This is a genomic window from Kitasatospora phosalacinea (assembly GCF_000717185.1).
GTDB lineage: Bacteria > Actinomycetota > Actinomycetes > Streptomycetales > Streptomycetaceae > Kitasatospora > Kitasatospora phosalacinea_A.
On record NZ_JNYE01000057.1, the window covers coordinates 1 to 53,270 of the forward strand.

At 72.1% G+C, this 53,270-nt stretch carries 45 protein-coding genes, 1 tRNA gene and 1 pseudogene; 15 read left to right on the plus strand and 32 right to left on the minus strand.

Annotation, left to right across the window (positions count from 1 at the left end):
- Positions 1-164: 164 nt before the first annotated feature.
- From OO57_RS23215 to OO57_RS23275, 13 genes are all read right to left on the minus strand, one after another.
- Positions 165-932 (minus strand): IS5/IS1182 family transposase, encoded by a 768-nt coding sequence (locus OO57_RS23215; protein ID WP_033254550.1) that lies wholly within the window; start codon positions 930-932, stop codon positions 165-167.
- Positions 933-1,029: 97 nt separating this feature from the next.
- Positions 1,030-1,515 (minus strand): SMI1/KNR4 family protein, encoded by a 486-nt coding sequence (locus tag OO57_RS23220; RefSeq protein WP_158715196.1) that lies wholly within the window; start codon positions 1,513-1,515, stop codon positions 1,030-1,032.
- A 254-nt stretch (positions 1,516-1,769) separates the two neighbouring features.
- Positions 1,770-6,221 (minus strand): WD40 repeat domain-containing protein, encoded by a 4,452-nt coding sequence (locus OO57_RS39715; RefSeq protein ID WP_051778126.1) that lies wholly within the window; start codon positions 6,219-6,221, stop codon positions 1,770-1,772.
- A gap of 16 nt (positions 6,222-6,237) precedes the next feature.
- Complete coding sequence (locus tag OO57_RS23230) at positions 6,238-7,758, minus strand: esterase/lipase family protein (protein WP_106974083.1); 1,521 nt, start codon at positions 7,756-7,758, stop codon at positions 6,238-6,240.
- Positions 7,759-8,087: 329 nt separating this feature from the next.
- Positions 8,088-10,028, minus strand: coding sequence for a glycoside hydrolase family 15 protein (locus OO57_RS23235; RefSeq protein WP_063737624.1), 1,941 nt, complete (start codon positions 10,026-10,028; stop codon positions 8,088-8,090).
- 35 nt (positions 10,029-10,063) lie between these two features.
- Positions 10,064-10,630, minus strand: a complete 567-nt coding sequence (locus OO57_RS23240) for a hypothetical protein (RefSeq protein WP_033254551.1) — start codon at positions 10,628-10,630, stop codon at positions 10,064-10,066.
- Positions 10,631-10,662: 32 nt separating this feature from the next.
- On the minus strand, positions 10,663-11,595 hold the full coding sequence (locus OO57_RS23245; RefSeq protein ID WP_033254552.1) for a hypothetical protein: 933 nt from the start codon (positions 11,593-11,595) through the stop codon (positions 10,663-10,665).
- Positions 11,592-11,882: a hypothetical protein gene (locus OO57_RS23250; RefSeq protein WP_033254553.1), complete on the minus strand. Its 291-nt coding sequence runs from the start codon at positions 11,880-11,882 to the stop codon at positions 11,592-11,594. Before OO57_RS23250 ends, OO57_RS23245 begins: the two co-directional genes overlap by 4 nt.
- Positions 11,879-12,376: a helix-turn-helix transcriptional regulator gene (locus OO57_RS39720; protein ID WP_051778128.1), complete on the minus strand. Its 498-nt coding sequence runs from the start codon at positions 12,374-12,376 to the stop codon at positions 11,879-11,881. Before OO57_RS39720 ends, OO57_RS23250 begins: the two co-directional genes overlap by 4 nt.
- A gap of 26 nt (positions 12,377-12,402) precedes the next feature.
- On the minus strand, positions 12,403-13,917 hold the full coding sequence (locus OO57_RS23260) for a Mur ligase domain-containing protein (protein ID WP_033254554.1): 1,515 nt from the start codon (positions 13,915-13,917) through the stop codon (positions 12,403-12,405).
- 85 nt (positions 13,918-14,002) lie between these two features.
- A complete protein-coding gene (locus OO57_RS23265; protein WP_158715197.1) occupies positions 14,003-15,412 on the minus strand; it encodes a glutamine synthetase family protein in 1,410 nt (469 codons plus the stop codon).
- 8 nt (positions 15,413-15,420) lie between these two features.
- A complete protein-coding gene (locus tag OO57_RS23270) occupies positions 15,421-16,911 on the minus strand; it encodes an amino acid permease (RefSeq protein ID WP_033254555.1) in 1,491 nt (496 codons plus the stop codon).
- A 78-nt stretch (positions 16,912-16,989) separates the two neighbouring features.
- Positions 16,990-17,973 (minus strand): hypothetical protein, encoded by a 984-nt coding sequence (locus tag OO57_RS23275; RefSeq protein WP_033254582.1) that lies wholly within the window; start codon positions 17,971-17,973, stop codon positions 16,990-16,992.
- Between the two features lie 668 nt (positions 17,974-18,641).
- Here OO57_RS23275 and OO57_RS23280 point away from each other — a divergent pair.
- On the plus strand, positions 18,642-19,658 hold the full coding sequence (locus OO57_RS23280; RefSeq protein ID WP_051778131.1) for a hypothetical protein: 1,017 nt from the start codon (positions 18,642-18,644) through the stop codon (positions 19,656-19,658).
- 61 nt (positions 19,659-19,719) lie between these two features.
- On the opposite strand, the gene OO57_RS23285 is transcribed toward OO57_RS23280, so the two are convergent.
- Positions 19,720-20,757 (minus strand): NAD-dependent epimerase/dehydratase family protein, encoded by a 1,038-nt coding sequence (locus OO57_RS23285; protein ID WP_081973897.1) that lies wholly within the window; start codon positions 20,755-20,757, stop codon positions 19,720-19,722.
- A 119-nt stretch (positions 20,758-20,876) separates the two neighbouring features.
- Positions 20,877-22,202: a helix-turn-helix domain-containing protein gene (locus OO57_RS23290; RefSeq protein WP_081973898.1), complete on the minus strand. Its 1,326-nt coding sequence runs from the start codon at positions 22,200-22,202 to the stop codon at positions 20,877-20,879.
- Positions 22,203-22,368: 166 nt separating this feature from the next.
- On the opposite strand from OO57_RS23290, the gene OO57_RS23295 reads away from it, so the two are divergent.
- From OO57_RS23295 to OO57_RS23320, 5 genes are all read left to right on the plus strand, one after another.
- Complete coding sequence (locus OO57_RS23295; RefSeq protein WP_234337467.1) at positions 22,369-24,267, plus strand: nucleotidyltransferase domain-containing protein; 1,899 nt, start codon at positions 22,369-22,371, stop codon at positions 24,265-24,267.
- Complete coding sequence (locus OO57_RS23300; RefSeq protein ID WP_033254587.1) at positions 24,264-25,370, plus strand: hypothetical protein; 1,107 nt, start codon at positions 24,264-24,266, stop codon at positions 25,368-25,370. The genes OO57_RS23295 and OO57_RS23300 overlap by 4 nt, the downstream gene beginning before the upstream one ends.
- Complete coding sequence (locus tag OO57_RS23305; protein ID WP_051778132.1) at positions 25,367-26,158, plus strand: SDR family NAD(P)-dependent oxidoreductase; 792 nt, start codon at positions 25,367-25,369, stop codon at positions 26,156-26,158. The genes OO57_RS23300 and OO57_RS23305 overlap by 4 nt, the downstream gene beginning before the upstream one ends.
- A 32-nt stretch (positions 26,159-26,190) precedes the next feature.
- Positions 26,191-26,628, plus strand: a complete 438-nt coding sequence (locus tag OO57_RS23310) for an NUDIX domain-containing protein (RefSeq protein WP_033254556.1) — start codon at positions 26,191-26,193, stop codon at positions 26,626-26,628.
- 479 nt (positions 26,629-27,107) lie between these two features.
- On the plus strand, positions 27,108-27,476 hold the full coding sequence (locus OO57_RS23320) for an HIT domain-containing protein (protein ID WP_051778133.1): 369 nt from the start codon (positions 27,108-27,110) through the stop codon (positions 27,474-27,476).
- A gap of 12 nt (positions 27,477-27,488) precedes the next feature.
- Here OO57_RS23320 and OO57_RS23325 read toward each other — a convergent pair whose 3' ends face one another.
- The 11 genes from OO57_RS23325 to OO57_RS23375 all read right to left on the minus strand — a co-directional run bounded on the left by OO57_RS23325 (position 27,489) and on the right by OO57_RS23375 (position 36,959).
- The gene (locus OO57_RS23325) at positions 27,489-28,583 is read right to left on the minus strand and encodes a UDP-N-acetylglucosamine--N-acetylmuramyl-(pentapeptide) pyrophosphoryl-undecaprenol N-acetylglucosamine transferase (protein WP_033254558.1); all 1,095 of its coding nucleotides are present in this window, start codon (positions 28,581-28,583) and stop codon (positions 27,489-27,491) included.
- Positions 28,584-28,767: 184 nt separating this feature from the next.
- Positions 28,768-28,842, minus strand: a tRNA-Thr gene (locus OO57_RS23330).
- A 140-nt stretch (positions 28,843-28,982) separates the two neighbouring features.
- Positions 28,983-30,653, minus strand: coding sequence for a proline--tRNA ligase (locus OO57_RS23335; protein ID WP_033254559.1), 1,671 nt, complete (start codon positions 30,651-30,653; stop codon positions 28,983-28,985).
- Positions 30,650-31,777 (minus strand): glycosyltransferase family 4 protein, encoded by a 1,128-nt coding sequence (locus tag OO57_RS23340; protein WP_033254560.1) that lies wholly within the window; start codon positions 31,775-31,777, stop codon positions 30,650-30,652. The genes OO57_RS23335 and OO57_RS23340 overlap by 4 nt, the downstream gene beginning before the upstream one ends.
- Positions 31,774-32,520, minus strand: coding sequence for a WbqC family protein (locus tag OO57_RS23345; RefSeq protein WP_033254561.1), 747 nt, complete (start codon positions 32,518-32,520; stop codon positions 31,774-31,776). Before OO57_RS23345 ends, OO57_RS23340 begins: the two co-directional genes overlap by 4 nt.
- Complete coding sequence (locus tag OO57_RS23350) at positions 32,517-33,215, minus strand: PIG-L deacetylase family protein (RefSeq protein ID WP_033254562.1); 699 nt, start codon at positions 33,213-33,215, stop codon at positions 32,517-32,519. The genes OO57_RS23345 and OO57_RS23350 overlap by 4 nt, the downstream gene beginning before the upstream one ends.
- Positions 33,199-33,759: a dCTP deaminase gene (locus tag OO57_RS23355; protein WP_033254563.1), complete on the minus strand. Its 561-nt coding sequence runs from the start codon at positions 33,757-33,759 to the stop codon at positions 33,199-33,201. The genes OO57_RS23350 and OO57_RS23355 overlap by 17 nt, the downstream gene beginning before the upstream one ends.
- Positions 33,756-34,310, minus strand: coding sequence for a dCTP deaminase (locus OO57_RS23360; RefSeq protein ID WP_033254564.1), 555 nt, complete (start codon positions 34,308-34,310; stop codon positions 33,756-33,758). Before OO57_RS23360 ends, OO57_RS23355 begins: the two co-directional genes overlap by 4 nt.
- Entirely contained in the window at positions 34,307-35,113 is an 807-nt protein-coding gene (locus OO57_RS23365) for a TauD/TfdA family dioxygenase (RefSeq protein ID WP_033254565.1), read from the minus strand. The genes OO57_RS23360 and OO57_RS23365 overlap by 4 nt, the downstream gene beginning before the upstream one ends.
- Positions 35,110-36,312, minus strand: coding sequence for a metallophosphoesterase (locus OO57_RS23370; RefSeq protein ID WP_234337468.1), 1,203 nt, complete (start codon positions 36,310-36,312; stop codon positions 35,110-35,112). Before OO57_RS23370 ends, OO57_RS23365 begins: the two co-directional genes overlap by 4 nt.
- A gap of 2 nt (positions 36,313-36,314) precedes the next feature.
- Complete coding sequence (locus tag OO57_RS23375; RefSeq protein WP_081973899.1) at positions 36,315-36,959, minus strand: rRNA adenine N-6-methyltransferase family protein; 645 nt, start codon at positions 36,957-36,959, stop codon at positions 36,315-36,317.
- A gap of 353 nt (positions 36,960-37,312) precedes the next feature.
- On the opposite strand from OO57_RS23375, the gene OO57_RS23380 reads away from it, so the two are divergent.
- On the plus strand, positions 37,313-38,746 hold the full coding sequence (locus OO57_RS23380; RefSeq protein WP_033254568.1) for a hypothetical protein: 1,434 nt from the start codon (positions 37,313-37,315) through the stop codon (positions 38,744-38,746).
- A complete protein-coding gene (locus OO57_RS23385; protein WP_033254569.1) occupies positions 38,743-39,246 on the plus strand; it encodes a GNAT family N-acetyltransferase in 504 nt (167 codons plus the stop codon). The genes OO57_RS23380 and OO57_RS23385 overlap by 4 nt, the downstream gene beginning before the upstream one ends.
- A 12-nt stretch (positions 39,247-39,258) precedes the next feature.
- Here OO57_RS23385 and OO57_RS23390 read toward each other — a convergent pair whose 3' ends face one another.
- The 3 genes and pseudogenes from OO57_RS23390 to OO57_RS38575 all read right to left on the minus strand — a co-directional run bounded on the left by OO57_RS23390 (position 39,259) and on the right by OO57_RS38575 (position 42,306).
- The gene (locus OO57_RS23390; protein WP_033254570.1) at positions 39,259-39,846 is read right to left on the minus strand and encodes an HD domain-containing protein; all 588 of its coding nucleotides are present in this window, start codon (positions 39,844-39,846) and stop codon (positions 39,259-39,261) included.
- Positions 39,847-39,866: 20 nt separating this feature from the next.
- Positions 39,867-40,949 carry a helix-turn-helix domain-containing protein gene (locus OO57_RS23395; RefSeq protein WP_063737625.1) on the minus strand — a complete coding sequence of 361 codons (1,083 nt, stop codon included), beginning with the start codon at positions 40,947-40,949 and terminating at the stop codon, positions 39,867-39,869.
- A 198-nt stretch (positions 40,950-41,147) separates the two neighbouring features.
- Positions 41,148-42,306: pseudogene (locus OO57_RS38575) on the minus strand (UDP-N-acetylglucosamine--N-acetylmuramyl-(pentapeptide) pyrophosphoryl-undecaprenol N-acetylglucosamine transferase).
- Between the two features lie 422 nt (positions 42,307-42,728).
- Between OO57_RS38575 and OO57_RS23405 the strand changes: the two are divergent.
- Entirely contained in the window at positions 42,729-43,682 is a 954-nt protein-coding gene (locus OO57_RS23405; protein ID WP_106974085.1) for a hypothetical protein, read from the plus strand.
- A 249-nt stretch (positions 43,683-43,931) separates the two neighbouring features.
- Here the strand turns inward: OO57_RS23405 and OO57_RS23410 are convergent, their stop codons facing one another.
- Together OO57_RS23410 and OO57_RS23415 are read right to left on the minus strand one after the other, a co-directional pair.
- Positions 43,932-44,774 carry an IclR family transcriptional regulator gene (locus OO57_RS23410; RefSeq protein ID WP_051778134.1) on the minus strand — a complete coding sequence of 281 codons (843 nt, stop codon included), beginning with the start codon at positions 44,772-44,774 and terminating at the stop codon, positions 43,932-43,934.
- 107 nt (positions 44,775-44,881) lie between these two features.
- Positions 44,882-45,829, minus strand: coding sequence for a quinone oxidoreductase family protein (locus tag OO57_RS23415; RefSeq protein ID WP_033254573.1), 948 nt, complete (start codon positions 45,827-45,829; stop codon positions 44,882-44,884).
- 1,127 nt (positions 45,830-46,956) lie between these two features.
- On the opposite strand from OO57_RS23415, the gene OO57_RS23420 reads away from it, so the two are divergent.
- From OO57_RS23420 to OO57_RS23440, 6 genes are all read left to right on the plus strand, one after another.
- Positions 46,957-47,601, plus strand: coding sequence for a WhiB family transcriptional regulator (locus tag OO57_RS23420; RefSeq protein WP_033254574.1), 645 nt, complete (start codon positions 46,957-46,959; stop codon positions 47,599-47,601).
- Entirely contained in the window at positions 47,598-48,815 is a 1,218-nt protein-coding gene (locus tag OO57_RS45885; RefSeq protein ID WP_051778135.1) for a DUF2637 domain-containing protein, read from the plus strand. The genes OO57_RS23420 and OO57_RS45885 overlap by 4 nt, the downstream gene beginning before the upstream one ends.
- Positions 48,812-49,048: a hypothetical protein gene (locus OO57_RS39730; protein ID WP_051778136.1), complete on the plus strand. Its 237-nt coding sequence runs from the start codon at positions 48,812-48,814 to the stop codon at positions 49,046-49,048. Before OO57_RS45885 ends, OO57_RS39730 begins: the two co-directional genes overlap by 4 nt.
- Positions 49,049-49,279: 231 nt before the next feature.
- Positions 49,280-49,708, plus strand: a complete 429-nt coding sequence (locus OO57_RS38580) for a plasmid mobilization protein (RefSeq protein WP_051778137.1) — start codon at positions 49,280-49,282, stop codon at positions 49,706-49,708.
- Positions 49,709-49,713: 5 nt separating this feature from the next.
- On the plus strand, positions 49,714-51,429 hold the full coding sequence (locus OO57_RS23435; protein ID WP_051778138.1) for a relaxase/mobilization nuclease domain-containing protein: 1,716 nt from the start codon (positions 49,714-49,716) through the stop codon (positions 51,427-51,429).
- 114 nt (positions 51,430-51,543) lie between these two features.
- Positions 51,544-52,812 (plus strand): ATP-grasp domain-containing protein, encoded by a 1,269-nt coding sequence (locus OO57_RS23440; protein ID WP_033254575.1) that lies wholly within the window; start codon positions 51,544-51,546, stop codon positions 52,810-52,812.
- A 273-nt stretch (positions 52,813-53,085) separates the two neighbouring features.
- On the opposite strand, the gene OO57_RS23445 is transcribed toward OO57_RS23440, so the two are convergent.
- Positions 53,086-53,270: transposase (locus OO57_RS23445; protein WP_033254593.1), on the minus strand; the 185-nt coding region annotated here is incomplete at its 5' end.

Here is a 53,270-nt window from a genome sequence, read left to right on the forward strand (position 1 = left end):
GCCGCTACGAACGCAAGGGCACCCACTTCGCGGCCTTCGCCACCATCGCCGCCACCCTCATCTGCAATCGCAGAATCACCAAATGAGATGACTTCTAAGAGCTGTCCCGTAATCGATCTTTGAGGGTCGCGGGCGAGACCGGGTCGATCGTCGATTGCGCTGGGCTACGCGGCCTGGATGAGGTTGTGCAGGCGGGCGATGCCGAGCATGGCGTGGTGGACGCCGTCGCCCTTGAGGCGGCAGTCGCGGAGGATCTTCCAGGTCTTCATCCGGGCGAAGACATGCTCGACGCGGGCGCGGACCTGCTTGTGCTCACGGTTGTGCTCGACCTGCCACTCGACCAGCTCGCCGCCGCGTGGCCTCCGGTGCGGAATGACCAGGCCGGTGCCTGGATAGCCGCCGTCGGCGATGGTCGTCGTCCGGCCGACGGCAGCCTTCGCGCCGGACTCCTCCCATGCCTTGCAGTCGTTCCGGTTGCCCGGCAGGGGCTTGCCGACCGCGACGACCAGCCGGGTGTGGGCATCGATGACGACCTGGTGGTTGGTGGAGTACCGGTAGTTCTTGGACTGCTCGGCGATCGTGTGGTCCCGGGTGGGGACCAGGGTGCCGTCCACGATCAGCACGGTGCCTCTGCGAAACCGGCTCCGTGGCTTGAGCGCGAGCATGGGCCCGACGTGGTCGATGATCCGGCCGGCCGCAGACTTGGATACCCCAAACAGCGGGGCGATCTGCCGCAGTGTCAGGTTGGTACGCCAGTATGCGGCGACCAGCAGGACCCGGTCCTCCAACGGCAGGCCCCACGGACGGCCGCGGCGCACGATGTCGGCGCCCTCGCGGCGGAGCATCGTGATCAGCTTCCGGAAGTCGCGCGGGCCCAGCCCGGTGAACGGACCTATCCATGACGGCTCCGAAGCCGTGATCGCACCAGCCACATCAAGATCATGGCACCCGGGACACGAGCGGTTCAGCTGACCGGTCGAGCAGCAGATGCCGCCGTAGCTCGGATCGCCCGGTCGGGCGGACCGGCAGTCACTTTCGGCCGCTCCAGTCGGCCGCGGACTCCCACAGGGGGTAGTCCTCGCTGCCCAGCAGTTCTTGGCCCAGGTGGTACTCGCCGATGAGTACCGCGGTGAGGAATGCTGTCGTGCCACCGGGGAAGAGGTCCCACTGCTCCAGGTCCTGGATCCAGACAACGACGGGCCACCGGTCGGGGTTGGGGTCGGCGGTGAGCCAGAAGACGTAGTTGCCCCGGTTGTCCCCGCCCCAGGGCAACAGGCCCCCCGGAGCCGGGAACATCTCGTAGGGCGGCCGATCAGAGGTCTCCGGGAACCTCGGCTCCTCATGGACCAGCTCAACCTGCTCATAGGCATCCGCCGCGTAGTCGCTGAACGCCTCGAAACCGCCCCTGTCCAGCCGCGGGATGCAGATCCCGAAGTCGAACCTGATCCTGATCTCCCCGTAGGTGTCCACCAGCCACCGGTAGTCGGCCGGGAAGAGCAGACCGTTCAGAGCCACCGCGCTCCCCTCCCACGGAACAGGGACGGGGATCGTAGACGGCGCCCCCAGAATCTCACCGAGCCGCTCCACCGCCATGCCTGCCAGCCTCTTCCTTCGTCAAGCTGCCGCGACCCGCCAGCTTCCTCAAGTGTGTCAGCAGGTCAGCCCGAACCGAACAGCAACCCGGACAGGCTGGAACGGACCACGCCGGATCCCCCTTCGCTGCCCTGCAACCAGCACGATGGAGGCGTTACGGGACAGCCCTTAGACGATCAAGCCGTGTCGGTGGGTACGGACGAGATGTCGATGACGAGGAATCCCGAGCCGGTTCCTGCAATGAGCAACCCGCCGTGCTCCGCCAGCCCATATACCTGGTCTGCCACAGGAAGCGTGTGGGCAGTTCCGGTGGCGGGGTTCCAGACCCGCACCACCCCGTCGCTGCCGCCGGTGGCCAGGCGGGGGGTGCCGTCCGGCGCGGCGAACCCTGCCATCGCGTTCAACCCGCCATCGTGGCCAGTGAGGAGCTGGCCCTCCTGCCTGCCGGTGGTGGGGTTCCAGATCCGCACCACCGTATCCCTGCCGCCGGTGACCAGGCGGGGGGTGCCGTCCGGCGCGGCGAACCCCGCCACCAACCCCACCCCGCCATCGTGGTCGGCGAGGAGCTGGCCCTCCTGCCTGCCGGTGGTGGGGTTCCAGATCCGCACCGTCTTGTCGTCGCTGCCGGTGGCCAGGCGGGGGGTGCCGTCCGGCGCGGCGAACCCCGCCGCCACGTTCACCCAGCCATCGTGGCCGATGAGAGGCTGGCCCTCCTGCCTGCCGGTGGTGGGGTTCCAGATCCGCACCGTCTTGTCCCTGCCGCTAGCGGCCAGGCGGGGGGTGCCGTCTAGCGCGGCGAACACAGCCACCGACCTCACCCAGCCATCCTCGCCGATGAGAGGCTGGTCCTCCTGGGTGGCGGTGGCGATGGCGGGATTCCAGACCCGCACCACCGTATCCCTGCCGCTGGTGACCAGGCGGGGGGTGCCGTCCGGCGCGACGAATCCCGCCACTGAGCCCACCCCGTTGATGTGGCGGGTGAGGAACTCGCCCTCCTGGGCGCCGGTGGCGAGGTTCCAAACCCCCACCGTCTTGTCGCTGCCGCCGGTGACCAGGCGGGCAGTGCCATCCGGCGCCGCGAACACCGCCAACGCCCACACCCCGGCATCGTGGCCGGCGAGGGCCTGCCCCTCCTGGGTGGCAGTGGCGGGGTTCCAGACCCGCACCACCCCGTCGCTGCCGCTGGTGACCAGGCGGGGGGTGCCGTCCGGCGCGGCGAACCCCGCCACCGACCCCACCCCGCCATCGTGGCCGGTGAGGGACATAGCTTCCTGGGCGCCGGTGGCGAGGTTCCAGACCCGCACTACCCCGTCGCTGCCGCTGGTGACCAGGCGGGCAGCGTCGTCCGACGCGACGAACACCGCCAACGCCCACACCCCGCCATCGTGGCCGGTGAGAAACCGCCCCTCCTGGGCGCCAGTGGCGGGGTTCCAGATCCGCACCATCCCGTCGCTGCCGCCGGTGACCAGGCGGGGAGTGCTATCCGGCGCGGCGAACCCCGCCACCAACCCCACCCCGCCATCGTGGCCAGTGAGGGACATACCCGAATGAGCGCCGGTGGCGGGATTCCAGACCCGCACCGTTTTGCCGCTACTGCTGGTGCCCAGGAGGGGAGTGCCGTCCGACGCGGCGAACACCGCCACCGACCCCACCCCGCTGGCGTAGCTGATGGAGTCGAGACCTTCCTGGGTGCCGGTGGCGGGGTTCCAGACCCGCACCGTCTTGTCCCTGCCGCCGGTGACCAGGCGGGGGGTGCCGTCCGGCGCGGCGAACCCCGCCACCGACCCCACCCCGCCATCGTGGCCGGTGAGGGGCATACCCTCTTGGGCACCGGTGGCGGGGTTCCAGATCCGCACCGTCTTGTCGCTGCCGCTGGTAACCAGGCGGGGGGTGCCGTCCGACGCGGCGAACACCGCCATCGACCAGACCTGTCCGGTATGGCCGGTGAGGGGCTGCCCCTCCTGGGTGCCGGTGGCAGGGTTCCAGATCCGCACCGTCTTGTCGCTGCCACCGGTGGCCAGGCGGGGGGTGCCGTCCGGCGCGGCGAACACCGCCACCGACCACACCCGCCCGGTATGGCCGGTGAGTTGAAGGTGGAGCTGCCGTTGGCGAACGGTGCCGACGGTCAGGGCGTGTGGCCATCCCCGGGAATTCTGGGTTCGGGTTTCGGAAGGTGGCGGGGTGCCTTGGATGTACGTGGTTCCGAGGCGTCGCCACCACCGGCGCCAGCCGAGGGTGTCGTCGGAGTCGCTCTCGTCGACGGTCTGGTTCCGGAAGAGAACGGTTCCGGCGATGGACGGTGGAAGAGCATTGGGGGGTAGGCCGTGGTGAAGTGCGTGGGTGGTGATGCTGGTGAGGTCGAGGGTGTCGAGTACATCGGGGTGGTCGGCGAGCATCTTTAGGGCACCTGCGGTGTGGCCGAGACGTGCGTGGGCCGCGAGGTGGTGGCGGATGTAGGAGTTGACGTGCTCAAGCCGTGGAGGGCTGTCGCTGTTCGCACTCCAGATTGCGAGAGTGTGGTGGGCGTGCCGGGTAAGGGCGGCGGTGATAGCGGCGTGTGCGGTAGAGCTTCCGCGGACGGTGAAGCTCTCAGTGAAGGTACGGTGAGCCAGGCGGTAGACGCTCTGGCCGTGCTCTTGGTCGAGGACGAGGTAGGGGGCGGCGTCACGGATCAGGCCGGGGATGCTGCCACCAGTGCTGCGCTCACCGCTGGGGGCAAGGGCATCGGCTGTGCAGGTCCAGATTCCGTCCTGGTCGGGCAGACCTCGGCCCTGGGCAAGGCCGAGGGCCCACAGGAGGGGGGTGTAGTGGGGGTTGGTGCGGTGGAGGCGTTCCAGGGCGTGGGTGAAGAGTTGGCGGTGGGTACGGCCGATGAGGGGTGCGGGGTCGGCCAGGAGTGCGGGGTCGTTGAGGAGTTCGTGGGCGGCGAGGCGGGCGTAGAGGAACTGCTGGGGTTCGGCGCCGGCATGCTGGTGGTCGGTGACGAGGCGGTGCACGGCGGTGGCGATGAGGGCGTCGTCCGCGGCGAGGGCGCCGTTTCGTTTGGCGGCATGGAGTTTGGCACGCAGGTATCCGGCAAGGGCCTCCGGGTCCTGTGTCACCTGGACGATTTGCAGGTCGGGCGGTTGGTGTCCGTCGGCGCCTGTGGGCCGGGGCCGGAGGGCGTCGAGGATGTCGGTGTCGTCGGGGGCGGGTTGGTCGGGGCCCTCATGGGTGGAGCGTCGGGTGCCGATGATCAGGCGGACAGTGGGCAGGGCCGCGAGGCGGCGCAGGATCTGGTCGGCGATGACGAGGGGCTGTTCGGCTTCGTCGAGGGCGTCAAACAGCAGGGTCAGCGGTTCCTGACGGCCGTGGAGTTCGACAAGGAGGCGGCTGGTGAGATTGGCGGGGAGCTGTCCGGCGGCTGCCTGTTGAGCGAGGTCGGGGAGGCCAGCAGCTTCGGCGATGAGTTGGAGGGTGCGGGCGGGGGTAAGGCCGGCGAGGTGGGCGGTGAGGTGGAAGGGGCCGTCGGGGCATGGAATTCCGGCGGGCAGGGGCTGCAGGTGGCCGTGGCGGATCAGGATGTCGCGCAGGCGGGTGTTCGTGTGGAGCAGGATGTGGCCGAGGAGGGCCGATTTGCCCGCGCCGGCGGGGCCGGTGACGACCAGGGCGCCGCTGGTGACGGTGGTGAGCCAGTGCAGGATCTGGTCGCGTTGGAGTGTGCGGCCGCGGAAGTACCAGGCGAGTTCGCCGAGTTCGGCGCCGGATGCCTTGGGGAGGAAGTGGCGCTGCTCGTCGGTGGGGAGCTGGTCGATGACGGCCTGGAGTTCGGCGAGCTGGTCCAGGGGCGCGGTCACGGAGGCGGCGACGTCAGGGGTGAGGCGGACGAGTCGGTCGCGGCGGTCGTCGGTGGTGTCGGCTCGGTGGCCGGCGAGTTCTTGGTGAAGCTGGTTGCCGAGTTCGGCGAGGCTGATGGCGGGCCGTCCGCGGTAGGTGACGGTCAGGGCCCGTTCCAGGGCGTGGGTGAAGGTCCCGAGGTCCGCATGCCCCTTGGCAGCCGTGGACAGCAGCAGGTAGCGCTCGGCATCGCCGTACTTGTTGATGAGTTCGCTGTGAACGATCTGGGCGAAGCGGCGGGAGAAGCAGGCGTCGAGGACGACGATTGCCCAGCTGTCCTCGGCGTCGGGGTGGAGTTGGCGGCTGCCGATCGCGCGGGCGATCTCGTGCGGGGTGATGCCGTCGTCGATGGGTGCGGGGGTGCGGTGGTGGGCGAGGTTCTCGGCACTCCCGTGGCCGACCCAGTAGAGGACCGTGTTGCCGTATCCGCCATCGGGCCGCTTCCAGGTGCCGAGGCGGTCCTCTACTGCCTGCCGGTCGCGTCGATGCCCGGGGACGGTCCACCGGTTGACGTGGAGGCCGTAGGGGGCGAGCAGGTGCGCAATCTTCCGGACGTGCTCGTCGGTCTCCAGGTCGGGCAGGAGATCGTGCTGGTAGGCGGTGAAGTTCACCGGGAACAGCTCGACCGTGCCCCCCGTGGTCGAGAACCCTTCGAGCAGGTCGCCGCCCGAGGGCGGCCCGGCCGCCCCCGGGCCGGTACCGGCGGGTTCCGGCTGCTGGGCAGGGATGTGCGGTGTTCCGGGTGTGGTCATCGAAGGGCTGCCGGGTTCAGGCGTCGGGCGGGATGACGAGGACGAGTTGGGAGATCGGCACGTGGCTGCCGGTGTCCAGGACCACCCGGTACAGGTCGGGTGCTTCGGCGGTGAACTGGGCGGTGAGGGCTCCGTCCGTGCGGTCGGGGTCGCGGCGCAGGGTGAGGGGGTGTCCTGGGCGGCCGGTGGTGGCGCTGGTGACGCTCAGCGTCACGCCCGCCGGGCTGTCGAGGCCGGTGGCGTGGAGGGTGAGCGATTCGCCGAACGTCCCGCCGAGTCGGGGGACTTCGAGGCCCGGGCCCTTGCTGTCGCCGGCCAGACGGGGACCGGGGCGGCGTTCCAGGGCGATGTTGACCACCTGCCGCAGGACATCGTTGTGGCACGTCAGCGTCCCGTGCTGACCGAAGACGTAGGTGATCGCCCCGGTGCCCACCTGGGCGGAGGGCAGGTGGACGGTGCCGTCGCCCCACGTGTCACGGCGGAGGGGGATGCCGGTGGCCGGGTCGCGGGCGACTTCGCCATCATCGTCGACGTCGAAGGCGTAGTAGCGGCCCGCGACGAGCGAGAAGTCGGCGCGCTGCTCCTGCAGGGTCTGCACGGTCGCCTGTGCCTCGCCGACGATCGCCCGGTGCCCCGGCATCACGAACTGGCGCTCCCAGCGGCGGGTGTGCGCGTCGAGGGAGCGCGCGGCCAGGTAGGTATCGCCGCCGAACCGGGCGACGTCGGCGGGGGTGAGGCGGTCGGCTTCCAGGCCGCGGTCCAGGCACCGGTAGCCGGGCAGCAGGTCGTGGACGCCCGGCAGCGTCGCCGCCATCGCCTGCACCCGCTCCTGGAGCCACTTCGGCCTGGCCTCGGCGTGCAGGAGGTTGAGCGTGAGGACGGCACTGGCCGAGCCGAGGAACGGCGTCCCGACCGTGACCACCGTCCGGGTGTCGGCGGCGAGTTCGGGGTCCTGCTCCAGCGCGGCCTGCACGACCAGCCCGCCCATCGAGTGGGCGACGAACAGCAGCCTCGGCCGCCGGCCGCCCGGCCCGGACAGCGCTACTGCCCGCTCGCGCCACTTGGACAGGTGCGCGCGGGCGTAGGAGGCCAGCGACGCCCCGTTGTAGTCGACCGACAGCCGCCAGTCGTACGGGAACGTCTCCACCGCGTCCTTCGCCGGGGTGACCCTCCGCAGGGCTTTGACGAGGTCGGTGTAGGGCTCGAGACCTTCGAGGACGGGCAGCCACCACGGCTTGGACACCAGCGCGGTTGCCCGGATCCGGGTCAGCGGCGTCCGCCGGAAGGTCTCGGCGCCGGCGGCCTGCTCCGACTCGTCCGCGTGCAGGCTGCGCAGGAGCCCGTACCCGGCTCTCGGGTTGGTGAGCATCGCCCGGTCGACCCCCCACAGCGGGCGGCCCGTCTCGGCGTCGTTCAGAACGCTGCCCATGATGCCGGGCACCACGATGCAGGCGTCCCACGTCCGGTCGTCCAGCACCGGCGGCACCCCCGTGAACGGCGCCGCGTGCCCGAACCCGTCCTCCCCTACAGTCCTCATGCCACCCGACGATAGGGGAACGTACCTTCCGCTCACGCGGACTTCACCGAGAAAACCGCGGCCTGCGGGCCGACTACGCGCCCGGTGGCGGCGTCCTCCCCGGCCTGCGGACCGGACCACGGGGCGGCCCTGGTCGAAGTGCAGCAGCGCGGCACGGCGGTGGACCTCGGCGGCCAAGCCCGCGTCCGCGCGGTCGGCGGCGCGGCGGGCGAGGACCGCGATCTCCTCCACCCGCTCCTCCAGCGGCGGCGCCACCCTCGGAACAGCTTCAGGGGTCAGGGGGAAACGGGCGAGCGCGGCACCGAGGGCGCCGACGGGCAGGGGCGCGGTCACCGGCTCACCTGCCCAGCCAGCTCCACCGTCCGGGCCGGGACGCCTGCCCCAGCCACCGCGGAGGCGACGTCGGCCGCCTGCTCGGGGACGAACGCCCAGAGGGTGGGGCTGTGGCCGAAACGGACGGCAGCGTCAGCCAGCGCCCACATGCTGAACGCCTGCGGGTAGTTGCCCAGATGGCGGCGGGCGCGGGGGTCGTACTCCTCGGCGAGCAGCCCCAAGTCGCTGCGCAGCGCCAGGAGGCGTTCGAACAGGGCGAGGGCCTCGTCCTCTCGGCCGACGCTCTCCAGTGCCTCGGCGAGCCAGAACGAGCAGGCGAGGAACGCCCCTTCGTGCCCGGAGAGTCCGTCGACGTTCGCGTCGGCGTGCTGCTCGGTGGCGTAGCGCAGCACCAGGCCGTCCTCGGTAAGGTCGCGCTGGACGGCCTCGACGGTGGCGATGACGCGCTTGTCGTCCGGCGGGAGGAAGCCGACCAGCGGGATCAGCAGCAGGGAGGCGTCCAGGGTCCGGCCGCCGTAGTACTGGGTGAACACCCCCCGTTCGGTGTCGAGGCCGCGCTCGCACACGTCCGCGTGGATCTGCTCGCGCAGCTCGGCGAGGCGGAGCAGGAGGGCGGGGTCGGCATCGGGGCGGCGCTCCAGCAGGCACACGGTGCGGTCGACAGCCACCCAGCACATGACCTTGGAGTGGGTGAAGTGCCGGGCGGGGCCGCGGATCTCCCAGATCCCCTCGTCCTCCTGACGCCAGCGATCCTCCACCTGCCGCACCAGCGCCAGCAGCAGTTCGTCGACCCGGGGGTCGGCCGGCAGCCCGGCCTCCTCGGCCAGCAGCAGGGTGTCGACGAGCTCGCCGTACACGTCGAGCTGGAGCTGCCGGGCGGCGCCGTTGCCCAGGCGCACCGGCCGGGATTCCTCGTAGCCGGGCAGGTGGTCCAGCACCCGCTCGGTGAGGTCGGTGCCACCGTTGAGGCGGTAGATCGGCCGCAGGTGCTCGGGGTCGAGGTGCTTCAGGAGCCAGTCGCGCCAGCGCCCGGCTTCCTCGGCCTTGCCCACGCGCAGCAGGGAGGCGACGGTCAGCGCGCTGTCGCGCACCCAGACGTACAGGTAGCACCAGTTGCGTTCGCCGCCGAGCCACTCGGGCAGGGAGGTCGTCGGCGCGGCGACGATCCCGCCGTCGGGGTGGCACATCGCCGCCAGGGTGAGGGCGGAGCGCACCACCGCCTCCCGGTAAGGGCCGCGGTAGGTGCACCCATGCGCCCACGCCTCCCAGTGCTGCACGGTCGCGGCCAGCTCGGCGTAGGCGTCCGGCCGCTCGGGGGCAGCGGCGAGGGCGCCGCGCAGGGTGGGGCCCCAGGTGAGGGTGAACGTGGCGCTCTCACCGGCGGTGAGGGTGATGGTGGCGCGGCACACCCGGTCGCGGTTGACCGTGTGGTCGCGGTCGCTGTGCAGCCAGTAGGTGTCGGCCCCGGCGACCGCCTCCAGCCACGGGGCGCCGGAGCTGGCCCGCTGGATGACCGGCGCGGTGGCCCCGTAGTCGGCTCTGGGCCGGTAGACGGAGGCGGCGTGCACCACGCCGCTCACGCACTCCACGATCCGCACGATGCGCCGCGCGACCATGCCAAGCCGGTCGGGGGCGGGCATGAAGTCGGTGACGGCGAGGGTGCCGGTGCCGGTGTCGTACTCGCTGCGCAGGACCAGGGTGTCGCCCACGTACTGGCGGCGGTCGGCGACCGGCGGCGGCCCGTCCGGGACGGCCGGCCCGACGCGCCAGTAGCCATGTTCGGGCGTCCCGAGCAGGGAGGTGAAGACCGACGGGGAGTCGAAGTCCGGCAGGCACGCCCAGGTGATGGTCCCGTCGGGGAGGACCAGGGCGGCCGAGCCGGTGTTGCTGAGGAGCGCGTGGTCCTCGATCCGGTACCGAGGCTGGGTGCGGAGCATGGAAGTCCTTGCATGGGCGGGTGGGTGATGGATGGTCAGTGCCTGGCTGCGGCGGCGGTTTCGAGTTCGGCGAGGGCAGCGGAGACGGTGTCCGCGAGGGTGTCGGCGACGGGCAGCCACGGCACGGCGTGGAGCAGCAGCGCCCGGTGGGCCCGCTGGACCGGGTCGGCGGGGTCGCAGCCGACGACCACCGCCCCGCCCCGCCCGGTGAACAGGCGGGCCTCGTAGCAGTTCCGTACGTGGTGGTGGCCGATCGGGTTCCAGAACAGGACGACGCTGGTGCGGTGGATGTTGCGGTCCTGCCAGCCGAGCGGGGTCCACGCCGCGTAGGGGTCGGCGGCGGGGTTACGGGACGGGCGGGGGCTGAGGACGGTGCCCTCGAAGCCGGCGTCGGCCAAGAGGCGGACAGCCTGCGACTGCCAGTCGGGGCAGTCGACGGTCCCAGCCAGGTACACCGAGGGCAGGCCGTCCGGTTCGAACTGCTCCGGCGCCTCGATGTAGCGCAGGCCGCGCCGGGCCGTGGCGGGCCCGGCCGACAGCCCGGGCGCGGCCGACGCGAGGCCAGCTCCGGCGAGCGGCGGGTTCAGGTGATGGGGTGTCATCTCTTCTTCGCGGGCGAGAGGTATGCGGAGGGTCAGTGCAGCGCGTCGACGAGGCCCGTCAGCCGACGGGTGGTCCGATTCGGCTTGAGGTAGGCGTCGCGGAGCGGGACGGCGTCCTCGGGGATGGCGCGGATCGCCAGCCCGATCGCGACCGCCTGCACAGGGGTGCGGGCGCCCAGGGCCTTGAGCGCCGCGTCCCGCCGGTCGTTCGCCACGTTGCGGGTGAGACTGAGGCGACGCGCTGCCTCGGCCTGCGGACGGTCGATGCCCGCAATCAGGACATCGAGATCGTCGGGTCGGGGATCCCTGGGGAGTGCCACGGCCGCTCGCACGGCGATGGCCGGGTCCAGGTAGCCGTCCAGTACGTCGTGGCACACCAGGTGCGCCGGCCTGCGGCAGCCGCGGCTAGCCGCAACGGAGTAGAGGGCTGCAGAGACGGCGCCCGGGGCGTAGAAGGACCGTTGCGCGATCTCCTCCATCGTCCGGCCCGCCACGGCCAGGACGAGCATCGCCTGCGTGAGCGGCGATGTCGGCACGGGGTGCTGGGGCGCACCGATCACCCGGCCGCAGACACTGGTCAGCAGCCCCGGCACGGGGACGACGACCTCGGCCGCCTCCTCGGGTAGGACCACCGTCACTGCACCCCACCCCCGCGAAGCCTGCTCCGGCCGCTCGTCCTCCTCCAGCTCCTCGGTCCACAACTGCTGCAGTCCGCGCCGCTTGTACTCCGCCCGCACCGCCCGGGACTGCTCCGCCCCGTGCAGCAGCACGGGAAGGCCGGCCTTGCGGGCGTGCGTCAGGAGCCGGACCAGCGGCGGCAGCCAGACGCGCGAGGCGTGCGGGGCAGCGCTGAGCAGCGCACCGGCGCTGACGACCACGCCCGGGTGCGAGCGCAGCAGGTGCCGGAACAGCTCGTCGGACTCGTAGGGTGCGACTTGGACCTTTTCGGCGAAGACCTCTCTCATCGGTGCCACCAGCTGGTGGTGGTGCGGGTGCGGCCCTGACCCGGACGGCCGCCATGGGTTTCGTGCTGGTGGTGCGGGGTGGTGAGGGCTTGCGACGTGGCACGGCGGGAGAGCCCGTCGGCGGTCGCCGCCGCGGTCAGGGCACCGGCCGCGAACAGGCCCAGCCAGGTCGGCTGCGCCCGGTCGCGGTGCTCGACGAGGAACATCCCGGCGCTGCCGGTGCCCGTGCCGAGGAGGAAGCAGACGATCGCCGTCACGGCACGGCTGGTGAAGCGGGGCGCTTTCACGCGGCACGCGCCCTGTCGGCGGCGGGCAGCGGCTCGTCGGGCCAGCCCGGGATGACCGCGGACAGTCGCACCACGCCGTTCAGCACGGCCGCGGCGGCGAGCTGGGTGCGGCCGGCGGCACCGAGCTGCTGGGCGATCGTCTTGACGTAGGTGCGCAGGGTGGCCGGGGCGACGCCCAGCTCCTGGCTGATCTCCAGGTCGTCCGCCCCGGCGACGAGCGCGTCGAGGACCTGCCGGTACCGAGGGGTCAGGTGCGGGCGTCCGGCGGGCGCGGTGTACGACTGGCCGGCGGCGATCCCGCAGGCCGCCGCCCAGGCCGCCAGGTGGACGGTGTTCCTCGTGCCGGTGGCAGCGTGCAGGCCGGCGATGGCGGCGTCGACGTTGTCGATGCCGAGCTGGGAGCGAAGAGTGCTGCGGGTGGTGCCGACGACGACGTGCCTCACCAGGGCGGCCTGGTCGGCGTCGAGGTCGTGGGCGGGCTGTTTGATGGACACGAGAGGCTCCTTGCCGAGTGGGGGTGTCAGGCGGTGGTGTCGAGGCGGGTGAGCAGGCGCTCGGCCAGGGCGGGTGCCTGGTGGGTGCCGACGACCAGGACCACGTCGCCGTCCTTCGCGTGGCCGGTGACGATCTCCTCGGCGCTCTGCTCGCACGGACCGGTGCGGACGGTGTGCACCCGCTCGGCGGGCAGGCCCTTGCGGGCCGCCGCCGCCACCGCCTCCAGCGGGTCCTCGACGTCGAGCACCGGCATCCCCGCGGCCACCGGCAGCAGCACGGCGCGGTGGCCGCGGTCCAGCGCCGCGCCGAGGGAGTCCGCCTGGGCGCGGGTGCGGACGTAGCCGTCCGGCTCCAGCACCGTGATCACGCTGCCTTGGCCAGCGAGTTCGCCTGCGGCCTGCAGGTCGCGGGCGACCTCGGTGACGTGGCGGGCCCGGGAGCGCACGACGCTGACGCCGCCCCGGGTGCCGAGGTGCTGCATCGACCCCTCGACGCCACCGAAGCGGGCCAGGCGCTGGGCGAGGGCGTCGGGGTCCTCGCCCAGGACGAGGGCGGTGGCCGCTGCGCAGACGACCGTCACCGCGTGGTGCAGCCCGGTCGCGGGCACCACCGACCGGAACCTGCTGTTCCCGTGGCGCAGTTCGGCCCAGTAGGTGCCGCTGGTGGTCTTCTCCAGGTCGCTGATCCGCACGCCGCAGCGGGAGGACGGGCCGACGGTGACCACCTGCGGGCCCGGCCGGTCGGCCAGCCGCTCGCGCAGGAACACCAGCGGCTTGTTCCACCACGACAGGTCCGGGACGAGGAGGGTGCGCGCGGTGCGGGCCTGGTGCTCGGCCATGGCCAGCGCCGCGGGCAAGTCCTCGTGGTGCGGGGAGTTCGGGTCGACGGCGGTGATCAGCATCGCGGCGGGCGCCAGGGTAGGGCGGGAGACGGCCCCGGGGGACAGCCGCACCGGGGCGGTGGGGGACGTCTCGTGGGTGCCGGTGTCGGGCGAGAGGTCGGTGACCAGGCGCGCGGCGCCGTGGTGCCCGGCCGGTGTGCCGAGGGCGGGGGTGTTGAGGATCCAGCCGGTGCGGCCGTCGTCGAGGAGGTGGGCGAGGGCGGCAGCGGCCGTCGCGGTGCTGTGGCTGCCCCACACCGCCGCCAGCGTGCCGCCGCCGAACCCGGCACCGGCCAGCGCGAGAGCGTGGGTGCGGGCGAGCACCGGAACCCGCCGCGAGACGGCCGCGTCCAGCTCGGGGTGCGGGCCGACAACGGCTCGCGACCACACCACCGACCCCAACCCCCCGACCTGCTCCGGCACCAGACGCTCCACCACGCTCACCCCGGCCTTCCGGAGCCGGTCGGCGACATGCCCGCACACCTGGTCAGGGCGGGCGCTGCCGCTGACCCGGGCGCCGCGCGCGGCTAGGTGCATGGCCAGGCCCTCCATACCCGGGTCGATGACGCCGACCAGGTGCACCGCCGACAGGGCGGTGGGAAGGTCGGCGGGGTCGGGCTCCGCACCAGTGGCGGTGGTCAGGGTGGGGGCGGTGGCCATGCTGCTCTCCAACGTGCTGAACAGGGGGAAGTGGTGTGGTCCGGCCCGGCCGGGCCGCCGGGGAGGTGCGCGGCCGGGCCGGGGCTCAGGACTGGGCGAAGCCGCGGGCGACCTCGGCGGCGCTCACCAGCGGCGCGTGGTGGTCCAGTTCGAAGCGGGACAGGGAGGCCAGGTGTTCGACCAGGTGCACGCCGAACAGCTCGGCCACCGTCCGGTCCGTCTCGAACTCCTTGACCGCCGAGGCGAGGTCGTGCGGCAGCGGCCACGCCTTCGCCTCCTGGTAGGAGTCGCCGCGGGCTCGCTCGGGCGGCACCAGGCCGCCCTCGATGCCGTGCCGGACACCGGCGAGGGCGGCGGCCACCGCGAGGTAGGGGTTGGCGTCCGCGCCCGGCACCCGCACCTCCAGGTGCCGGCCGCTGCCGTGCCCGACCACCCGCACCGCGCAGGAGCGGTTGTCCCACCCCCACGTCGCCCTCCTCGGCGCGAAGCCGTGGTCGCGGGCCAGGCGCCGGTAGGAGTTGACGGTCGGCGCCCACAGCGGGCCGGTCACCGGCAGGACGTCCAGCAGCCCGGCCACCGCCTGCCGCCCCGTCTCGGACAGCAGCTCGCCCTCGCCGTCGGGGGCGAACACCGCGCCGTCGCTACCGTCGTCGTGCATCCGGTGCAGCGACAGGTGCAGGTGCAGGCCCGAGCCGGTCCCAGTGAACGGGGCCGCCATGAACAGCGCGGACATCCCGTGCCGCTCGGCCACCACCCGGGCGGCGTGTTTGAACAGCAGGTGCTGCTCGCACGCCTGCGCCACCGGCCCGTAGGGGAAGGTGACCTCCACCTGCCCCGGCGCGCCCTCCAGCTTCAACGCCTCCACCGGCATGCCCGCCTCCGCGAGCACCCGCCGCAGTTCGCCGAGGACGGCGACGACGTTCCCCCGCAGGTCGAGCGCGTAGTCGAGGTTGCCGACCGTCGCCGGGCGCGGGCGCCAGCCGGAGCGCTCCGCGTCCCGCTCGCTGCCCTCGACCAGGACGAACTCCGTCTCCAGCCCGACCATCGGCACCAGGCCCGCACCGGCGAGCCGGGTCACCTGCTCCTCCAGCACCGTCACCGGGGACAGCGCGTGCGGCCGGTCCCCGGCCTGCATCGGCCGCGCCCACACCAGCGCCGTGCCCGGCAGCCACGGCAGCACCCGCGCCCGGCCCAGCTCCCAGGCCAGGTCCACGTCGCCGAACCCCGACGCCCACGACCACACGCCGCCGTCGGCGGGCGTCATGCCCAGGTCAGTGCCCAGCAGGTAACCGCACACCTCACTAGAGACGATCCCCCGCACCAGGCGCTCGCGCAGAACGCCGGCGTCAAACACCTTGCCCTTCAACCGGCCCTGGGCATCGACCAGCGCAACCATCACCGCCTCGACCAGGCCGCCGTCGATCAGCTCCACCAGCCGGGCCTCCGGCCCCTTCGGCGCGGCAACAGGGGTCGTGGAGGAGGAAGAGGTCCGCATCGCCGGGCTCATACGACCTGGGCCGCGATCTGGGCCAGGTGCGGGTCGGACACCACCGGCACGTTGAACTTGTCACCGGCCAGCTTCCACCACCCCCACGCCAGGGCAAGCACCGCCAGCAGGGTGATCGGTGCGTAGTTGAACGAGTCGATGGTCACCGGGGCGCGCTGCGGCAGGCACACCAGCACCGTCAGCACCGCCACCCACGCCACCGCCGCGATCCCCACCGGTCGGCTCCACCGGCCCAGGGTCCACGGCCCCGGGGTGAACTTCTCCGGATACCGCAGCTTCAGGAAGACCGGGATGACGTACGACGGGGTCATGCCGATCACGTTGACCGCGGTGACTGCGCCGTACGCGGTGGCCGACCACAGCGAGGGCACTGCCAGGAGGAACGCCACCGCCACCGACAGCCACACCGCCGCGACCGGAGTGCGCTTGGCCGACAGCCTGCGCCACATCCCCGATCCCGGCAGCGCGCCGTCGCGCGAGAAGGAGTAGATCATCCGGCTCGCGGCAGTGGTCTCTGCGCTCCCGCAGAACAGCTGCGCGCCGATGACGACCAGCAGCAGCGCCTTCGCGCCGCCCGCGCCGAGCGCGTCCAGGAAGATCTGCGCCGGCGGGGCAGCGGCGGCCACCGTCGTGTCGTAGTCCTGAACCGCGAACAGCAGGCCGCCCAGCAGCACGAGACCGGCCAGCAGCGACACCCAGATCGAGCGGACGATGGCGCGGGGCGCGGCCACGCGGGCGTCCGTGGTCTCCTCGCTCATGTGGGCGGAGGCGTCGTAGCCGCAGAACGTGTAGCCGCCCAGCAGCAGTCCGATGGCGCTCGCGTAGATCGGGCTGGACCAGCCGGTGCCGTTCTCGAAGTGCCCGATCACCCAGCCCAGCTCCTGGTGGCGGGAGGGGACGACGGCCAGCACGCCGACGATCAACGCGACACCGAGCAGGTGCCACCACACCGAGACCGAGTTGAGCACGCTCACCACCCGCACCCCGAAGACGTTCAGCAGCGCGTGCAGCAGCAGGACGCCCGCGAAGACGCCCAGGATGAGCCCCGGCGTGGGCACGACGCCCCACTGCAGTCCGGCGAAGGCGGCGATGAAGGACGCGGCCCCGTAGTCGATGCCAGCGATTCCGCCGAGCAGCCCCAGCAGGTTCAGCCAGCCCGTCACCCAGCCCCACCGGGGGCCGCCGAGCTGCCTGGACATGTAGTAGAGCCCGCCGGAGGTGGGGTAGGCGCTGGTGACCTCCCCGAGCGCCATGCCGACCAGCAGCACGGCCAGGCCCACGGCCACCCAGCCCGTCATCATCACGGTCGGGCCGCCGGTTGTCAGGCCGAAGCCGAACAGCGTCATGCAGCCCGACAGAACGCTGATCACCGAGAAGGAGACGGCGAAGTTCCCGAAGCCGCCCATCTTGCGCAGGAGTTCGGGTTGGTAGCCGAGGGAGCGGAGGTAGTCGTCTTCGGGTTGGAGCTCGGTATTGGATCTGGGCATGGCGAAGCCTCCGGAGATGGGAAAGAAGAGGGGTTGGGCCCGGCGGGGCGGCCGGGTGGAAAGCGCAGCTGGCGGGGGTCAGCCGGTGGCGGCGTACGACTGGGCCTGGGCCTGCCGCAGCAGCTCGCCTGCCCGGTCCGGCGGCGACATAGTCACCCAGGGCTCAGGGGCGATGAAGGGGTGCATCGCGGTGAACACCTGGGCCGCTTCCCGGGGGCGGCGGCTCGCCCAGAGCGCGTGGGCGAGATGGCTCTCATCCGCCACCGGCCACCGGGCACCCCGTTCGAACGCCAGCCGCCAGTGCGAGAACGCGGCCATCACCGCGGAGCGAACGCTCTCGTCGTTCGTCCACTGCAGCAGAGCGGCGCTCTTGCTCTTCGCCCGCCGGTAGCGATCGACATGCAGGTACAGCGGCAGGGCGTGGAGGGCAGAGCCCTCCGGGGCACCGGGCAGGTAGGCGGCCAGGAACTCGGCCCCCGTCCCGCCCTCCCCCCGGGCCGCCCAGACGCGTAGCATCCGGTGGAACACCTCCCGGCCCCACGGATCGATACGGCGGGCCTGCCCGAACAGCGCCCACGGCCCCGGCGGCAGCATCTGGTCGGGCGCCGGAACCCGGTGCTCCGAGCGGAACTGCTTAGGGTCGAGAGATGCGAGGGTGAGCAGACCGAGCCACGGCACGGGGTCGCCGTCGAGAACAGAGGCCGCCTGCCAGCACCACTGCCGCGCCGTCTCCGCGAGTTCAGCGGCCTCGGGGGAGCCGGGCTGCTGCTGGCCGGCCAGCACGGCACGGTCCACCATGACACGGGTGCCCAGCGAGATCAGCCCGAAGGCCCCGGGCTCCTCGCGTTCCCACAGGTGGAGGACGTTGTTGTGGCCGGCGGCCACGCCGATCACCTGGGTCCGTGCCGCCCACAACCCCGGATCGCCCCAGGTGCGGTGGAGCAGAGCCCTCGTCGAGAACCACCCGCCCCGCCCCAGGTCCTCGACCACCGCCCGTAACTCGCCGTCGTGGCCGGCCGGGTGCTGTACGAGCTGAGCGGTACCAACGGTGGACGCTGGCATGACCTGTTCCCCCTTCACAGTCTGTCTATTCCAGCCGCCCGCTACCCTGCGTACCGAAGGTTCGCGCAGAGGGGACGGGGGTCAGCTAGAAGCCCTGCCTGCTGAGCAGACTGGTGGACTACCCGGACCACTTCGCGTACTGCGGTTCGGTGATCGGCGACTCACTGTCTCGCCTTGGACAGGTCAGCGCCACAGCGTCCAGGCGTCATCTGGCGGTCATGAAGTCAGCGACACGTCATCAAGGCGTCATCTCGTCAGTTCGCTCCACAGAGAACCCTTCGGTCGGGTATTGCTAGATCTGGGCTCTCCGCGTGCAAGTGGCGGCCGGGCCAAGTCGACCGAGGGGCGGAGGCTGCGACATGGCGGACAGGACGCTACTGGGAGCCCTGATCCGAGACCGGGGCTGGGAACTCTCGGACTTCAATAGAGAATTACGGGATTCCGGAAACAAGCTGGCACGCGAAACCGGTGACCCTAGATTTCGAGATGTAGAAATGTCAGGGAAGACATTTGGGCGCTGGATTTCCGGAGACGTGAGGAGGCCCAGCTCTACTTTCTCTCAGCCGATTCAGCAAATATTCAAAAGGAGTATTTCCGAACTCCTGGCCGCGCCATCTGATGAGGTCCAGGCAGCCACATCCCAGCACGTCCTCGAAAGAGAAATCGCGATGACCGCACGCGAAGCATCTGAACACGCCGCTTCCGTTGCGTCCGTCTTCCTCTCCGAGCTGTCCATCGATCAGGTCGAAGAAGACGTTCGCCGACTCGCTCGCACCTACAGCAACCGTTCACCGTTCGAGGTGTTCCGCGAAGGCCGACAGCTCCGAACGGACGCTGAAACGCTGTTGGACCGCACCCACATCCCCGCGCAGCGACAGCAACTGCTGATCGCGATCGGGCAGACGACCGCACTGCTTGCCATGGCGGCGTTCGGGGTCGGCGCGATCGGCGAGGCCAACCGGCTCGCTCGTTCCGCCGGAATCTACGCCGAAGCCACCCGCTTCACCCCGCTGGCCGCTTTCGCGGTTGGATCGCTTGGCATCTTCGCCTACTGGGAGGGCCGTCCGAGCGAAGCGATCCGCTTCATCCGCCAGGCGAAGTCCTTCTCCGGTGTCGGTACCGCCGGCCAGGCGCGCATCGCCGCGATCGAGGCCAGGGCCTACGGCCACCTCGGTGACCGCCAGAGGGCGACAGCAGCAGTCGAACGCTTCTTCGATGCGGACGCCGTCGAACACGACGATCTCCACGACGGCGTGGCCGGCGAGTTCCTCCACGGCCCTGACCGGCTCGTCCGTTCGCACGGCACCACATTCGTCCTACTGCGCGATGGTGCCCGCGCGCTGGAGCACACCCGGCGAGTGCTGGAGATGCAAGCCGAACTGCCTGCTGCGCAGAGGTCGCCCCGGATTGATGCCGAGGCGCGGGTGGACCTCGCTGCGGCACTGCTCCTCAGCAGCGAAGTGGAAGAAGCTGCCGAAGTCCTCAAGCCCATCACGGCGATCGCACCCGATCGGCGGACCAAGGGCCTGGTCGAGCGGGTCGTCCATGTGGGCAGGCTGCTCACTACTGAACCCGTCCGCACATCCCCGATCTCGGCTGCCCTCCGCGAGGGGTTGGAGGAGTACACCCGAGCTGCCGCGCCGAAGCAGCTCGGCTGCACCTCGGCTCAGTTGGCTATCGAGTAGGGCGGCATAGCGGCAATGGGTTGGGGCGGCCCAGCGTTGGGCCGCCCCAACCCATTGCTGCTCAGTGGATGGAACCGGCAGCCGCCAAGATTGTTCGTTCACGGTCGACATCGATGCCGATAGCTGCTGCCCGCGGATGCGGGACTGGCTTGTTGCCGCGCCGGAGCCATTCCCACGTGTCGCGCACCGTCTCCTCCAATGGTCGGCAGACGAAACCGGCCGCGTACGCCGGTTCGGAGTCGACCAGCCAGACACCCTTCCCCGTCCGCCACAGGGGCACCTCCGTCCACTGGCGGACGCCCTGCTCCAGCAGCACCTCATCCGGCACCCACTGCAGGACGCCGCGGTCTCCCGTCACCGCGAGGCAAGCCTCCAGGAAGCTGCCCATCGTGTCCCGGCCGATCGGCGCGGTGGCGTTGTAGACACCTCCCCCCGGCCGGGCGGCGAGGTCGACGGCAAAGCGTGCGACATCGCGAACGTCGACCGGCTGGATGCCCTTGTCCGCGGACCCCGGTGCCAGAATCTGCCCGCCGCGCCCTGCACGCCGAAGCCACCAGGGAAGTCGGCCGACGTACTCGTTGGGCCCGAGGATCACACCGGGGCGAATCAGCCAGGACCGCTCCGCGCCGAACGCCTCGGTCACCGCCCGCTCGCCGCCGGCCTTCTGCCTTCCGTAGTGCAAGTTGGGCCCTCGCCAGCCTTCGGGGTTTTTCCCGTACTCGCTATCGGCATCAGCGGGGCCGTCCAGCAACGGATCGCCCACCTTGAGCGGGTGTTCCGGCCATCCGGCATATACCGACACCGTCGAGACGTAGACGTAGCGGGCCGCGGCGTCCTCCAGCGCTCTCGTACCCGCGAGCACCACCTTCGGTGGCTGATACGCGGCCGACGTGTCGATCACCGCGTCCCAGGGCCCCTGTTCAGCCAGCCGGGCCAAGTCCTCAGCCGACGTCCGATCACCGAGCACCTGTCGAACACCGGGAAAGGCCACTCCTGACCGCCCCCGGTTGAACGTCGTCACGCCCCAGCCACGGCCCAGTGCCTCCTCGACAACGGCCTTACCCAGAAACCAGCCCCCGCCGACCACCAAGATGTCCATGTCCGGCATCCTCCCCACAACGGGTACCGGCCGGCCACCCCAGCCCATCCGGCGACCGCCCGTGGACCGTGTCACGTGGTAAGCCCTGGGACGAGGAGCGTTAGCGCGACCTTGGCTGGTCAGGCAATGGATCTGACGGCGTTGAGGAAGTCGTCGACGCCATGCACCTGCCGGTGAGGCTGGAAGACGGCACTGAGAGTGGTGATCTGCCGCAGGCAGCGTGTGGCACCGATACGTTGGGCGAGTGCGAGGGCTTGCCGGGCGGTGGCAGCGGCGTGGTCGATCTCGCCCTGGTGGGCCAGGCTCTCCGCCTCGTAGGTGAGGAAGACCGCGCGGGTCTTGTCACGGCTGGCCGGCAGCAGCCCGGTGCCCAGGGTGATCTGCTGGTGTGCGGGGCCGGGTTCGCCGAGGTCGATGAGACAGCGGCCGGTGTCGATGGCCAGGTCGGCGGGGCTCATCCACGAACACCAGGACGGTGGCGTGCCGGTGGCGGTGCTCAACGAGTGTTCGGCGGCGTCGATGGCGCGGCGGGCGGCGCGGGCTTCACCGGTCATCGCGTGGGCGCGGGCCTTACGCAGGCTCAGCAGGGAGCGGGCAGTGGGATCCTGGGTGCGGGTCAGGGCGTGGTCGAGGACTTCGGCGGCGGGGGTGCCGTGGCCGAGCCACATGCTCTGGTAGGCGAGGTCGGAGAGGATCCCGGCGCCGCGGTCGGTGTCGCCGGCGTGGTGGGCGGCGTGCAGGGCGGCGTTCCAGTAGTGGGCGGCGGCGGTGTGGTGCTCGTGGTCGAAGCGGATCCAGCCGAGGGTCTGGGCGAGCGAGGAAGCGAGGAGTTGCAGGCGGGTGCCGACCGGCTCGGTGTAGGCGGCGCCTTCCAGGAGGCCCACGACGGTGTCGTAGTAGCTGTCGAGGAGCTGAGCGGTGTGGCGCCAGTCCGGGGTCGCCAATCCAGTGAGCTGCTGGACGCTGCTCTCCAGCCAGCTGACGAACTCGGGCGCGACGGTCTTCCCCTCGGTGGCGGCCTTGGCGAGGGTGGGGTCGAGGGTGGCCCAGTCAGCGGCGAGGGTGACGAGGACGGCGGGGGCGAGTCCGAGGACAGTACGGCGGTTGAGCATGGCGCGGCGTTGAGCCTCTCTGAGGGCGGCGACCGTGTCTCCCGTTCCCAGGAGCATCGGAGGGGTCTCGTTGCCCGGCAGCCAGTAGGGCCAGCCGAGGAGGGGGACGAGGGCGGGGTCGACGCCGAAGGCTTCAGCCATCAGCTGCTGGGACCAGTCGCTCGGGGGATTCGCGCCGGGCCGCTCCCAGGAGTGCACCTGCTGCTTGGTGGTGCCGGAGCGGCGGTCGTGGCGGCGCGCGGCAGTCCGCATCGCCGCCGCGAGGTCGGCCAGCGACATGCCCGCCTCGGCCCTGGCCACGGCGATCGGGTGCTGGTGCTGCTGCACGTCCACCCAACCATCTCAGCACCGCACCGGGTGCGTACGGGGCGAAACGCGGCAGGTTCCATGACGCCTCCATGACGGCCGAACCCTTTTATGCCCCAGCACGGTTGGGCTGTACTCGCTCCTCCGGGCCCGAACCGGCCCGGGGTCGACGAGTGCCGTGCGGAGGTTCGGGGTGGACGACAGGACGACGGTCGCGGTCAGCGGCGCGGACAACACGGGCAAGACCAAGCAGTTGGGCATCATGGCCCGCCGCCTCGGCGCGATGGCCGCGTCGGCCGGACCGCTGGACGCCCACGACGCGCGCTGGGAGCGGATCGTGGAGCGCGGGATGGGCGCGTGGTGGTGGCAGGACGCGCCGGTGGAGGAGGTCGCCGACGTCCTCGCCTCCTCCTACCTCGCCCGTTCCCTCCACCCGCTCGCCGAGGGTGCGGCGCTGCGGCTGGTGGACCGGGGCCTGCCGATGCTGGAGGCGTCGCTCGCCGCGACCGCCGCGGTCCGTGAGGACCTGGACCCGCGGCGGGCCGCCGACCGGGCCTGGCAGTTGCTGGCACCGTTCGCCGACGACGTGCTCGCCGCCGAGGCGCGCGAACGCGGCGTCCTGCTGCTGCACGACGAGGACCCGGAGGTCGGCACCCGCCTGAGCCTGTCCCACGAGGCGAGCGTCACCGACACCTACGCCGCCTACCAGCGCCACCTGCACCTGCAGATCCACCGCCTGGCCGCCGCCGGCCGGTTCGACGCGGTGGTCGTGGTGGCCGGGCGGCCGGTCGTCGCCGTCCAGGACGAGCTGCGCCGTCTGCTGCACCCGCACCACCCCGTGGTGCCCGCGCGGTGCCTGCCCGGTGTCGGGGTGGTCGCGCTCGGCGGCCTCTCGGAGAGCGGCAAGAGCACCGCCGGGGAGTACCTGCGCACCCGCCACGGCCACGACCGCCTCAAGATCGGCCACCTGATCGAGACGGCCGCCGCCCACGCCGACATCCCCGACCCCTACGCGCTGGCACCGGTGGTGCGCGCCGAACTGCTGCTGGACGGCCTCGACCGCTACACCGCCGCGCACCACTACCTGGAGCACCTGACCGTCGAGTCCCTGCACGAGCACGACGCCACCGCCGAACTGCGCCGGATGCTCGGCGATCAGCTGACCGTCGTCTATGTGGAGGCGACGGAGGAGCTGCGGATGCGCCGAGGCACGGCCGGAGCCGACGACGTCAAGGTCCGCGACGAGGTCAAGCGTGCCCGTGGCGCGGAGCGGATCCGGGAGATCGCCGACACGGTGATCGACAACAACGGCTCCCGGCTCGCCCTGGAGCGCCACCTCGACCGCCTCGCCCTGGACGCCGCCTGGCCGACAGTCGCCCCGGTCGCCGCGCCGGTGAACACGCTCGGCCTGCCGGTGCCGCTGGAGGCGTTCCTGACGGTGCTGCTGGAACGCGCCACCGACGGCAGCGAGCCGCTGATCGACCTGCTGGCCGTCACCGGCAGCGGCGCCCGCGGCAAGTACCAGCACGGCTGGTCCGACCTGGACGTGTTCGTGATCGCCGACCCCGACCGCACCCAGCTTCTGCACCAGGTCCTGGAAGGCGTGCAGGGCGAACTCGGGCAGGTGAAGCTGGGCCTGACCGTCCTGTCCCTCGCCGAGTGCCAAGCGGGCGCGGTCACCTCCCGCCTGCTGCACGTGCTCGCCCTGCTCGGCTCCGGCACCCTCCAACCCCAGTGGGTGCGGCCCGGACTGCTGCTGCCCGCTCCCCGGCCCGCCGACGACATCGCCGCGAGCGTGAAGGCCGGCATCCAGGCCGCCGTCGAAATCCGCCGCCAACTCCTCAAGGGCGCACCCGACCTGCGGGCCCTCTACAAGATCACCGCGCTGCTCGCCAAGGTGCTGCTGCGCTTCGAAGGCGTGGAACGGGCCGGAGACGAGGAGGCCCTGGCCGACCTCGCTGTCTTCACTGGCACCGAGGCGCCCCTGCCCGCGCGGGCCCGCGACAACCGCGACGCCGCGTGCGAACTCGCGCAGCTGGTCCTCAGCCGGTGGACGGCGACCATGCCGACCGCCACCCGGGAAGCGGCGTGAACAGCCCCGGGCAGCGGGTGTTCCGCAAGCGGATGCCCCGCGGTGGGGCGATAGCGGAGGAGTTCGGCTGGCGCCAGCTCTCCGGCCGCCTCCAGACCCCGCTCCTGCACGCGCGCGTCCCCGTCGACCAGGCGCAGGACGAGCTGCTGTACGAGGACGTGTTCGCCTCCGGTCGCGCCCGGCACCTGCTCGGCGACCTCATCTCGGCTGCCGACGACGACCCGACCACGGTCGGCGCGGTCACCGCCCTGGTCGACGCCGTCTGCGACGACCTGGTCGCCGCGGTGGCCACCAGCGGGCGCACTGCCGCCCTCGCCGAGTGCGTCCCCGGCCTGTACGCCGACCGCATCCGCCCTGGCGGCCGCATCGACACCTGGTGGCTCGACGACACCTTCGTCCTGGCCACCGCGGACGGCCCCGGCCTGGTCGCCGTGCGCGACCTGGCCGGGTACACCGTCACTGCCAACGGCACCCGCCTGTCCCTGGAGGTGCCCGCCGCGATCCGCTCCGCCCGCACTGGACTCGATCCGGCCGGACGCTGGAGTACTGCCCTCACCCAGGGCGACCCCACCGAACCCAACATCGCCGACTCCGCCGCTGGCGGGGCGTGCTGGCTCGACTTCGAGTACGCCGGCCGCAACACCGTGGCCGGGGAGATCTCCAACCTGCTGTGGTACCTGCTGGCCCTCGGCGGCTGGCTCGTCCCGCTCCACCAGCGCGACACCTACGTCCGCACCCTGCGCCTGCACCTGCCCCCGGCCGCCACTCCACGCATTCGGCACACCGAGGTCTCCACCCGCCACCGCCACCTCGACATCGACTACACCTGGCCAACCGGCCCCGGCCGCCGCGCCGCCCTCACCCGCCTCCTGACCCGCCTGGCCGGCGACCTCGGAGCCGCCGCTGGACTCCCCACCGGCCGCGAACTCGAAGCCCTGCGCCCGTTCCTGACCACCCGGATCCTCGGTGTGATCCCGCCCGGGCGACTTGGCACCGACGAACTGCTGCTCGTCCTGGCCAAGCTCGCCGAAATCCAGACCGCCGCCGACCAGTTCACCCGCACCGACCCGCTGCCCGCCCCCTCCCTGCTGGAGCGATCGTGACCCTCCTCGCCACCGAACTGCCGCTCGCCGCCCGCCCCCTGCAAGGCCGCACCGCACTGGTCACCGGCGCGGCCACCGGCATCGGAGCCGCCACCGCCCGCGCCCTCGCCGCGGCCGGAGCCGCTGTCGCCGTCGCGCACTTCGGCCAGATCGGACAGGCACGCACCGTCCTGGACGCCGTGCGCCGCGCCGGAGCCGACGGCATCGAACTCAGCGCCGACCTCACCGACCCCGACGCCGCCGCCATGATGGCCGCCCAGATCCGCAACGAACTCGGCCCGGTCGACATCCTCGTCAACAACGCCGGCGCCTACCCGCGCCTGTCCTGGACGGACACCGGCGAAGCCGCCTGGGCCGCTGCGCTGGAGATCAACCTCACCGCCCACTACCGCACCTGCCGGGCCGTCACCCCCTCCATGACCGCCCGGGGCTGGGGGCGGATCGTCAACGTCTCCTCCGTCAACGCCCGCACCGGACGGGCGTGCCTGACCGCCTACAGCACCGCCAAGGCCGGACTCCTCGGCCTCACCGCCTCCCTGGCCAGGGAACTTGGCCCGCACGGCATCACCGTGAACACTGTCCTCCCGGGGGCGATCCAGGTCGACGCAGAGAACAACCTCCCCGCGCACCACCGCGCCCGGCCCGAGGACCAGATCGCCCGGCAGAGCGTCCCCCGCCGGGGCCAGCCCGACGACGTCGCCGCCGCCATCGCCTTCCTCGCCAGCCCGGCCGCATCCTTCATCACCGCCACCTCGTTGCACATCGACGGCGGCTGGATGCCCCACTGACCCCTGACCGACCACCACCACGGAGACCACCCATGAAGGAACGCGTCCGCGCCATCCTGCTCACCGACCACACCACCATGCTCGTCATCAACCGCATCCGCCCCGGCATCGACCCCTACCAGGTCCTCGTCGGCGGCGGCGTCGAAAACGAGGACTCGGACCTGGAAGCCGCCCTGCTCCGCGAGATCCGCGAGGAGATCGCCGGCGAAGCCACCGGCCTGAGCCCCTTCCACCAGTTCGAGAACGACCGTGGCGAGACCGAGCACTTCTACACCGCCCGCGTCACCGCCTGGAACTTCGACGACCGCAGCGGGCCGGAGTTCTCCCGCGACGACCGCGGCGAGTACCTCCTCGAAGAAGTCCCCCTCACCGCCGACGCGATCGGTGCACTGAACCTGATGCCCCCGCAGATCAAGACCGCGCTCCTGGACGCTCTCGACGAGGGCACCCTGCTCGCCGCGGCAGTGTGAAGCGAGCAGCCAACGAGGTTCCCGTGTGAGGGCAGGGGCTGTCCTCACACGGGTTCACTTCATCCATGGCCACTTGAGCGGGTCGCAGCTGACCGCCCTCGCCGAGATGCTCCAGGCCCTCGCACGCAACTGGTACCCAGAGCTCGCGGGCCTGCTCGACCATAGGAATGAAGAGTTGACGGGGGTCACCCCTCCGATGGACGCCGGATCCGAACTGCCCAGATAGAAGCCACGTGTCCCGCTCTGGCCTCCCCGGGCGAAAGTGAAGCCTTCCCCCTACTAGGGGAGGGCTCTTTGCATGTCCCTTGAAAGACATCAGGCAACATGAAGAACTAGTCGGATCATCGCGAGAATCAAGGAAGTTGATTACACGCCCGCGGTCGAAGCTACGCTGATTCGCCTGTTGGTCAACTTCTACGTCTGCGGCTTCTCCGGCGCTCCCTGCTCGGGCTGGCCGCGGCACCAAGGACAGGTGCACCGTGACGACTTCAGCGCCCCAGGCCCCGAAGGTTTCGGACTTCTACTGTGACGAAGCCCTGAACGGCCGTACGCCGGTGAAGGTGGTGGAGGAGACCGGCACGGTGCTGGCGTTCGAGCACACCCGGCCGTCCTACCCGGTGCACATCGTGGTCGTCCCGAAGAAGCACATCCCGTCGCTGGTGAACCTGGGCGACGGGACCGAGGAGGACCTGGCCGACGTCTTCCGGGTGGTGCGGACGGTCGCGGCGCGGGTGCGCGAGGAGTACGGAGCGGCGTGCGTGGTGACGAACGAGGGCGTGTACCAGGAGTCGAAGCACCTGCACGTGCACGTGCTGTTCCGAGGCGACCTTCCGGAGGGCCTGGCCTGAGTCCGGGGCGGTTCAGCCGGCGTGCCGGCCGCGCGGGCGGGCGAGGGCGATCGTCCGGGCGGCGATGTCCCGGGCGGTACGGCGAACGGCCTCGGGGTCGGGGCGGCAGCGGTTGCCGCCGAGCGCGGGCAGCAGCTGCTCGCAGGCGTGAAGGAGCGGCGTCCCGTCGGCCATCTCCTCGTCGGCGACGACGAGACAGGTGGCGTGCCGGGCGTACGCCTTCGCGTTGTCGAGCTGGTCGCCGCGGCTGACCGATGCCGGCAGCGGGACGAGGACGGCGGGCTTGGCCAGCGCGTGCAGCTCGGCCAGCGTGGTCGCTCCGGCCCGGCCGATGACGAGGTCGGCGAGCGTGAGGGCGTCGACCATGTCGTCGTGCAGGTACTCCTGCTGCCAGTAGCCGGGCGCGGAAGCCAGGGCGGGGTCGAGGTTGCCGCGACCGCAGATGTGGATGACGGAGAAGTGCCGGGTCAGGCCGCCGAGTTGGCGGCGCACGGCCTCGTTGACGCGCTGGGAGCCGCTGCTGCCGCAGAAGACGAGCAGCGCCGGCGGCCCGGCCGGGATGCCGAGGCGGGCGCGGAAGTCCTCGGGTCGGCCGTCGGCGAGGTCGTCGCGCAGGGGCAGGCCGGTGACCACCGTCTTGCGGCTGAGCCACCGGGGCAGGCCGGGGGTGTCCTCGGCGAGGAAGACGGTGGTGGCGAAGCGAGCGAGGATGCGGTTGGCCAGGCCGAGGGTGTGGTCGGACTCGTGGATGACCAGGGGGATGCGGGTGAGCCACGCGGCGATCCCCACCGGCACCGACACGTAGCTGCCCTTGGAGAAGACGACGTCGGGCCTCTCGCGCCGCATCGCCCGCCAGGCGGCGAAGATCCCACGGGCGACGGTGAGCGGCATGGCGAGGTTGCTCCAGGAGCGGAAGCGCTGCAGGCCCGCCGAGGGGACGGCCGCGAGCCGGATGCCGGCCTTCGCCGCGAGGTCCGCTTCGATGCTTCCGGCTCGGCCGAAATACACGAGTTCGCATTCTGCGCGCACCAGTTCAGCGGCCACGGCCAGGGCGGGAACGACGTGACCGGCGCTCGCACCGCCGGTGATTCCAATTTTCCGATTCACGCGGTGGAGCGTAGCAGGTTCCCCGGAAAGTCAGGCCCGCTTCGAGAAATCCATCCGCCGCCTTTCCAGGATTAATTGACATCCCCGGAGCGGGGGCGGCGGGCCGGGAAACCCTACTGCCCCGGGCCAGCAGGCAGGCCCGGGGCAGCGCATCTTCGGCCGCCGGACGGCGGCAGCGGGGCAGTGGTCGGGCTGGCTGGATTCGAACCAGCTCCTTGGCAACACTTATGCCATGCTCTATCCGTTGAGCTCCAGCCCGCAATGAAAGCAACGCTAGCGCATTCCCGAAAGGGCCGTCAATACCCAATCGCCAAGCCATTTCAACCGAATTTCGGCATGGCAATTCCGGCACTGGGCCTTTCTTTTCCAGTGCCGGAATCTCCGTGGTCGGCGGTCAGGTCAGGCGGCGCTCCTCAGCAGGGTGTGGAGCTGGTCGGAGGTGATGGTGCTGCGGCGGCCGGTCCAGCGGTCGATAGCCTCCAGCTCCCCGTCGGCGCGCTGGGGGGAGAGCACGAGGGCGGTGGGAACGCCGAGCGCCTGGGCGTAGTGGAACTTCTCCCCGGCGGGCAGGGGCCGGTCGTCGATGAGCAGACGCAGTCCGAGCTGCTGGAGCCGGCGGACGGTGCGGTCGGTGCGTTCCTGCTGCTCGGCCTGGTCGGAGCGCAGGACGACGAGGTGGACGTCGGCGGGGCCGGTGCCGGGCTTCCAGCGCAGGCCGTCGGCGTCCCGGTGGATGCCGGCCAGGGTCTGGATGCAGCGGGTGAGGCCGATGCCGGAGCAGCCCATGTAGGGGGTGCGCTGGATGCCGTTGTCGTCGGTGAAGGTCAGGCGCATCTTGCCGGAGTACTGGGTTCCGAGTTCGAAGACGTGCGCGACCTCGACGGCTTCGGTCGCCAAGTAGCGGCCGTCGGGGCAGCGCCCGCAGTGGAGGCCGTCGGCGGCGGTGTGGACGTCGGCGGGGTAGAGGGCGAGCGGCGCGAGGCCGGTGGCGCCGGTCCACGATGCTCCAGTGCGCAGACTGTCGGGGCCGTCGGCGATGGTGAAGCGCTCCAGGTGGGTGACGGAGCGGTCGTGGAGGATGTCGATTCCGGCGCAGTCCCAGGGGGTGAGGGTGCCGGCGGCTTTCCCGAGCAGGGCGGGCAGTTGCTCGGGGTCGAGGAGTTCGACGTGGTGGCCGGGGCCGAGGGCGGCGGTGAGCTTGCGGACGCTGATGGTCAGGTCGGAGCGGATGCAGACCGCGGTAGGCCGGGTGGCGCTGTCCGGGCCGGTGACGGCGAAGACGATGACGTTGACGACGGGCTCGCTGCGGGGGGCGGTGCGGGGGAAGGCGGCGGTCAGGACGGTGCCGTCGCCGCGGTGGCCGCAGTGGTCGCAGGCGAGGATGCTGCTCTGGCCGAAGTCGGCGAGGACGAGGTGTTCGGTGGTGGGGCCGGCGGAGATGGCTCCGCCGTCGGCGGGGGCCTGGAAGACGCCGTGCAGGCCGATGCCGGTGAGGGCGTCGGTGCAGGCCCTGTTGAGCAGGCGGACCGACTCCAGCATGCCCGCGCGGTTGGGGTCGAAGGTGTAGGCGTCGGCCATGGTGAACTCGCGTCCGCGCATCAGGCCGCCGCGCGGCGAGAGTTCGTCGCGGAACTTCGTGGTGTTCAGGGCCAGGCGCACCGGCAGGTCGCGGTGGGAGCGCAGGTGGGAGCGGACGGTGGCGGTGGCCATCTCCTCGGAGGTCGGCGCGAGGCACATGTCGGCGCCGCCGACGCGGGTGGTGACCAGAGCGCCCTCGGCGGTGTAGACCTCCCACCGCCCGGACTCTTCCCACAGGGTCCTGCTCTGGAGAGTGGGCAGGGCGAGGCTGTTGAAGCCGTTGCGCTCGAAGGCGTCCCGGGTGATGCGGTCGAGCCGGTCGCGCACGCGCAGGCCGAGCGGGAGCAGGGTGTGCACGCCGGTGGTGTCGGTGCGGCCGACGAGGCCGAGGTGTTCGAGCAGGTCCTTCGTCGGGGCGGTGGGGTCGGTGGCGCGGGGGCGGGGTGCGGGGAACAGCCGGGAGGTGCGGATCGGGGCCGGTGCGGTGTTCACGCGGCGGCTCCGATCGCGTCGCGGGTGATCTGGTCGAGGCGGTGGGCGCTGTGGACGATGCCGTAGCAGGAGCCGTTGGCCAGGCCCGCGGTGCTCAGCTCGGCGCGCAGCGTGCGGTCGGCGGCGAGTTTGTCGATCACCTGGGCGAGGTCGGCGGCGTCGCCGGGGGTGTAGGGCAGGCCGGCGGAGCCGAGGGTCTGGGTCATCCCGGCGACGTCGGAGTAGATGACGGGCAGGGCGTGGGCCTGGGCCTCGATGGCGACCAGGCCGAACGCCTCCAGGCCGGAGGTGGTGAACACGAAGGCGTCGAAGTCGGCGAAGCGCTGCCACAGGGCGTCGCGGGGCGCGAACGGCTCGAAGCGGACGCGGCTGGTGAGGCCGAGTTCCCGGGCCTGCTGCTGGAGGGTGTCCTGCTCGGGGCCGCTGCCGATGACGGTCAGCTCGTGCCGGTGTTCGGTGAGCGCCATCGCCTCGACGGCGGTGCGGGTGGACTTGTTGGCGTCCAGGCGGCCAGCGTGCAGCAGCCGCAGCGGGCGGGTGTCGGTGTGGGTGGCCGGGACGGTGCGGGCTGCGCGGGCCAGGGGGATGCCCCAGGGGACGAGGGCCATCTTGTCGCGGTAGCGGTGGCCGGTCAGGTCGCCGATCCGCTCGGCGAGGGCGTGGTTGGGGGCGACGACGGTGGTCGCGCCCGCGACGATCTCGGTGAGGACGTCGCGGGCGAGCGGGTCGGCGTCGGCCGCGATGACGTCGGTGCCGTGGGCGATGGCGACGACCGGGGTGCCCTGGGCGGCGCGCACGAAGGCGAGGGAGAGTCCGAAGCCGAGGTGCTGGGCGTGGATGACGTGCGGGCGGGCCCGGTCGAGGTGCTGGCGGACCTCGGCGGTCAGGGCGTCGACGTAGGCGGCGAAGCCGGGGCCGTAGGGGGCCTTGGTGGCCGCGGCGAGCACGGTCTCCTCGAAGCCGTGCTGCCAGGCGGGGTCGGCGGGCGGGAGCGCGAGGAAGGTGGTGCGGGCGCGGTCGACCATCTCCCGGTACAGGTCGGAGCAGAAGATCATGGAGCCGCAGGAGGGTGCCAGCGGCAGGTCGATGCCGGTGGTGATCCGCGGCCGGGCGGCGGTGCTCATGCGGGTTGTCCTTCCTGCTGGAGGGAGTGGAGGTAGGTCGTGAGGCCGGTGCGCAGCAGGGCGGAGGTGCCGGCCCAGCCGATCGCGCTGGCGGTGTCGAGGACGGACAGGTTCGGCGTGAAGCCCTGCTGGGGCCACGCCTGCTCGTAGACCGGATGCCGGGGCAGGTACTCGTTCCAGGTGACGGCGATGCCGTCGGCGGCGAGGTCGGCGGGGTCGAGGTAGCCGCGGGTGCCGGAGCCGGCCCACAGCTCGTCGGCTCCGGCGGCCTGGCAGATGCGCACGATCCGGCCGGTGCGGTCGGCCGTCGGCTCGATCGGGAGCCGGGAGGTGAGGGTGAGTCGGGCGGGCGCGCCGAGGGCGGCGACCAGGCCCGTGGCCAGGTCGAGGTTGAGGTCGAGCAGCCACCGGTGCCCGGCGCCGAGCGCCGGGGCGAGGACCTGCAGTACTTCGTCCAGGTGGCGGCTGCGGCCGTAGGCGAGCCGCACCTGCCGGAGGATCTTGTTCGGGTCGAAGGCGTCGGCGATCCGCACGTCCTTGATCGGCTGTCCGTGGTTCTTGACCACCGGGACGGTCAGCCACTTCACGCCGTCCGGGGTCTTGATCCGGTTGCGGTTCTGGAAGCCGCCGTCCTCGTACTGGACGTTGTCGTACAGAGCGACGGTGGAGCACGCGAACAGGGCCTCGCAGAATCCCAACCACGGTGCGAACGGCGGCTGTTCGATGTAGAGCCGGTTGTTCACCGGTCCTCCTCGGGGGCGAGCAGGGTGATCAGGGAGGTCTCGAACGCCTCGAAGCAGCGTCCGGCGGCGGCACGGACCGGGGCGAGGCTCCATGCGGCCTCGGCGGCGCGGTGGCGGGTGAAGTCCTCGCCGAGGTACCAGCGGCCGGCCTGGCTGCGGTGGGCGGCGAGGGCCTTGACCTTGTCGGGGAGCAGGTCGGTGATGTCCACCAGAACGGTGGGGCGGAAGTCGCCCCTGGGGGCATGGGGCTGGCCGTGCAGGATCGTGGCGCAGGTGCCGATCCGGGTAGCAGCGTTGACGGCGGCCTGCGCGACGGCGAGGTGGTCCTGGTGGTCAGGCCCGGCGTGCAGGCTGTGGGTGATCAGGACCGTGCAGCCCAGGCGGGCGAGTTCCACCTCGATACGGGAGACCAGTTCGCGGTCGGGCACCAGGGCGCCGTCGGTGAAGCCGAGGGTGACGAGGTCGATGCCGCTGCCGGCGTAGGAGGCCGCGGATTCGTCCGTCCGCTCCAGGCCAGTGAGGCTGACGCCTCGGTCCCGGTCGGTGAGGGAGACGCCGTTGACCCCGGTGGTGACAACGACGACGGTGACGGCCGCACCCTGCTCCCGGTAGCGGAGCAGGGTGCCGTAGCACATCAGCTCGGCGTCGTCGGGGTGCGCGACCACCGCGACAACCTGCTCACGCGGCGGCACCACGGCAGTCCTCCTCTCGGAAGTCGCGCCAGATCTGCGAGGGCTCGGGCAGGGTGCTGCCCTGGTACTTGCCGCGGTACAGCTCCCGGCGGCCGGTGGGCACCCAGAAGGTCACCTGGCCGATCCGCTGGCCCGGGTAGACGCGCACGGGCTGCACAGCGTGGAGCTGCAGGGTCAGGCGGCCGAGCGAGCCGAGGTCGATCAGGTCGGCGGTGCAGTGGACGAACAACCCGGTGCGGGCGGTGGAGGAGCGGGCCCGGATGATCGGCACGAAGTGCTCGGAGCCGATCGTCTCGGCGGTGGAGGCGAGGTAGATCCGGCCGGGGCGCAGGACCATGCCCTCCTCGGGGATGGTGGAGCGCGTGAACCGGTTGGGCCGGCGGCAGTCGAGGGTGCGCCCGCCCCACCAGCGCCGCCGGTACCAGCCGATGTCCGAACTGAGGTGGAAGTCGTAGGAGTTGGGGCTCAGGAGCGAGGTGTCGAAGGGGCTGATGGTGATCCGCCCCTCCTCGACCTCCGCTCCGATCTGGGGGCCGGTGAGGATCACGCGGCGCTCACCTCCGGAAAGGGCACGGCTGCGCTGCCGGCCAGGGCGTGGGGAGCGAACGGGGCGGGGTCGCTGAGGGTGCCGTAGTACCCGCCGTAGGGCATGTGGTCGCCGACCGCGTCCCAGAAGGAGACCTGGCCGATGACCATGCCCGCGTACACCCGGAGCGGCTGGGTGACGACGATCTCCAGCGTCCAGCGGTGGACCGCGCCGAGCTGGGCGAGGTCGGCGGAGATCTGGGTGAACAGCCCCAGGCGGCCGACGGAGGAGCGGCCGATCAGGCTGGTGACGAAGCGGTCGGAGCCGATGCGCTCCACGGTCGAGCCGAGGTAGACCCGGCCGGGCCTCAGCCGGTAGCCGCGGGCCGGGATCGTGATGGTCCGGGTCGGCGGGCTGGTGCGCGGGTCGACGGGCGTGCGGGTGAACACCTTGAGCGTCTCGCCGAGCCGGTAGCCGTGGCTGTTCGGGTTCGTGTACTGCGGCAGGAACGGCTCGATGGTGATCTGGCCGGCCCGCACCGCGGCAGCGATGGCGGGACCGGTGAGGATCACCGCACACCGCCCTGCACGTAGGTCTGCCGCAGCAGCCGCCGCCGTCCGGGCTCGATCGCCTCCTGGCCTGCGCCGAGCGGCATCCGGCCGTGGGCCCAGCGAAGCTGGTCGAAGACGAGCAACTGCCCGGGGCGGAGCCGGACCGTGGTGCGGTGGCGCAGCGCCGCGTCGGCGAGGGCACCGAACGCGGCGGCCGTCTCCTGCCGGGCCGCGTCGGTGCCCTCCAGCAGTTCGCCGCGCAGCAGGTGCGGGCGCATCTTGCTGGTGAACCGGATCGGCAGACCCGGCTCCAGCTCCTGAGGCAGGACCGCGAAGCGCTCCAGCGGGTCGCCGACGCCGTGCACCCCCTGGTCGGTCCAGTAGGAGAAGACCGGCTGCTGTAGCAGCGCCCGTTCGGCGTCGCCGAGTTCGGCGGCGGCCGCCCACAGGTCGGCCAGGGCCGAGGCCCCGCCGCCCGCCGGGTCCTCGCGCTCGCAGTACAGCGCGATGTAGCGCGGGATGAGGTCGCGGTCGACCAGGTCGACGTGCAGCTGGTTCTCCCCGGTGCCGTGGGTGCGGCCCGGGTCGGCCTCGGTGCGCACCTGGAGGCTGCTCCAGCAGCCGTCGACCGGGTAGACGGCCAGCACGGGGCCCAGCGCGGACAGCAGGCCGAGCGCGAGTTCCTGGTTGAGCCGGTGGTCGGCCGGGTCGAAGGCGACCAGCACCCGCCCGTCGCCTTCGCCGGTGATGTGCTCGGCGAAGGCGCGCGGCGCGGTGGGGCCGTCGAGGAAACCGGCGGCGGGCAGCGGCAGCAGGTCGGTCACGATGCCTCCTTGACGTGTTCGGTGAGCAGGCCGCGCAGGGTGCGCGGCGAATCGAGCGCCCTGGCCGGCAGTCCGAGGCGCTCGGCCAGGTAGGCGGTGGTGGCGACGGTGCCGGGGCGGCTGGCCGTCCCGGCGGTGACGGGGCTCTCCCCCAGGGCCTCGGCCAGGGCGGCGACCTGCTCGGCGGTGCGCGGGCCGTCCAGGACGACCAGGGCGGTGTCGAAGGGTGCGGCGGCCACGAGCGCCTGCCGGTCGACGTGCCGGGGCAGGCCGGTGCGCAGGGTGGCGAGGTTGAGGACGAAGGCGTCGGCACCCGCCGCGCGCCGACACCGCTCGGCAACGAGTTCGGCGAGTCGGCGCCGGTTGTCCACCGGCGCAGCCAGGTCGCCGATCGCCGCGCTGCCCCATGCCCGGAACGCGCCGACCGCCTCCCGTACGTAGGGCGGCACCAGCCCGCGCGGAGCCTCGCGGCCTCCGGTGTACTCCATGCTGAACGAGGGCTCGGCCGGGCCGAGTTCGATCCGCAGCAGGCCGGTACCGCACTCGGGCGGCTTGACGACGTACCGCGGCGGGATCGCCCAGTGGCCCGTCGGGCTGTGGCAGTGCCCGGCCACCACGATCTCCAGCGGGCCGTCGGCAAGCTGGAGCGCCACGTCCGCCTCGAAGCCGCTGTGGCTCAGCCCGACCACCACCTCGGCACCCGCCTCCAGCAGCCGGTCCCGCTCGGCAGCCAGCAGCGCCGGGGTCGGCTCCTCGAACACGAACCCGTCCCGCTCGGCGACCGGGACCGCTCCGAACGCCTGGGCCCCGAGCACGCCCACGACCCCGATGCGCCGACCGGCCGCCTCCAGCAGCAGCCCCCGCTCCCACCGCCCGGCGAAGGCCGGCGGCGGGGTCAGGTTCGCGCACACCACCGGCGGGAACCGCTCGGGCTCGTGCAACCGCATCAGGTCGGCCAGGTCGTGGTTGCCGGGCACCACGGCGTCGTACAGGTCGGCGAGCAGCCGCTCCTCCGTACGTCCCCGGGAGTACTCGTGGAAGGCGCTGCCGCCGAAGAAGTCGCCGACGTCCACGACCAGCGCGCCCTGCTCGCGCAGCGCCCGGACCTCGGCCAGCATCCCCGTGCCGTCCGGCACGGCAGAGTGGAAGCAGCCCGTCGCCGCCACCGTCACGGTGTTGGTGGCCAGTCCCCTGTCCACGCTCAGCACCTCGTGATCGACACGACGCGCAGCGGGACGGCCGCCGGGGGCCAGAAGTCGTGGCGGGAGATCCCGTCGACCTCCTCCAGCCGCAGGCCGGCGCCGAACCAGTCCCCCGCGGCGGTGTGGTCGGCCGTGGCCGCGGGCAGCACGGCCAGGCCGCGCGCGACCTTGGCGGTGGAGCCGAACACGTGGGCGGCGATCCCGAAGGCCAGCGGCCAGTCGAACGGGAGGATCGACAAGAACACCGTGCCAACGGGCAGCTCGCGGTCGAGGTCGACCGCCCGGACGTCCGACAGGAGCGGCCGGGCCCGCTCTCCGTACGGTTCGAGCGCCGCGCACAGCGCCTCGGCCACCCGCGGGTCCTTCTCCACCGCCCAGATCCGGTGCCCGGCCCGCGCGACCGCGGCGGACAACGTGCCCAGGCCCGCCCCCACCTCCAGCACCGCGTCCCCGGCCCGCAGGCCCGCCAGCTCCAGCAGCCGCGACGCGATCCCGGGAGAGCGCAGGAAGTGCTGGCCCAAGTCCTCCCTCGCCCGGAAGTCGCTACCCCGCAGTTCCGCGACGACCGGACTCTCCCCCGCCGACGGCGCAACCGCGCCAGGGGGCACGACCTCCGGGCTTCGCTCCCGGACAGAGATCACCATGGTTCTCCTCCTCAAGATCTGAGCCGAAGCGCTCCCGAGAGAGCTGCTCCGCTGCCTGCGGGCCGCATCCGCAATCGCCCTGCAGGCCGGCCGCTCGAAGTCACCCCGACGCCGAACAGCGCCCGTGGCGCGCCAACTACGCTAAAAAGCAACGATGTTGGGAAACACTCACCGGCAGTACGGGTTGCCGCTCCCAGCGCCGTCGGCAGTGCCGAGCGGGTACCCCACAACACACCCCCCGGCGGCCGACGGGCAGGGGTCGACGCCGCGAGCGTCGTGAACTCCGCGATGTCAGCGCGAAAAGACGCGAATTGGCGCACGCAGCAGGGGTTTTGACGTACCGTCGCCGCGTGATGACGCTCGGAGAGCCCCAGCCGGGAGGCGAGGCGACGCCTTGCGGCGACCGTCCCGGAGCGGTTCTCGCGGAAGCCCTCAAGTTCGCGGGCTGGTCGCCCCGCGACCTGGTCCGCGTGATCAACGGACAGCTCACGGGCCTCGGCGAGAGGCGACTCGACCTGACCGCCGCCCATGCCTGGAGCCGCGGCGCGGTTCCCCGGTCGGAGACGGTGCGCCGCCTGGCTGCCGCCGTGCTGTCGGACAGGACCGGCCGGACCTACACCCAGACCATGCTCTGGGACCTGCCCGTACCGGCCGCCCGCAGCGACGAACGGACCGTCACCGACGGACTGCTGGGGCGGCGCTCGCTGCCCGCGGTGCTGGCGACCGCTACCGCGTGGAACTCGACCGACCCCGCCACCCAGGCGACGCTCCGCTCGGCCGGCGACCTGTTCACCGCGGTCTGGGACGCCGACCGGCAGGCGGTCCACAGCACCGGCCGCGAAAGCGGCACCGACCACGTGCTGCCGCCGATGATGGCTGTCCTGGAATCCCACCTCGCCGACCTACGCCGCCTGGATGACGCCACGGGCGGCGGTGCCATCTCCCAGCGCTACGTCCGCACCGCGCTGGACGGCGTGCTGTCGCTGCTGCGCAATAGCCGCTACACCCCGGACATCGGCACCCGACTCCTGCGCACCGCCGCCGGACTCGCCCAGCTCGCCGGATGGATGGCCTTCGACGCGGACCTCTCACCTTCGGGCCAGCGCTACCAACTGCTCGCCATCCGCCTCGCCCGCGCCAGCGCCGACCACGACACCGTCGCCAACGTGCTCGGCATGCTCGCGTACCAGCACGCGGCGGCCGGCTCGCCGACAGCGGCGATCCGCTTCGCCGAGGCCGCCGTCGAAACGGCGGCCCGGAGCGTGCCCACCGTCCGTGCCCGCGCCCTAGGCCGACTCGCCACCGCCCACGCCGCCGCCGGCGACATCGACGCCTTCCGGACGGCCACCGACCGCTGCCTCACCTACCTCCAGCACCGGCGCGACGACGACCCCCCGGCCCTCTACTACTTCACCGCCGAGCAGGTCGCCGCCGAGAACGGACAGGGCCTCGTGGACCTCGCGGCGGCCAACCCGGGCCGGTGCCGTCGTCTGCTGGCCGAGGCCCACGGGCTGCTCGCGCCCCTTACCGCCCACGGCCCCACCAGTGGCTACACCCGCTCCGCGCTGCTGCACGGCGTCCACCTCGCCCGCGCCCACCTCCTCGCCCACGACAGCGAAGCGACACTCGACACGCTGGGCCGGCTGACCTCCTACGTGCCCGAGGTCCAGTCCGTCCGCTGCCGCAACCTGCTGACGGGCATCCGCCGACACGCAGGCAGTCGGATCAAATCCCCCACGGGAATTGATGCGTTGGGCCAAATCGACAGGGCACTATCGGGCATATGACGCCGACCGGACTCGCCCGCCCCGTTCTCACCACGGCTGCTCTCTGCGCCGTCCCGTACGACCACCCGGAGGCCCAGCGCCTCACCTCCGCCCTCCACGCGGAGCAACTCGCCCTGTACGGCTTCGCCGACGACCCGCACACCACCGACCCGGCCCACTTCGCACCGCCGAACGGCCTGTTCCTCATCGCCCACGCAGACGGGCACGATCAGGCACTGGGCTGCGGCGGCTGGCACCTGGTCCAGCCCGGCACCGTGGAGATCAAGCGCATGTACGTCTCCCCGGCCGCCCGCGGCCTAGCCATCGGCAGCACGATCCTCCGGGCGCTGGAAGACCAGGCGCGCAGCATCGGGGCACGGCGCGCAATCCTGGAGACCGGCAGCCGAAACCTGGCCGCGCTGGCGCTCTACGCGCACCTGGGCTACGAGCCGATTCCGTCGTACGCTCCCGGCCGTGACCCGCTGGTGAACCGTGCCTTGGCCAAACAGCTCACGGCTTAGGCTCTCGGCTCGTCAGGCTGGCATGGACTGCCAGTCGTTGGAGTCGAGCGCAAGAGCGGCATCGGCGATCCGCTGGGCCGAGGCGGTGGTGAGGGCTGCGCGGCAGCGGTCGATCTTGCCTTGGACGGCCGAGATGCCTGCGGCGCGGTACTCGGCGGCGCGCAGCAGGCAGTCGAGCTTGTCGGCGTCCTTGGCGCAGCGGGCCTCGGGGGTGGTGCCCTCCTCGAACTCGGCGATCGCGTCGGCGAAGAGGGACTGGATGGCGGGGTGGGCGGCCGCGGTCTGGTCGGCGACGACCTTGCGGGGGTCGTCGGCGGTGACGTACTTGCGGGTGAGGGGGGTCAGGTCGCCGGTGCGGGTCTCGGGGAGGTCGTGGAGGGTGCCGAGCAAGGCGGTGCGGTTGGGGTCGGCGCCCTCCAGGGCGGCGAGGGTGGCGGCGATGACGGCGACGCGGTGGCTGTGCTCGGTGACGGTCTCGGTGGCGGTCAGGGGGATGCCGTCCTGCCGCCAGCCGGTGCGGGGCAGGGCGCGCAGGGAGCCGGTCTCGAACAGCAGGCGGGCGATGCCGGTCGCTTCCTCGGTGTCGATTTGATGTGCCATGCGGTCCTCCTGACGCACCCTCACCCGTCGGCTCGACCGTAGCGCAGGCGGTCCAGGTCGCGGCGGGACGTCGGGGAGATCAGGGCGCCGTCGAGGAGCTGGGGCGTGAATGTGTCGAACGCCTGCGCTGCGTCCGGTGCTGCGTGCGGCAGCCACGGGTGCAGGTGCAGCAGGGTGCTGATCGAGTGGACGTACAGGTCGACGGTGCCGGGGGCGAGGTGGAAGGAGGAGACGAGGGTGCGGTAGAGGCGGATCGGGTCCCAGCTCGCCGGGTCGGGGCGGTGCATGAAGGTGTCGTCGGTGCTGTCGGCCGGCATCGCGCCGAGCCACAGCGCCCAGTAGGCGAGGTTGGCGAGTTCGCCGTGCTCATCGTCCAGCAGCGCGGTGGAGATGAAGTGCCGCAGCTGGTCGGGATCGCCTTGGCGAGCGGCGACGGTGGCGACGGTGCGGGCCTCGATGGAGCGGGGGCCGTGGCCGCGTCGGCCGAGTGCGGGCCGCATGCCGCGCAGGGCCTGCTCGGACCAGGCGGAGGCGTCGGGCGCGGTGTCGTACGAGGCGAGGTAGAGGGCCTGGCGGTGCAGCAGCCCTCCGTGATCGTCGGCGGCGGCGTGCTCGGCGGTGTCGCGCAGGTTGGCGAAGAAACGGGCGCGGTCGGCCGCGGGCAGCAGGGGGCCGGGGCGGGCCGGGCCGCGCCGGGGCCGCGAGGTGTGGGCGGCCAGGGCCGGCGGCGGGGTGCCGCGCAGCGCCCAGGCGACCAGGAGGGCGGAGTCGCGGGGCTGGACCCACCCGGCCAGCGGGTGGCGGCCGGTCTCGGCGGGCGGGTCGAGGACGGCGGCCAGGATGCGGTCGGCGTCCAGCGCCGGGCCGCTGTGCGCGAGCAGCATCGGGTCGGCGCCGAGCAGGGCCAGGCGGCGGCGCAGGTCGAGGTGGTCGCCCGCGCGAAGGTGGGGCAGCGGACGGCGGCCGGACTCCCAGCCCTGCACGGTGCCGACGTCCAGGCCCAGAGCCTCCGCCAGTCCCTCCTGGGTGCGCGGGATGCTCTCGCGGGCCAGCCGAAGAAGGTAACCGGAGACCAGCCCGACCGACGGTGCCTTTGCGGACATGCCACTCTCCTTCGCACGAAGATTCGCGACTTTCACTCCTGCCTGCCGACGTTCGCGGTGCTCGTAGTGTCTGTACCTGTCCGTTGGCCGCCACAGAGTGTGCCGTTGCGCACCCGCCTGTCGGCAACAGAGGTAGCGGCACCCTGTACCGGCGGCGAGTTTTTCTCAGCTTTCTTGATTTCTAGAGTAGTTGGCACATCATGGGCCTGGCCGGGAAATGAGGCCAGCAGCGTCGAGCACCAGGTCGACCAGGCGCTGAGCAGCGTACGGGTGGCCGTGCTCGCGGGAGCAGGCCGCCATCGCGCTGCGCCGGGCCGAGTCGGCGAGCAGCGGGACCAGCGCCTCCCGCAGGACGTCCGCGGTGACGTCGCCGGTCAGGGCGACGGCCGCGCCTGCGTCCTGGAGGTGGACGGCGTTGTGGGCCTGCTCGTTGCCCGCCGAGGTGGGCAGCGGGACGAACACCGCTGCCTTGCCGAGCGCGGTCAGCTCCGCGAGCGTTCCGGCGCCGCTGCGGCTGACCACCACGTCCGCCAGCGCCAGCACGTCCGGCAGCTCCGCCCCCGTGTAGCCGGTCAGCAGGTAGCGGGCGGCCAGGTGAAGCGGCATCGCATCGGTCGCCCCACGCAGCGTCGCCTCGTTGGCCGGGCCGCACTGGTGGATCACGTTGGCGTGCTCCAGACGGCAGGATTCCCAGCACCAGGGCGTTGATCTGCACCGAGCCCTGCGCGCCGCCGGTGACGTAGACCGTCGGCAGCGAGCGATCGAAGCCGTAGAGGCCCAGCACGGCCACCGCCTTGTCAGCTCGGCCGGCCAGCACCGCCGGGCGTACCGGATTGCCGGTCACCACCGCGGTGCGGCGGGCGGACGCGGGCAGCAGCGGCAGGGTGGACTCCGAGGAGACCGCGACCCGGGTCGCCGCGCGGGCCAGCACCTTGTTCGCCAGCCCGAGGCGCACCGTCTGCTCATGAACGACCAGCGGCACCCCGCAGGAGCGCGCCGCCAACCCGACCGGCACGGCCACGTATCCGCCGGTGGCCAGCACCACGTCCGGTGCGAACTCCGTGATCAGGGTGCGGGCCTGCCAGGTACCCAGCGGCACCTGGCCCATGTCCCGCACGTTCGCCGGGGAGATCATCCTGAGCGGGTTCGAGGAGCGCCGGACCTTCCCGGTGGCGACCGCCGCGAACCGGATCCCCTCCGCCGGGGCGACCCGCGCCTCCAGACCGGCGGCCGTGCCGATCCACAGCACCTCCACCGTCCGGCCTTGGCCGGCCAGCCGCTCCTGCAACGCCCGCACCGCCGTCAGCGCCGGGTAGGTGTGCCCGCCCGTACCGCCGCCCGTCACGATCAGTCGCAATGGTCCGCCCTGCCCGCGCGCGCCATGCCCTCTCCCCTCGGCCGCCAACAGGCTGCTCAGCTGACGGCTGATCGGTCCACGACGGAGCAGTAACTTTACGTCGCCGATCGGTTTCCGAGAGTACATGCTTCTATTCCGGCTCCACCGGATCCGCCTGACCGGCACAGCCTTCCCCTGCGGCCCCGCCGATCACCGCGCGGAGACGGGACGAGCGTCTCTGCCGTTCTGCCGCGAGGGTCACCCTGCGGCGTGTGATCGAGATCTCTGGGGCAGAACTCGCTTCTGCAGGAGGGGTCTTGCTACGTTCCGTGGTCCAACCGAACACAGGTGACCCCGGCGGTGCGCTAACACCCCGGGGTCCGGCAACAGGAGCGATCACTCCCTTGCAGATTCATCGTAGCGCGCACGCGCGTGCCTTCATCATGCTGCCCAACGCTCTCGTCCAGGACCGGCGGCTGTCCTTCACCGCCCGCGGCCTCCTCGCGGACCTCCTCTCCCGTCCGGAAGGCTGGTCGGAGGACGCTCAGCAGATCGCGGACTCCAGCATCCAGGGGCGCTCCGCGATCCGCGCGGCGCTGAAGGAGCTGCGGGAGGCCGGGTACTACCTGGTGGTGAAGGTGCGGATGCCGGACGGGACGATCCGCAGCGAGGCGCACGTGTTCGACGTCCCGCACCGGCCGGGTGCGGAGATCATCCGGCAGGCTGTCCAGGAGGAGGCCGAGCGGCAGGCCCGACCGGCTGCCCCCCGTCCGGCGTCCGGTGTACCGGCGTCCGGCGCCCGTGAAGCCCTTCTTGTAAAAGACGGTGAGAAAGCACCCTCCCCCCTCCCCCCGGAGGCGGCCGACGGCGACGCGAGCGCCGAGCAGCAGCCGACGGCGCGGAGCGCGGGCGGGCAGGCGGAGCCGGAGGACAGCCCGCCAGTGGAGCCGCTGGACGAGCGGATCCGGGCGGCGGCGCTGGCGCTGCACCGGGCCCTGCGGCCGGAGCCCCGGCTGCGCCTGGGGGAGGCGGAGGCACTGGCACTGGCCCCGCTGGCGGCGCGCTGGCTGGCGCGGGGCTTCGGCGCGGCGGAGCTGGCGCAGGCGCTGCTGCCGGGGCTGCCGGAGCGGATCCACTCGCCCCGGGCGGTGGTCCGGACCCGGCTGCTGGACAAGCTGCCGCCCGCCTGCACCCCCGAGCGGCCGCAGGCACCGCAGACGCACGAGTGCGCCAACTGCGGCGATCCAGTGCCGCGTTCGGGCCTGTGCGGGCCGTGCCAGGGCCGTCCGAAGCCCGTGCTCAAGGTCGGCGGCGGGCAGGCGAGCACCCCGGCGGGTGCCGCGCGGGCGCGGGCGGGGCTGCGTCCGACGGCGGGCCGGGTGGTCTCGGCGGGCTGAGCGACGGCTTCCCGCCCTGCCGCCGCGCGACGCTCTCGCGTCGGCGGCAGGACGGGAGGCGGCGGGCGCGGTCAGCCTCCGCCGACCTTGTCGAGCCAGTCGGTGGCAACGACCGCGAAGCGCGCCCAGAGCAGGATCCCTGCGAGGATGCCCGTGTAGACCAGGGCCCTGATCAGGCGTTCTGGCACCACGACTCCCTTCCTCCGCGGGCTGGTTGCTGCGCGGCTAAGCCGCTCGCGCAGTGGCGGTTCACCCTGTCGGCGTTACGGGCGACAGGGTGAGCTGGGAGATCTCCTCCGCCGCCCGGCGGGTGTGGTAGATCATCGGGCGCAGGTCTTCGGGCATCTCGCCGCTGGGGCGGAGCAGGAGGACGGATCCCATGATCCCGCCGTCCCAGAAGGCGGGGGCGGCGACGCTGTCCCAGCCGGTCATGCACTCCTGGCGGCCGATGGCGAAGCCCATCCGGCGGACCTCGCCCAGCGAGGTGGCGAGGGCGTCGTTGTCGCGGATCACGCCGGGTCCGGCGGTCGGGGGCACCTCCTCGGCCAGGACCCGGTCCCGGATCTTCTGGGGGAGGTAGGCGAGGATGGCGCGCCCGGAGGCGCCGGTGCGCAGAGAGCGGGAGACGGAGACGATGTCCTCCGCCGTCATGCCGACCTCGGCGGGATCCCTGTCGCCGATGGCGTAGTCGGTGCACAGGCGGCCGACGCCGAAGGGGCTGAGGACGTAGAGGAGGGCGAGTCCGCCGGTGGCCTGGTGGAGGGCGACCAGGGTGCTGTGGGTGGAGGCGGCGCCGGGGGCCTCGGCCATGGCGTGGAGTCCGGCGCGGGCCGTGCCGGTGCCCAGGCGGTAGCGACCCCGGCCTACCTGCTCGAAGACGCCCCGGCCGACGCCGGTCTGCAGGATGCGGTGGACGGTGGCGTCGTCCAGGCCGGCCTCTTCGGCGATGGCGCGCAGGGAGTGCACGCTGCCGGGGGTGGCGATACGGGTGAAAGCCTGTTGGACGCTGAACGCCTTGTCGGCGAGCGAGGCAGGCTTGGCGGCCGGCCGGTCCTGGCGGTCGGACGCGGTGGCGGTGATGGCGCTGTTCATCGAGAACCCCCCAGAGGGATCGTCGCGCGGCGCTCGGCGGCGCGACTTGGTGGGCCGCGTGCCCGCCTGGTGCGGGCAGCAGAGAAGAGGGAGAAGCCGGGGGTGGTTCAGAGGCTCAGGTCGAGGACGACCTTGCCGGTGGTGAGCCGGGCTGCGAGGTCGGCGTGGGCCTGGCGGGCCTGGCCGAGCTTGTAGGCCGGACCGTGGAGCGGCTTGAGCCAGCCGTCGGCGACGGCCGTGAACAGCGCGGCCATCGACTCGTTCAGCAGCGTGCGCGAGGGGTAGAGCGAGGGCAGCCAGAACCCGGTGACGGACTTGGACTGGCCGACGAGCTGCGCGATGGGCACCAGGCCCTGGGTCCCGGTCACGGAGCCGAAGACGGAGAGGCGGCCGCGGGGCGAGAGGGCGTCGAGCGTGGCGTGGAAGATGTCTCCGCCGGTCATCTCCATGGCGGCGGTGACGTGGCCGCCCGCGGCGTCGAGGATGCGCTCGGTCAGGCCCTCGACGGTGGAGGAGTCGACGACGGCGTCGGCGCCGAGGTCGGCGGCGAGCTGCCGCTTGGCTTCGGTGCCGGCCATCGCGACGACCTTCGCGCCGGTGCGCTTGGCGAGCTGGACGGCCAGGGAGCCGACTCCGCCGGCGGCCGCGGGGACCAACAGGGTGTCCTCGGCGGTCAGGCGCAGGTCGGTGTGGAGCAGGTGCCAGGCCGTGTTGCCCTGGAGCGTGAGGGCAATGGCGTCGCGGTCGGCGACGGCGTCCGGGACCTCGAAGGCCAACTTGCGGTGGACGGCAACCTGCTCGGCGTAGCCGCCGCCCTTGCCGAGGGCGACGAAGCGGCGGCCGTCCTCGCTCTCCCCGAGGACCTCGTTGCCCGGGATGAACGGGCAGGGCATCGGCGCCGGGTACGTGCCCTCCCGCAGGTGGGTGTCGGCGTAGTTGACGCCGGCCAGGCGGGTGCGGAGCACGCGGTGGCCGGGGGGCGTCGCCGGCCCGGGCATCTCGCTCAGCTCCAGCACCTCAGGGCCGCCGAACTCGCGTACAACTACAGCTCGCATCGTTCAATCCTAAATATTGCACGGTGGATTCTTCGATGAATCCCTTGGCCGGGAGATTCACCCGAGGGCAGCGAATATACCCCCGAGAATCACCGACCCCCCTGCCTTTGACAAGGATCTCATCACCCGGACATTCAAGATCAATTAGCGGAAGACATGCAACCCGTAACCCTGAGTAGCCGATATACTCCGTCACTCACCGCGAAGATTGCAGGTCGAGTGGCATCCTGGAGTCAACTTGTCCGGTTTACGCAGAGTTGGCCAGGCGAACCCCATGATCATTTCTCAGTCTCTGAAAAAACCCCATGTCTACTCGCGTAGATAAGTTGAATTCGTTGACCGGTATCCATGTGAATACCTAACGTATTCCCCAGAGCCAACGGCACACGAACCATCTGAGGAGAGGTCAGGCGATGGCACACAAGCCGCACACCGCCTGCCCCTGCCACGGGCTCTTCGGTCGGCGCGGAACGCGTGACGCCTTCGGGTGTCACGACGCGTAGCGGCGACCGCCTCACGAGTCGGCCACGTAGAGCGACGGTGTCGCCCGGCCAGCCGATCACCAGCCCCGGCGACGGCCACGAGCCGTAGCGATCCGGGCGGCGAAGAAGGCCGTGAAACGACGAAACGCCCGCGAGCGGGAACTCGCAGGCGTCGGTCGTGCACGCCCAGTTGTGACGTACAACACACCCAGAGCAGCAGCCCCGCCCTTGGACGAGTCGGGCTGCGCCCTTACAGAAGGTGATTGAACCATGGTGACGCTTTCGCGTACAGAGCAGTCGGCGGGAACCACCGCCCAGAGCGGTGCAACGGCATCGCTCCCGGCCCACGCCGCCGAGGCGAAGCCGGTCGAGGCGGCCCCGGGGCTCCCGCACCCGGCCGCAACAGTGCAGGCCGCCCTGCCCGACGGCCGTGGCCGGCACCGCCGCGGCTAGGCCCGCTCGTACGCCGCCTGTCGGCAGCTGCACACGACGCCAGCACCACCTGACGGAAGTAGCGGCCCCCGCCGCACGCCCGCTGACCCCTCATCACCGAACTTGCGCCCCCGTGCGGGCCGGCCTCGCCGTGCCCCCGAGCGCCCCTGCCCCGCGCCCGCTGCCCACCCGCGGCGCGATGGAGACACCCCCATGAACGCCACCGTCCACGTGCTGTACGCCACCGTCCACGAGCCGGAGCCCGACACCCTCGACGAGCCGGAGATCGACGTCGTCCGCGAACTGGAGACCGCGTTCGTCAGCGGCCTCGCCCGCGGCAGCCAGTACTGGCGGCTGAAGGCCCTGTGCGCCCGTGACGCCCAGGCCGACGACTGGTTCGCACCGCCGCGACTGGCCGGCCACCGCCGCGCACTGGCCGTCTGCGGGAGCTGCCCCGTGCGCAGCGAGTGCCTGGACGACGCGGTCGCGTGCCGCACCACGGAGGGCATCCGCGGCGGGCTGACCGGTGAGGAGATCGCCCTTCTCCTCACCCACCGCAAGGACGATCGGCGGTTCGACCAGATCAAGTTGGTCCTGCAGGGCGAGCTGGTGCCGCTGACCAGCCCCGAGAAGCGGGCCACGGTCCGGATCACGCAGCTGGTCGGCATCGGCTGGGAGGTCTGGGCCCCGGCGATGGGCATCGGCTACAAGGCCGCGGCCAAGCGCCGCCGGGAAGCCGACAAGCAGCTGACGACCATCCCCAAGCGCGACCTCGTCGAGGAGATCGCCCTCGCCGACGAACTGCGCGCCGAACTGCACCAGGAGTTCACCACCGTCACCCTGGCAGCGGCCGCGTGAGGATACACCGCCCCGCGGTCTCTCCCTGGGACATCGCCGCGATCGGGCTGCTCGGCACGGCCGGGTTCACGCTCAGCTACGACGCTCTCCAGCAGATGGCACAGGCCATCCACATCCGCGGCCAACTCACCTACGCGTTCCCCGTCGTGGTCGACGGTTTCATCGGCTACGGCGTCCGCGCCCTGGTCCTCCTGCAGAAAGCACCCCTGCGAGCACGTGCCTACGTCTGGTCGCTCTTCGCCGGCGCGACCGGCACCAGCGTCTGGGCCAACGCGCTCCATGCCGTCCGCCTCAACGAACTCGACCAAGCAGGACGCGCCGCCGACGCCCTGAGGCTGAACGACGTGCCGGTGGCCTTCCTGAGCACGATCGCGCCACTGGCCCTCGCCGGCGCGGTCCACCTCGGCATCCTCGTCAACCGCCACAACAACACCGCCGCCCCAGCGGACGAGCCCGAGCCCGCTGTCCCCTTCATGGCCGCCGCCCCGGTCTCCCTCGACCGTGTCCCGACCACCGGCCCCCAGCCCACACCTCCGACCATCACCCCCGACCTGGGACGAGCCGCCGCGCAGACCGCAACGGCAGCACTGAGTGCCGCTCCATCCCTCCTGGCCGAGGCCCGGTCCGCCGAGCAGAAACTCCAGCTGTACCGCCAGTCCGTCCGCAGGCGTGCCCGAGAGGCCGCACGGCGCAGCCGACGCACGCAACCGACTCCCCCATCCGACAGGCCCGACGGACAGACAGCGCTGGACGGTCTGCGGACCGAACCTGCGGACCGTACGGACTGGACGGGCGCCCCGGACCGGACCGAACGGACGGACCAGACGGACCGGACCGAACCCGCGGACCGGACCGGACCCGCGGACCGGACGGACCGGACCGAACGGACGGACCAGACGGACCGGACCGAACCCGCGGACCGGACCGAACCCGCGGACCGGACCGAACCCGCGGACCAGACGGACCGGACCGACCAGACGGACCACGGATCCTGTGCTGCTGGCCATCGGGCGCGAAGCGACCAGGGCTGCCGGGCGAACTTCCCGGACCATCGTACGCACAGCTCTCAGGAAGGCAGGCCACCGAGCGTCGAACGAGTCGCTCGGTGCGGTCCTGGAAGTCCTGCGTGCCGACAAGCCACCCCCAGCACGCCGCCGCTAACACCGCCTCACCCCCTCCTCCTCCACCTGACCTACTGCCAGGAGCACCCATGAGCACCGCCGTCCTCGCTGACCAGGACATCGTCAGCGACTTCATGACCGTTCTCGTCGCCCACCGCCACCTGCAGGCGGCCGCTCAGCTCGGGGGCGGCCGGTGGAGGGTCCGCCGCACCGGCACCGGCCAGGGCGAGGTCCTCACCGCGGACCAGGTGGAGGAGCTGGTCATGGACCACGTGATCAGTGCGTTCGCCGCCCGTGGGCTGGCCGATGCGGACGCCGACTTCTAGCTGGCCGCAACCAGCTCGAACTGCCGTCAACCCGCTTCCATCGCAATCGAGTTGTCACCTACGGCGGAGCGAGCTATCTGCTTGGACCGCCCTATCGGACGGTCCAAGCGCTCGCCCCGGCCAGGGGCCGGGAACGGTCCGGATCCGGGCCGAGCGAGGGCGCTCGTCCCGGACCCGGACCTCGGGAGCCAGGGGGCTCCGCAGGACAGGAACGACAGGAAGAACAAGCCGATGAACGCCGCCGTCGACGCCGACGACGAGAGCGTCGTGCGCCGTCCGCGCCGACGTCACCACGAACCCACCCAGCGCCAGCGCCGTCTCACCGCCCGATTCAGTGCCGACGAAGAAGCCGAGATCAAGCGCGCCGCCAGCGCCCGCGCGCTGACGACCGCCCGCTTCATCGCCACCAGTGCTCTCAACGCCGCCCGCAACCTCACCGCCAACGAAGACCCCGAAGACCGCCGCGACCGCGCCCTCGACGAGCTCGCCGCCGCCCGGCACCAGGCCGCCCGCTGCGGTAACAACCTGAACCAGATCGCCCGGGAGCTGAACTCCGGCGGGCTGCCGAGCCCGGCCGACCTGGTCGCTGCCCTGGCCGCCGTCCGCACCGCGGTCACGGCCATCGACACCGCCTCGGCGAAGATCGTGAAGGAGAAGTAGACGCCGTGGTGCCGAACGTGACCCGGGGCTCGCGGACGTACGGCCTGCTCGCCTACCTCTATGGTCCGGGCCGGCGGGACGAACACACCGACCCCCACCTGGTGGCGTCCTGGGACGGCTTCGCCCCGGACCCGGGCCGCGACCTGGCCGCCAACCTCAAGCAGCTCCAGAGCGCCCTGGACATGCGTGTCGACCAGCGCGGCAAGCGCCGCGCGCTGAAGAAGCACGTGTGGCACTGCTCCCTGCGGCTCTCCCCCGAGGACCGCGACCTCAGCCCCGAGGAATGGGCCGAGGCCGCACGGCGGGTCGTCGCCGCCGTCGGCATCGCGCCCGAGGGCGATCCGGACGGCTGTCGCTGGGTGGCGGTGCGCCACGCCCAGGACCACATCCACATCGCGGCCACCATCGTGCGCGGCAACCTGCGCAAGGCCGACATCGAGAACGACTACCGCAGGGCGCAGGCGGAGTGCCGGAAGATCGAGAAGGAGTGGGGGCTGCGCGAGCTCGACCCGGGCGACGGGACGAAGGCGAAGGAGCCGACCAACCGCGAGAAGCACAAGGCCCAGCGGTTGGACCAGCCCGACACCAGTCGGCAGCTGCTGCGCGACGCGGTCCGTCAGGCCCTGGCCGGCGCGGACACCGAGGAGGAGTTCTTCGCCCGCCTGGAGACGGCGGGCGTGCTGGTCAACCGCAAGATCGGGCCGTCCGGCGACACCCTCGGCTACAGCGTGGCCGTCGTCGGCGAGCGCGACGCCGCCGGGAAGCCGGTGTTCTTCGGCGGGTACCGGCTGGCACCCGACCTGACGCTGCCGAAGATCCGGGCCCGCTTCGGCGCGCCGGGCACCGGGGCCGACGAGGAGCTGCAGTCCCCGGCGGCCGGACGGGCGGGCGAGCGCCGCTCCGCCCCGGCCCGGGCGCGCTACGAGGCGTCCAGCGCCGCCGACGAGGTCCTCGACGTCCTGGACGGCGAGGACGACCAGGCCGCCGCCGCGGTCATCGCCGACACGGGCGAAGTGCTGGACGCGCTCGCCGGCACGGCGATGCCCGCGCAGAAGGCCGAGCTCCTCGCGGCCGCCAGGGCGTACGAGCGGGCGTCGCGCTCGCACATCCGGGCCGCCCGCGACGCGGACTACGGCATGCGCTCGGCGGCCCGGAAGATCCTGGCCAGCGGCTACACCACCAACCGGGCGCCGGACGCCGCTGCGGCGGCCACCTTGCTGGCCGCGCTGCTGCTGCTGGTGATCGCGAGCAGCCGCTGGCACGCCGAGCACGGCCACCGCCAGCAGGCCGCCGCCGCCCGCGCCAGCGCCGAGCACCTGCGCGCCGCCTACCGCCAGGCCGCCGCCCGGCCGATGGCCGCCCTCGCGCAGCGCGGCCGGCAACTGCCCCCGGAGGTGCGCGGGCGCCAGGAGCAGGCCCTGCGCCGGGCTGCCCCCGGCGAGGCCGGTCGGCTGCTGGCCGAGCCGGAGTTCGACGCGCTCGCCGCCGCCCTGGCCGAGGCCGAGGCGGCCGGCCACGATCCGCAGGCGCTGCTGGAGCGCGCCCGGGCCTGGCGGGAGCTGGGCACCGCGGACTCCGTGACCGCGGTGCTGACCTGGCGGGTGCGGCACCTGGCCAAGCTCCCCGTCCCCGCCCGCCGACAGCCGCCCGCCCCTGCCGGCATCCCCGACGCGGCCGCCGTCGCCGGCACCCGCCCGGCCGACTCGTCCCGCCGCCGCTGACCCGGCCGCCGACGGACGCCCCCTTCGGCTCCGTCGGCGGCCGCACCACCCCGCACCGACCACGGCCGACCCGGCCTTCCCAACACATCCCTTCCACGCAATGGAGCCGCCCCGATGCGCATCCTCGTCCTGTCCACCGGCAACCCGGTCCTGGAGAACGCCCTGGCCGCCGACGGCCACACCGTCTTCCTCCTCCAGCCCGTCGGCACCGGCAACGCCGACGACCCCAACCGGTACACGATCACCCACTGGGACAACCTCGACGCGCTCGCCGAGATGGAGCCGTGGCTGCCGCACCTCGACGCCGTCGCCACCATCGACGAGCAGGCGATCGTCGCCGCCGCCTACCTGCGCGAGCTGCGCGGCCTGCCCGGCCTGAGCCTGGAGGCCGCCGTCCGCTACACCGACAAGGCCGTGATGAAGACCGCGCTGGCCGCCGCCGACCTCCAGGTCGCACCACACCGCGTCGTCCACCGGGCCGAGCAGATCCCCGAGTTCGCCGAGGAGTTCGGGTGGCCCGTCGTGGTCAAGCCCCGCGCGAGCCTCGCCTCCGTGAACACCCTCGTGGTCAACGACGAGCAGCACCTGCAGGAGCTGCTCGACCAGGGCGCGTTCGACACCCGGGCCACCGACCCGACCGGGCGGTTCACGGCCGGCCACGTCCTGGACTCCCTCCACGAGGCCGAGGACGGGTTCCTCGTCGAGAAGTACCTCGACCTGGCCGCCGAGCACTTCGTCGACCTGTACGTCTACCGGGGCGACGTCCTCCTCGCGGTCCCCGGCCGCTACAACGCCCCGCTGCTGACCACCCTCTACGGCACCACCCGCTCCTACGACACCGTCCTGCGCCCGGACCTGCCGGTGCCCCGGCACCTGGTCCACCTCGCCCGCCAGGCCGCCGCCGCGCTGGGCCAGCAGACCGGCGTGGTGCACTGCGAGATCCTGGAGACCCGCGACTACCCCTTCTACTTCATCGGGGAGGTCGCGGCCCGGCCCGGCGGCGGCGCGATCACCGAACTCGCCTCCCGCATGTACGCCTTCGACCTACCGCAGACCCTCGCCGACCTGGCCTGCGACCGGTTCCCGACTTTCAGGACCACTGCGCGCTTCATGGCGCTCACCGCCGCGATGATCACCGCGCCGCCCGGCAGGGTCGTCCACATTGCCGACCGCGCCACCATCGAAGCGCTGCCCGGTGTGCTGGACGCCGACATCCGCCTGAGCGCCGGGGAGGCGGTGCCCGAGGGCATCGGCACGATGACCACCGCCGGCCGGATCCTCTACGGCAGCTGCGACAACGACGTCGTCGACGGGGAGGTGGAGGACCTGTACACCGCCCTCGACCTGCGCGTCGACGAGGACGTCCCCGCTGCCCGGACCTGACCGCACCTCTCCCCCACCCGTTCTTCCCCCTGGAGCCTGCCCCCTAATGGGGGTCGAAGCCGGCGGATCGCTGACTGCATGCCGGCCCTGGAGACCTCGTGTGAGAGCGCGACGGCCGGCTTCATCTCGGCGGTGATCAGCTGACGTCCGGTGAACCATAGCTGCCCCCAGGGCCTTGAGCCCTTCGACAAGAGTTGGCTCCGGGCGTCGGCCGATCACCGCCGAGGAACGCGGTCGTGCGGGTGCCCGGCGTCGGGGCCATTAGAAGTCATCTCATTTGGTGATTCTGCGATTGCAGATGAGGGTGGCGGCGATGGTGGCGAAGGCCGCGAAGTGGGTGCCCTTGCGTTCGTAGCGGTGGTGGAGTCGGCGGAAGCCGCCGAGCCAGGCGACGGTGCGCTCGATCACCCAACGGTGGCGGCCGAGGCGCTGGGAGGACTCGACACCACGACGGGCGA

Bases quoted from the DNA above. Each gene is read 5' to 3' on its own strand.
- OO57_RS39715 (WP_051778126.1), bottom strand. From the start codon at position 6,221: ATGACCACACCCGGAACACCGCACATCCCTGCCCAGCAGCCGGAACCC.
- OO57_RS23230 (WP_106974083.1), bottom strand. From the start codon at position 7,758: ATGAGGACTGTAGGGGAGGACGGGTTCGGGCACGCGGCGCCGTTCACG.
- OO57_RS23235 (WP_063737624.1), bottom strand. From the start codon at position 10,028: ATGCTCCGCACCCAGCCTCGGTACCGGATCGAGGACCACGCGCTCCTC.
- OO57_RS23240 (WP_033254551.1), bottom strand. From the start codon at position 10,630: ATGACACCCCATCACCTGAACCCGCCGCTCGCCGGAGCTGGCCTCGCG.
- OO57_RS23245 (WP_033254552.1), bottom strand. From the start codon at position 11,595: ATGAGAGAGGTCTTCGCCGAAAAGGTCCAAGTCGCACCCTACGAGTCC.
- OO57_RS23260 (WP_033254554.1), bottom strand. From the start codon at position 13,917: ATGGCCACCGCCCCCACCCTGACCACCGCCACTGGTGCGGAGCCCGAC.
- OO57_RS23265 (WP_158715197.1), bottom strand. From the start codon at position 15,412: ATGCGGACCTCTTCCTCCTCCACGACCCCTGTTGCCGCGCCGAAGGGG.
- OO57_RS23270 (WP_033254555.1), bottom strand. From the start codon at position 16,911: ATGCCCAGATCCAATACCGAGCTCCAACCCGAAGACGACTACCTCCGC.
- OO57_RS23275 (WP_033254582.1), bottom strand. From the start codon at position 17,973: ATGCCAGCGTCCACCGTTGGTACCGCTCAGCTCGTACAGCACCCGGCC.
- OO57_RS23280 (WP_051778131.1), top strand. From the start codon at position 18,642: ATGACCGCACGCGAAGCATCTGAACACGCCGCTTCCGTTGCGTCCGTC.
- OO57_RS23285 (WP_081973897.1), bottom strand. From the start codon at position 20,757: ATGGACATCTTGGTGGTCGGCGGGGGCTGGTTTCTGGGTAAGGCCGTT.
- OO57_RS23310 (WP_033254556.1), top strand. From the start codon at position 26,191: ATGAAGGAACGCGTCCGCGCCATCCTGCTCACCGACCACACCACCATG.
- OO57_RS23340 (WP_033254560.1), bottom strand. From the start codon at position 31,777: ATGAGCACCGCCGCCCGGCCGCGGATCACCACCGGCATCGACCTGCCG.
- OO57_RS23375 (WP_081973899.1), bottom strand. From the start codon at position 36,959: ATGGTGATCTCTGTCCGGGAGCGAAGCCCGGAGGTCGTGCCCCCTGGC.
- OO57_RS23380 (WP_033254568.1), top strand. From the start codon at position 37,313: ATGACGCTCGGAGAGCCCCAGCCGGGAGGCGAGGCGACGCCTTGCGGC.
- OO57_RS23385 (WP_033254569.1), top strand. From the start codon at position 38,743: ATGACGCCGACCGGACTCGCCCGCCCCGTTCTCACCACGGCTGCTCTC.
- OO57_RS23390 (WP_033254570.1), bottom strand. From the start codon at position 39,846: ATGGCACATCAAATCGACACCGAGGAAGCGACCGGCATCGCCCGCCTG.
- OO57_RS23395 (WP_063737625.1), bottom strand. From the start codon at position 40,949: ATGTCCGCAAAGGCACCGTCGGTCGGGCTGGTCTCCGGTTACCTTCTT.
- OO57_RS23405 (WP_106974085.1), top strand. From the start codon at position 42,729: ATGCTGCCCAACGCTCTCGTCCAGGACCGGCGGCTGTCCTTCACCGCC.
- OO57_RS23410 (WP_051778134.1), bottom strand. From the start codon at position 44,774: ATGAACAGCGCCATCACCGCCACCGCGTCCGACCGCCAGGACCGGCCG.
- OO57_RS23415 (WP_033254573.1), bottom strand. From the start codon at position 45,829: ATGCGAGCTGTAGTTGTACGCGAGTTCGGCGGCCCTGAGGTGCTGGAG.
- OO57_RS23420 (WP_033254574.1), top strand. From the start codon at position 46,957: ATGAACGCCACCGTCCACGTGCTGTACGCCACCGTCCACGAGCCGGAG.
- OO57_RS39730 (WP_051778136.1), top strand. From the start codon at position 48,812: ATGAGCACCGCCGTCCTCGCTGACCAGGACATCGTCAGCGACTTCATG.
- OO57_RS38580 (WP_051778137.1), top strand. From the start codon at position 49,280: ATGAACGCCGCCGTCGACGCCGACGACGAGAGCGTCGTGCGCCGTCCG.
- OO57_RS23440 (WP_033254575.1), top strand. From the start codon at position 51,544: ATGCGCATCCTCGTCCTGTCCACCGGCAACCCGGTCCTGGAGAACGCC.